This is a genomic window from Paenibacillus sp. FSL W8-0186 (assembly GCF_037969765.1).
Lineage (GTDB): Bacteria > Bacillota > Bacilli > Paenibacillales > Paenibacillaceae > Fontibacillus > Fontibacillus woosongensis.
This window is the reverse complement of the sequence record NZ_CP150207.1, coordinates 4,885,001-4,941,173: the sequence shown is the minus strand read 5'-3', so window position 1 is coordinate 4,941,173 and position 56,173 is coordinate 4,885,001. Positions and strand designations below refer to the sequence as shown.

At 49.6% G+C, this 56,173-nt stretch carries 68 protein-coding genes and 1 other annotated feature (1 of these 69 only partly in view); of the genes, 65 read left to right on the top strand and 3 right to left on the bottom strand.

All coding sequences use genetic code 11. The features are described from left to right. The first annotated feature begins 87 nt into the window (after positions 1-87). The 24 genes from ispD to tuf all read left to right on the top strand — a co-directional run bounded on the left by ispD (position 88) and on the right by tuf (position 25,616). On the top strand, positions 88-810 hold the full coding sequence (gene ispD, locus MKX50_RS22270; protein ID WP_339157791.1) for a 2-C-methyl-D-erythritol 4-phosphate cytidylyltransferase: 723 nt from the start codon (positions 88-90) through the stop codon (positions 808-810). Continuing rightward, positions 807-1,295 (top strand): 2-C-methyl-D-erythritol 2,4-cyclodiphosphate synthase, encoded by a 489-nt coding sequence (ispF, locus tag MKX50_RS22265; RefSeq protein ID WP_155613371.1) that lies wholly within the window; start codon positions 807-809, stop codon positions 1,293-1,295. The genes ispD and ispF overlap by 4 nt, the downstream gene beginning before the upstream one ends. 47 nt (positions 1,296-1,342) lie before the next feature. Next, positions 1,343-2,806 carry a glutamate--tRNA ligase gene (gltX, locus tag MKX50_RS22260; RefSeq protein ID WP_213595321.1) on the top strand — a complete coding sequence of 488 codons (1,464 nt, stop codon included), beginning with the start codon at positions 1,343-1,345 and terminating at the stop codon, positions 2,804-2,806. Positions 2,807-3,359: 553 nt separating this feature from the next. Continuing rightward, complete coding sequence (cysE, locus tag MKX50_RS22255; RefSeq protein ID WP_155613369.1) at positions 3,360-4,022, top strand: serine O-acetyltransferase; 663 nt, start codon at positions 3,360-3,362, stop codon at positions 4,020-4,022. Between the two features lie 36 nt (positions 4,023-4,058). Beyond that, positions 4,059-5,462: a cysteine--tRNA ligase gene (cysS, locus tag MKX50_RS22250; RefSeq protein WP_213595305.1), complete on the top strand. Its 1,404-nt coding sequence runs from the start codon at positions 4,059-4,061 to the stop codon at positions 5,460-5,462. 167 nt (positions 5,463-5,629) lie between these two features. After that, positions 5,630-6,049, top strand: coding sequence for a Mini-ribonuclease 3 (locus tag MKX50_RS22245; protein ID WP_213595319.1), 420 nt, complete (start codon positions 5,630-5,632; stop codon positions 6,047-6,049). Between the two features lie 66 nt (positions 6,050-6,115). Continuing rightward, entirely contained in the window at positions 6,116-6,868 is a 753-nt protein-coding gene (gene rlmB / locus MKX50_RS22240) for a 23S rRNA (guanosine(2251)-2'-O)-methyltransferase RlmB (protein WP_213595303.1), read from the top strand. A 5-nt stretch (positions 6,869-6,873) separates the two neighbouring features. Then, positions 6,874-7,395 carry an NYN domain-containing protein gene (locus MKX50_RS22235; protein ID WP_155613366.1) on the top strand — a complete coding sequence of 174 codons (522 nt, stop codon included), beginning with the start codon at positions 6,874-6,876 and terminating at the stop codon, positions 7,393-7,395. Positions 7,396-7,557: 162 nt separating this feature from the next. Beyond that, positions 7,558-8,211, top strand: a complete 654-nt coding sequence (gene sigH, locus MKX50_RS22230; RefSeq protein ID WP_213595301.1) for an RNA polymerase sporulation sigma factor SigH — start codon at positions 7,558-7,560, stop codon at positions 8,209-8,211. Positions 8,212-8,608: 397 nt separating this feature from the next. Then, positions 8,609-8,758 (top strand): 50S ribosomal protein L33, encoded by a 150-nt coding sequence (gene rpmG, locus MKX50_RS22225; RefSeq protein WP_071784256.1) that lies wholly within the window; start codon positions 8,609-8,611, stop codon positions 8,756-8,758. 21 nt (positions 8,759-8,779) lie between these two features. Continuing rightward, entirely contained in the window at positions 8,780-8,971 is a 192-nt protein-coding gene (gene secE / locus MKX50_RS22220) for a preprotein translocase subunit SecE (protein WP_055105057.1), read from the top strand. A gap of 23 nt (positions 8,972-8,994) precedes the next feature. Continuing rightward, entirely contained in the window at positions 8,995-9,528 is a 534-nt protein-coding gene (gene nusG, locus MKX50_RS22215; protein WP_055105058.1) for a transcription termination/antitermination protein NusG, read from the top strand. A gap of 67 nt (positions 9,529-9,595) precedes the next feature. After that, positions 9,596-10,021 (top strand): 50S ribosomal protein L11, encoded by a 426-nt coding sequence (rplK, locus tag MKX50_RS22210; protein WP_019635756.1) that lies wholly within the window; start codon positions 9,596-9,598, stop codon positions 10,019-10,021. Between the two features lie 141 nt (positions 10,022-10,162). Then, the gene (gene rplA / locus MKX50_RS22205) at positions 10,163-10,855 is read left to right on the top strand and encodes a 50S ribosomal protein L1 (RefSeq protein ID WP_155613365.1); all 693 of its coding nucleotides are present in this window, start codon (positions 10,163-10,165) and stop codon (positions 10,853-10,855) included. An 80-nt stretch (positions 10,856-10,935) separates the two neighbouring features. Further along, positions 10,936-11,091 (top strand) — a sequence feature (ribosomal protein L10 leader region). 132 nt (positions 11,092-11,223) lie between these two features. Further along, positions 11,224-11,733, top strand: a complete 510-nt coding sequence (rplJ, locus tag MKX50_RS22200; protein ID WP_213595317.1) for a 50S ribosomal protein L10 — start codon at positions 11,224-11,226, stop codon at positions 11,731-11,733. A 69-nt stretch (positions 11,734-11,802) separates the two neighbouring features. After that, entirely contained in the window at positions 11,803-12,168 is a 366-nt protein-coding gene (gene rplL / locus MKX50_RS22195) for a 50S ribosomal protein L7/L12 (protein ID WP_155613363.1), read from the top strand. Between the two features lie 195 nt (positions 12,169-12,363). Further along, a complete protein-coding gene (locus tag MKX50_RS22190) occupies positions 12,364-12,960 on the top strand; it encodes a class I SAM-dependent methyltransferase (RefSeq protein WP_155613362.1) in 597 nt (198 codons plus the stop codon). A gap of 369 nt (positions 12,961-13,329) precedes the next feature. Beyond that, positions 13,330-16,875 (top strand): DNA-directed RNA polymerase subunit beta, encoded by a 3,546-nt coding sequence (gene rpoB / locus MKX50_RS22185; protein ID WP_155613361.1) that lies wholly within the window; start codon positions 13,330-13,332, stop codon positions 16,873-16,875. Between the two features lie 183 nt (positions 16,876-17,058). Continuing rightward, positions 17,059-20,670, top strand: a complete 3,612-nt coding sequence (rpoC, locus tag MKX50_RS22180; RefSeq protein WP_155613360.1) for a DNA-directed RNA polymerase subunit beta' — start codon at positions 17,059-17,061, stop codon at positions 20,668-20,670. A 191-nt stretch (positions 20,671-20,861) separates the two neighbouring features. Beyond that, a complete protein-coding gene (locus tag MKX50_RS22175) occupies positions 20,862-21,113 on the top strand; it encodes a ribosomal L7Ae/L30e/S12e/Gadd45 family protein (protein ID WP_155613359.1) in 252 nt (83 codons plus the stop codon). Between the two features lie 144 nt (positions 21,114-21,257). Further along, positions 21,258-21,677 (top strand): 30S ribosomal protein S12, encoded by a 420-nt coding sequence (gene rpsL / locus MKX50_RS22170; RefSeq protein ID WP_155613358.1) that lies wholly within the window; start codon positions 21,258-21,260, stop codon positions 21,675-21,677. A 52-nt stretch (positions 21,678-21,729) separates the two neighbouring features. After that, complete coding sequence (gene rpsG, locus MKX50_RS22165; protein ID WP_155613357.1) at positions 21,730-22,200, top strand: 30S ribosomal protein S7; 471 nt, start codon at positions 21,730-21,732, stop codon at positions 22,198-22,200. A 50-nt stretch (positions 22,201-22,250) separates the two neighbouring features. Beyond that, on the top strand, positions 22,251-24,329 hold the full coding sequence (gene fusA / locus MKX50_RS22160) for an elongation factor G (RefSeq protein WP_155613356.1): 2,079 nt from the start codon (positions 22,251-22,253) through the stop codon (positions 24,327-24,329). 93 nt (positions 24,330-24,422) lie between these two features. Next, a complete protein-coding gene (gene tuf / locus MKX50_RS22155) occupies positions 24,423-25,616 on the top strand; it encodes an elongation factor Tu (protein WP_155613355.1) in 1,194 nt (397 codons plus the stop codon). A gap of 532 nt (positions 25,617-26,148) precedes the next feature. Here the strand turns inward: tuf and MKX50_RS22150 are convergent. Next, entirely contained in the window at positions 26,149-30,417 is a 4,269-nt protein-coding gene (locus tag MKX50_RS22150) for a glycosyl hydrolase (protein WP_339157790.1), read from the bottom strand. 437 nt (positions 30,418-30,854) lie between these two features. Between MKX50_RS22150 and rpsJ the strand changes: the two genes are divergently transcribed. The 39 genes from rpsJ to MKX50_RS21955 all read left to right on the top strand — a co-directional run bounded on the left by rpsJ (position 30,855) and on the right by MKX50_RS21955 (position 53,077). Beyond that, positions 30,855-31,163 carry a 30S ribosomal protein S10 gene (gene rpsJ, locus MKX50_RS22145; RefSeq protein WP_006676490.1) on the top strand — a complete coding sequence of 103 codons (309 nt, stop codon included), beginning with the start codon at positions 30,855-30,857 and terminating at the stop codon, positions 31,161-31,163. 42 nt (positions 31,164-31,205) lie between these two features. After that, positions 31,206-31,829: a 50S ribosomal protein L3 gene (rplC, locus tag MKX50_RS22140; protein WP_155613353.1), complete on the top strand. Its 624-nt coding sequence runs from the start codon at positions 31,206-31,208 to the stop codon at positions 31,827-31,829. 27 nt (positions 31,830-31,856) lie between these two features. Continuing rightward, on the top strand, positions 31,857-32,480 hold the full coding sequence (rplD, locus tag MKX50_RS22135; RefSeq protein ID WP_155613352.1) for a 50S ribosomal protein L4: 624 nt from the start codon (positions 31,857-31,859) through the stop codon (positions 32,478-32,480). Continuing rightward, positions 32,480-32,770: a 50S ribosomal protein L23 gene (gene rplW / locus MKX50_RS22130; protein ID WP_155613351.1), complete on the top strand. Its 291-nt coding sequence runs from the start codon at positions 32,480-32,482 to the stop codon at positions 32,768-32,770. The genes rplD and rplW overlap by 1 nt, the downstream gene beginning before the upstream one ends. Positions 32,771-32,799: 29 nt before the next feature. Further along, positions 32,800-33,630, top strand: coding sequence for a 50S ribosomal protein L2 (rplB, locus tag MKX50_RS22125; protein WP_110931219.1), 831 nt, complete (start codon positions 32,800-32,802; stop codon positions 33,628-33,630). A 121-nt stretch (positions 33,631-33,751) separates the two neighbouring features. Beyond that, positions 33,752-34,030, top strand: coding sequence for a 30S ribosomal protein S19 (gene rpsS, locus MKX50_RS22120; protein ID WP_019635772.1), 279 nt, complete (start codon positions 33,752-33,754; stop codon positions 34,028-34,030). A 36-nt stretch (positions 34,031-34,066) separates the two neighbouring features. Further along, the gene (gene rplV, locus MKX50_RS22115; RefSeq protein WP_019635773.1) at positions 34,067-34,399 is read left to right on the top strand and encodes a 50S ribosomal protein L22; all 333 of its coding nucleotides are present in this window, start codon (positions 34,067-34,069) and stop codon (positions 34,397-34,399) included. Between the two features lie 13 nt (positions 34,400-34,412). Further along, positions 34,413-35,081, top strand: coding sequence for a 30S ribosomal protein S3 (rpsC, locus tag MKX50_RS22110; RefSeq protein WP_055105078.1), 669 nt, complete (start codon positions 34,413-34,415; stop codon positions 35,079-35,081). A 2-nt stretch (positions 35,082-35,083) separates the two neighbouring features. Beyond that, on the top strand, positions 35,084-35,518 hold the full coding sequence (rplP, locus tag MKX50_RS22105) for a 50S ribosomal protein L16 (RefSeq protein ID WP_155613350.1): 435 nt from the start codon (positions 35,084-35,086) through the stop codon (positions 35,516-35,518). After that, positions 35,508-35,708, top strand: coding sequence for a 50S ribosomal protein L29 (gene rpmC / locus MKX50_RS22100; RefSeq protein WP_019635776.1), 201 nt, complete (start codon positions 35,508-35,510; stop codon positions 35,706-35,708). Before rplP ends, rpmC begins: the two co-directional genes overlap by 11 nt. A gap of 51 nt (positions 35,709-35,759) precedes the next feature. After that, complete coding sequence (rpsQ, locus tag MKX50_RS22095) at positions 35,760-36,023, top strand: 30S ribosomal protein S17 (RefSeq protein WP_110931223.1); 264 nt, start codon at positions 35,760-35,762, stop codon at positions 36,021-36,023. Positions 36,024-36,059: 36 nt separating this feature from the next. Then, positions 36,060-36,428, top strand: coding sequence for a 50S ribosomal protein L14 (gene rplN / locus MKX50_RS22090; RefSeq protein WP_155613349.1), 369 nt, complete (start codon positions 36,060-36,062; stop codon positions 36,426-36,428). Positions 36,429-36,474: 46 nt separating this feature from the next. After that, the gene (gene rplX, locus MKX50_RS22085) at positions 36,475-36,828 is read left to right on the top strand and encodes a 50S ribosomal protein L24 (protein ID WP_055105082.1); all 354 of its coding nucleotides are present in this window, start codon (positions 36,475-36,477) and stop codon (positions 36,826-36,828) included. Between the two features lie 33 nt (positions 36,829-36,861). Further along, positions 36,862-37,404 (top strand): 50S ribosomal protein L5, encoded by a 543-nt coding sequence (rplE, locus tag MKX50_RS22080; protein WP_019635780.1) that lies wholly within the window; start codon positions 36,862-36,864, stop codon positions 37,402-37,404. A gap of 48 nt (positions 37,405-37,452) precedes the next feature. Continuing rightward, a complete protein-coding gene (locus MKX50_RS22075) occupies positions 37,453-37,638 on the top strand; it encodes a type Z 30S ribosomal protein S14 (protein WP_013312154.1) in 186 nt (61 codons plus the stop codon). A 31-nt stretch (positions 37,639-37,669) separates the two neighbouring features. Beyond that, the gene (rpsH, locus tag MKX50_RS22070; RefSeq protein ID WP_155613348.1) at positions 37,670-38,068 is read left to right on the top strand and encodes a 30S ribosomal protein S8; all 399 of its coding nucleotides are present in this window, start codon (positions 37,670-37,672) and stop codon (positions 38,066-38,068) included. A gap of 30 nt (positions 38,069-38,098) precedes the next feature. After that, positions 38,099-38,641, top strand: coding sequence for a 50S ribosomal protein L6 (rplF, locus tag MKX50_RS22065; protein WP_155613347.1), 543 nt, complete (start codon positions 38,099-38,101; stop codon positions 38,639-38,641). A gap of 83 nt (positions 38,642-38,724) precedes the next feature. Beyond that, a complete protein-coding gene (gene rplR, locus MKX50_RS22060; protein WP_155613346.1) occupies positions 38,725-39,090 on the top strand; it encodes a 50S ribosomal protein L18 in 366 nt (121 codons plus the stop codon). A 27-nt stretch (positions 39,091-39,117) separates the two neighbouring features. Continuing rightward, positions 39,118-39,615, top strand: a complete 498-nt coding sequence (rpsE, locus tag MKX50_RS22055; protein WP_055105086.1) for a 30S ribosomal protein S5 — start codon at positions 39,118-39,120, stop codon at positions 39,613-39,615. 12 nt (positions 39,616-39,627) lie between these two features. Then, a complete protein-coding gene (gene rpmD / locus MKX50_RS22050; protein ID WP_155613345.1) occupies positions 39,628-39,813 on the top strand; it encodes a 50S ribosomal protein L30 in 186 nt (61 codons plus the stop codon). A gap of 103 nt (positions 39,814-39,916) precedes the next feature. Then, positions 39,917-40,357: a 50S ribosomal protein L15 gene (rplO, locus tag MKX50_RS22045; protein WP_055105088.1), complete on the top strand. Its 441-nt coding sequence runs from the start codon at positions 39,917-39,919 to the stop codon at positions 40,355-40,357. After that, the gene (secY, locus tag MKX50_RS22040) at positions 40,357-41,655 is read left to right on the top strand and encodes a preprotein translocase subunit SecY (RefSeq protein ID WP_155613344.1); all 1,299 of its coding nucleotides are present in this window, start codon (positions 40,357-40,359) and stop codon (positions 41,653-41,655) included. The genes rplO and secY overlap by 1 nt, the downstream gene beginning before the upstream one ends. 99 nt (positions 41,656-41,754) lie before the next feature. After that, on the top strand, positions 41,755-42,399 hold the full coding sequence (locus MKX50_RS22035; protein WP_155613343.1) for an adenylate kinase: 645 nt from the start codon (positions 41,755-41,757) through the stop codon (positions 42,397-42,399). Between the two features lie 3 nt (positions 42,400-42,402). After that, on the top strand, positions 42,403-43,155 hold the full coding sequence (map, locus tag MKX50_RS22030) for a type I methionyl aminopeptidase (protein ID WP_213595295.1): 753 nt from the start codon (positions 42,403-42,405) through the stop codon (positions 43,153-43,155). 3 nt (positions 43,156-43,158) lie between these two features. Beyond that, on the top strand, positions 43,159-43,473 hold the full coding sequence (locus tag MKX50_RS22025; RefSeq protein WP_213595293.1) for a KOW domain-containing RNA-binding protein: 315 nt from the start codon (positions 43,159-43,161) through the stop codon (positions 43,471-43,473). Between the two features lie 2 nt (positions 43,474-43,475). Then, positions 43,476-43,691 (top strand): translation initiation factor IF-1, encoded by a 216-nt coding sequence (gene infA, locus MKX50_RS22020; RefSeq protein ID WP_019635791.1) that lies wholly within the window; start codon positions 43,476-43,478, stop codon positions 43,689-43,691. Positions 43,692-43,891: 200 nt separating this feature from the next. Beyond that, entirely contained in the window at positions 43,892-44,005 is a 114-nt protein-coding gene (gene rpmJ, locus MKX50_RS22015; protein ID WP_068779123.1) for a 50S ribosomal protein L36, read from the top strand. Between the two features lie 21 nt (positions 44,006-44,026). Further along, positions 44,027-44,395 carry a 30S ribosomal protein S13 gene (gene rpsM, locus MKX50_RS22010; protein ID WP_019635792.1) on the top strand — a complete coding sequence of 123 codons (369 nt, stop codon included), beginning with the start codon at positions 44,027-44,029 and terminating at the stop codon, positions 44,393-44,395. A gap of 19 nt (positions 44,396-44,414) precedes the next feature. Beyond that, positions 44,415-44,810, top strand: a complete 396-nt coding sequence (rpsK, locus tag MKX50_RS22005; protein ID WP_019635793.1) for a 30S ribosomal protein S11 — start codon at positions 44,415-44,417, stop codon at positions 44,808-44,810. Positions 44,811-44,939: 129 nt separating this feature from the next. Continuing rightward, the gene (locus tag MKX50_RS22000) at positions 44,940-45,884 is read left to right on the top strand and encodes a DNA-directed RNA polymerase subunit alpha (RefSeq protein ID WP_055105094.1); all 945 of its coding nucleotides are present in this window, start codon (positions 44,940-44,942) and stop codon (positions 45,882-45,884) included. A gap of 36 nt (positions 45,885-45,920) precedes the next feature. Continuing rightward, the gene (gene rplQ / locus MKX50_RS21995) at positions 45,921-46,286 is read left to right on the top strand and encodes a 50S ribosomal protein L17 (protein WP_019635795.1); all 366 of its coding nucleotides are present in this window, start codon (positions 45,921-45,923) and stop codon (positions 46,284-46,286) included. A gap of 302 nt (positions 46,287-46,588) precedes the next feature. Further along, complete coding sequence (gene truA, locus MKX50_RS21990) at positions 46,589-47,362, top strand: tRNA pseudouridine(38-40) synthase TruA (protein ID WP_213595290.1); 774 nt, start codon at positions 46,589-46,591, stop codon at positions 47,360-47,362. An 85-nt stretch (positions 47,363-47,447) separates the two neighbouring features. Further along, positions 47,448-47,873 carry a zf-TFIIB domain-containing protein gene (locus MKX50_RS21985; RefSeq protein ID WP_155613339.1) on the top strand — a complete coding sequence of 142 codons (426 nt, stop codon included), beginning with the start codon at positions 47,448-47,450 and terminating at the stop codon, positions 47,871-47,873. A gap of 255 nt (positions 47,874-48,128) precedes the next feature. Then, entirely contained in the window at positions 48,129-48,566 is a 438-nt protein-coding gene (gene rplM / locus MKX50_RS21980; RefSeq protein WP_155613338.1) for a 50S ribosomal protein L13, read from the top strand. A 20-nt stretch (positions 48,567-48,586) separates the two neighbouring features. Then, complete coding sequence (gene rpsI, locus MKX50_RS21975; RefSeq protein ID WP_155613337.1) at positions 48,587-48,979, top strand: 30S ribosomal protein S9; 393 nt, start codon at positions 48,587-48,589, stop codon at positions 48,977-48,979. Positions 48,980-49,153: 174 nt separating this feature from the next. After that, entirely contained in the window at positions 49,154-49,846 is a 693-nt protein-coding gene (locus MKX50_RS21970; protein ID WP_339157789.1) for a phosphoadenylyl-sulfate reductase, read from the top strand. A 35-nt stretch (positions 49,847-49,881) separates the two neighbouring features. Next, positions 49,882-51,051: a sulfate adenylyltransferase gene (gene sat, locus MKX50_RS21965; protein WP_339157788.1), complete on the top strand. Its 1,170-nt coding sequence runs from the start codon at positions 49,882-49,884 to the stop codon at positions 51,049-51,051. Positions 51,052-51,136: 85 nt separating this feature from the next. After that, the gene (cwlD, locus tag MKX50_RS21960; RefSeq protein WP_155613334.1) at positions 51,137-51,907 is read left to right on the top strand and encodes an N-acetylmuramoyl-L-alanine amidase CwlD; all 771 of its coding nucleotides are present in this window, start codon (positions 51,137-51,139) and stop codon (positions 51,905-51,907) included. 48 nt (positions 51,908-51,955) lie between these two features. Then, positions 51,956-53,077: an Mrp/NBP35 family ATP-binding protein gene (locus MKX50_RS21955; protein ID WP_339160235.1), complete on the top strand. Its 1,122-nt coding sequence runs from the start codon at positions 51,956-51,958 to the stop codon at positions 53,075-53,077. Positions 53,078-53,123: 46 nt separating this feature from the next. Here the strand turns inward: MKX50_RS21955 and gerD are convergent, their stop codons facing one another. After that, complete coding sequence (gene gerD / locus MKX50_RS21950) at positions 53,124-53,915, bottom strand: spore germination lipoprotein GerD (RefSeq protein WP_339157787.1); 792 nt, start codon at positions 53,913-53,915, stop codon at positions 53,124-53,126. Between the two features lie 129 nt (positions 53,916-54,044). On the opposite strand from gerD, the gene MKX50_RS21945 reads away from it, so the two are divergent. Further along, on the top strand, positions 54,045-54,653 hold the full coding sequence (locus MKX50_RS21945; protein WP_155613331.1) for a KinB-signaling pathway activation protein: 609 nt from the start codon (positions 54,045-54,047) through the stop codon (positions 54,651-54,653). Positions 54,654-54,797: 144 nt separating this feature from the next. On the opposite strand, the gene pdaB is transcribed toward MKX50_RS21945, so the two are convergent. Further along, complete coding sequence (gene pdaB, locus MKX50_RS21940) at positions 54,798-55,607, bottom strand: polysaccharide deacetylase family sporulation protein PdaB (protein WP_155613330.1); 810 nt, start codon at positions 55,605-55,607, stop codon at positions 54,798-54,800. Between the two features lie 127 nt (positions 55,608-55,734). Between pdaB and MKX50_RS21935 the strand changes: the two genes are divergently transcribed. Next, positions 55,735-56,173: the 5' portion of a stage II sporulation protein M gene (locus tag MKX50_RS21935; protein ID WP_339157786.1), read on the top strand. The gene runs 173 nt beyond the window's last position; only the first 439 of its 612 coding nucleotides appear in the window; its start codon is at positions 55,735-55,737; its stop codon lies beyond the right edge, outside the window.

Here is a 56,173-nt window from a genome sequence, read left to right as displayed (position 1 = left end):
GGAGTATCTGCGCAGTTCTGGCGGTTTCCTTAAGCGGGATGGCCAGACCAGAAGCCTGCGCAATTCCAACGGATGAGGCAGGGAAGCATGGTGGCACAAGCGAACAGCCCCGGAGCCGGAGCGATTATTGTGGCGGCCGGGCGCGGTACACGCATGGGTACGAAGGAAAGCAAGCAGTACCTCATGCTGCAGGACAAGCCAATCGTCGTTCACACGTTAGAGGTGTTTGACCGCCATCCCCTGATCACCGAGATCGTCCTGGTGACGGGTGAGCAGGATGTTGAGCGGGTCCGGGCGTGGATCGACGAGTATGGCATCATAACTCCAATTAAAGTTATTCCGGGCGGCGCCGAGCGTCAGCACTCCGTATACCAAGGGCTGCTTCAATTGAGCTCAGTTTGGGTACTGGTGCATGATGGCGTCCGCCCTTTTGTCACGGAAGAGCAGGTAACCGCCTGTTATGAAGCGGCCGTTAAGCATCAGGCGGCCGTGTTGGCCGTGCCGGTGAAGGATACGGTTAAACAGGTGGATGAGCAGGGCTGGGTGACCGCGACGCCGGACCGGCGCAGCCTCTGGGCCATTCAGACGCCCCAGGCTTTTCGCCGATCGGATCTCATGCGGGCCCATGAGGAGGCCGCTAAGGAGGGCTTCGTGGGCACCGACGATTCGATGCTCGCGGAGCGGATGGGAATACCGGTTCGGGTAGTGGAAGGGGCGTACGGCAACATTAAAATTACTACGCCGGATGATTTGGACTACGCCGAGTTCGTGCAATCGCAGAAGGAAGCTAAAGGGAGAGGTAACGCATGATTAGAATTGGACAAGGATTTGACGTACATCAACTAGTGGAAGACAGGCCTTGCATTATCGGCGGGGTAACGATTCCTTTCGAAAAAGGGCTGCTGGGGCATTCCGATGCGGATGTGCTGCTGCACGCGATCACGGATGCGGTGCTCGGGGCACTCGGTCTAGGCGATATCGGCAGGCATTTTCCCGATACGGATCCAGCTTATAAGGATGCGGACAGCCTGAAGCTTCTGGAGCGGGTGTGGGCCATGGCTGTGGAACGCGGCTATCGCCTTGGAAATCTGGACGCGACGATCATTGCCCAACGTCCGAAGATGGCTCCGTACATCCCGCAAATGGTCGAGGTTATCGCTGGCGTACTGCAGGCGGAGCCGGAGCTTGTGAATGTAAAGGCCAGCACGACGGAGCAGCTTGGCTTCAACGGGCGGGGGGAAGGCATCACCGCTTTGTGTGTTGTGTGCCTGACGAAAGATATGCTATCATCTTAAAATAATTTTTGAAGATTTGATTCGTTATTTATTCCAGGAGGGGATTCATTATGACGGAGGTTCGCGTGCGTTATGCTCCTAGTCCTACGGGGCATTTACATATCGGCAATGCGAGAACCGCGCTGTTTAACTATCTGTTTGCGAGACATCACGGAGGCAAAATGATCATCCGGATCGAAGATACCGACGTGAAGCGCAACGTCGCCGGCGGGGAAGAGAACCAGCTGACTTATTTGAAGTGGCTTGGCATCGATTGGGATGAGAGTGTCGATGTCGGCGGGGACTACGGTCCGTACCGGCAGACCGAGCGGCTGGATATTTACCGCAAATATTGGGAGGAGCTTCTCGATAAAGGGCTGGCTTACCGCTGCTATTGCACGGAAGAGGAGCTGGAGCAGGAGCGCGAGGAGCAGATGGCCCGCGGAGAGACGCCGCGCTATTCCGGCAAGCACCGGGATTTGACGCCGGAGCAGTGCGCCGCTTACGAAGCCGAGGGACGGCAGGCGAGCATCCGCTTCCGCGTGCCGGAAGGACGCACGTATACGTTCCACGATCTGGTCAAAGGCGAGATCACGTTCCAATCCGAGACGAGCGGCGATTTCGTCATCGTGAAGAAGGATGGCATTCCGACCTACAACTTCGCGGTCGTGCTCGATGATCACCTGATGAACATTACACACGTGCTTCGCGGCGAGGACCACGTATCCAATACGCCGCGCCAGTTAATGATTTATGAGGCGTTCGGCTGGGAGCCGCCAGTGTTCGGACATATGACGCTGATCGTCGGCGAGAACCACAAGAAGCTGAGCAAACGCGACGAATCGGTCATCCAGTTTATCGAGCAGTATGATGATCTGGGATATTTGCCGGAAGCGATGTTCAACTTCATTACGCTGCTTGGCTGGTCGCCGGAAGGCGAAGAAGAGATCTTCTCGAAGGAAGAGCTGATCTCGATCTTCGATGCGAAGCGGCTGTCCCGCAGCCCTGCAGTGTTCGATACGAACAAGCTGGCCCACTTGAACAACCACTACATTAAGAACGCCGAGCCTGAGCGTATTGCTAAGCTTGCGATTCCGCATTTGCAGAAGGCTTCGCGCCTGCCTGCCGAGCTGACGCCGGAGCAGGAGGCATGGGCCCAGGCGCTGGTTGCCCTGTATCAGGAGCAGATGACCGCGGCGTCGGATATCGTCGAGCTGTCGGATCTGTTCTTCCGTACGCATTTGGAGCTGGATGCGGAGGCAGCAGCCGTTCTGTCTGGAGAGCAGGTGCCGGAAGTCCTGAGCGCATTCCTCGCGAAGGTTGAAGCGCTCGCCGATTACACGGCCGAGAACATCGCTGCACTGATCAAAGAGGTGCAGAAAGAGACCGGGCACAAAGGCAAAAATCTGTTCATGCCGATTCGCGTAGCCCTGACCGGCCAGACACACGGCCGCGATTTGAACCAGACGATTTATTTGCTTGGCCAAGACCGGACGATCGACCGGCTGAAGGCGCAAATCCGCGGGGCTTAGCGACAAATCAAATGTTGTCATTTTTAGAGCCTTTCGGGTAATATATAGACAGATGAATTGAATTACCCCTATATCTTGTAAATGCATAGATCGGGAGAAGTACGACAGCCCATTGTATTGCCCAGAGAGGATAACCGAGGAGCCGACAAGCGGCACCGGGGTGGAAGTTATCTCAATACATGCTTCGGAAATGCACCCGGGAGCAGCGGAGTTGAGCGCGCTTTTGGCTTGGCATGACGGTCATTAACCGCATGCGAAGCGCCTGGCGCAGGTAAATTTTGCCGCATCGTCCCCGTTAAGGACGCCAAGAGGGATGGAGGAACCTGAAGACCGTTCTGCCTGCGGGCAGGCAGCGGGAGTCCGGCCTTACGTCCGAAGCAGAGTGGAACCGCGCGTTAAGCGTCTCTGCAGCTAAGGCTGCAGAGACGCTTTTTTTTTGAAGGCAATATTTATTGCAGACAGCAAACACTAGAGAGATAAGCAAGGGAGGCTTGACCTTCTCAGCAAGGCTAAGAGCAAGGCGAGAGACCGGAAGAGAAAAGAGGGAAGCATGATGTTTAAAAGGATGAGATCCGATATTCAAGCCGTTTTCGATAATGACCCGGCCGCGAGAAGCTGGTTCGAGATCATCTTCACCTACTCCGGGCTGCATGCCATATGGAGCCATCGGCTGGCGCATGCTTTCTATCGCCGTCGGTGGTTCACGATCGCCCGGATCATTTCGCAGACCAGCCGCTTCTTTACGGGAATCGAGATTCATCCGGGAGCACGGATCGGCAATCGGCTGTTCATTGACCATGGCATGGGCGTCGTCATTGGGGAAACTTGCGAAATTGGGGATGACGTGGTTATCTATCAAGGAGTTACTCTTGGCGGCAGCGGCAAGGAAAAGGGCAAACGCCACCCGACCATCGGCAATAACGTTGTCATCGGATCGGGTGCCAAAATTCTTGGCTCCTTTAAAATTGGAGACCAATCGAATATCGGGGCCAATTCTGTCGTTCTGAAGGAAGTGCCGCCCGAGAGCACGGTGGTCGGGATTCCCGGCAAAGTGGTGCGTCTTCGCGGGAAGCCGCTCGACCGGCTTAGCCATCAGCTTCCGGATCCGGTCGTCGACTCGATGAAGGCGCTGCAGAGCCAGATCGAAGAACTGCAGTCCGAGATTGCCGATCTGAAGGGGCAGCTGCGCCGCCAGGAGCATGTGACATCAGAGTAAATCATACCAACAACAGCTTGCGAAAGGAACGTGAGTATGGCACTGCAAATATACAATACATTGACTCGCACGAAGGAAACCTTTGTAAGCCGGGAGCCGGGCAAGGCGAACATTTATGTGTGCGGTCCGACCGTCTACGGGTATATCCATATCGGGAATGCGCGTCCGATGATCTTTTTTGATGTGGTAAGAAGTTATCTGGAGAATCAGAAATATGAGGTCAACTATGTTGTCAATTTTACTGATGTCGACGACAAGCTGATCCGCAAAGCTGAAGAAATGAACACGACGGTGCCTGAAGTAGCGGAAATGTTCATTAAGGCGTATTACGAGGATCTGGACGGATTGAACATTCCCCGGGCGACTGCTAATCCTCGCGTAACGGACAGCATGGAGACCATCATTGATTTCATCAAGGATCTGGAGAGCAAAGGGTATGCCTACGCCAGCGGCGGGGACGTCTTCTTCCGGACGAAGAAATTTCCGGATTACGGCAAGCTGTCCGGTCAGAATCTTTCGGAACTGCAGTTCGGCATCCGGATTGACGTCGATGAACGCAAAGAGAATCCCGAGGATTTCGTGCTCTGGAAGGCGGCGAAGCCGGGAGAAATCCATTGGCCTAGCCCATGGGGCGAAGGCAGACCGGGCTGGCATATCGAATGCTCCGCGATGTCTCGCGAGCTGCTTGGCGATACGCTCGATATTCACGGCGGCGGCCAGGATTTGCAATTCCCGCATCACGAATGCGAAATTGCCCAATCGGAAGCGGCAACTGGCAAGCCGCTAGCAAATTATTGGATGCATAATGGTTATATTAATATCGATGGCGAGAAAATGTCGAAATCGCTCGGCAACGGCGTGCTCGTCAAGGACCTGCGGGCCGAATACAAATGTGAGGCCATCCGCTATTTCATGTTATCGACACATTACCGCAATCCGCTCAACTTCTCCGAGAAGATTATGGAGCAGGCCGAGCGGAGCGTGGAGCGCATCGCCAATACCGTAAGCAATTTGCGTCACCGGCTGCAGACAGCTGCGGCGGGCACGGATGAAGTTACACCGGATTGGGAAGCGAAGCTGCGCGAAATTGGGACTCTGTTCCATACGAAGATGCAGGACGACTTCAATACGCCGGATGCCATCACTGCAGTATTCGAATGGGTGAACGAAGTGAATTCCCTGCTGCAGCGTCCGATTGTCAGCCGGGCCGATCTGGAAGCGGCGCAGAAGCAGTTCGCCGAGATGAACGGCGTGCTGCGCATCGCCAAGGAGGAAGCGGCGGAATTGCTGGATGGCGACGTGGAGGCGCTGATCGCCGAGCGGGCTGAGGCGCGCAAAGCGAAGAACTGGGCCCGGGCTGACGAAATCCGCGACCTGCTCGACGCCAAAGGCATCATTCTCGAGGATACGCCGCAGGGCATGAGATGGCGGCGGAAATGAGCGGGCATCAGTACGAGGAAGGGAATGGTACGGTGAGCGGCGAGGCGTTGAGAGAGGGGCTTGCCGAGGATCGGGAAGCGGCTGGCAAAGGGGCTGCTGATGGGACTTGCGAGAGAGCCCATGAGAGGAAGGGGGAACGGGGAGGGCCGGAGGCTTCGGGCGAAGCTATGGCCGCCCTCTGGTTCCCCGAGCCGCCGTCCAAGCCAACCAGGCTGCTGCCGCCCTTGGCGCTGGCCTACATCGGAGACGCCGTATACGAGGTCGCCGTACGCCAGCACGTCATAGCCCGGCCGAACCTGCGCCCGCATCACCTGCACCGCGAGTCGACGAAGTTCGTCTCCGCCAAGGCCCAGGCCAGGCTGCTCGCGCTTATTGAGCCCCAGCTCACAGAGCAGGAGCAGGACGTGGTGAGGCAAGGACGGAATGCGAAGTCCGGCACGGTTCCCAAAAATGCGGACGTGCTCGACTACCGCCATGCGACGGCCTTTGAAAGCTTGGTCGGGTACCTCTACTATACCGGGGCACATGATCGTCTCCGGGGACTGATTTTACAGGGCTTCGAACTGCTGGAACGGGCTGACGGTTAAAGATCATATTAAATTACAACAAGGGAAAAGAAGCGAAATTGCTCGAAATCCCCGGGAGGATGTCGTATGGACGATCAAGAATGGATCGGCGGGAAGCATTCGCTGCTGGAAGCGATGCGCGCCGGACGGACGATCAATAAAATTTGGGTAGCCGAAGGCGCCCAGAAGCATTTGACCCAGCCGATTATTGCTGAGGCCAAACAACATGGAATTATCGTGCAGTTTGTCGACAAGCGCAAACTCGATCAAATGGCGCCTGGCCTTCAGCACCAGGGGGTTGTCGCACAGGTTGCCCCTTATGCCTATGTGGAAGTGGAAGATCTTCTGCAGAGGGCGGAGCAGCGCGGAGAGCCTCCTTTTCTGCTGATCTTGGATGAAATCGAAGACCCTCACAACTTAGGATCGATTTTGCGTACGGCGGAATGCACCGGCGTGCATGGGGTGATCATCCCCAAACGCCGCTCTGCATCCATTACGGCAACGGTGTCGAAGACGTCGGCTGGCGCAGTGGAATACGTTCCGGTAGCCCGGGTGACCAATTTAGCCCAGACGATGGAGCAGCTGAAGGAAGCGGGAGTATGGATTGCAGGCACGGATGTGGATGCCAAAGAGGACATGTATGCCGCAGGCCAGGTACTCTCCGGCGCTGTTGCTATCGTCATTGGCAATGAGAACAAGGGTATGGGGCGGCTCGTTCGCGAGAAATGCGACGTCCTGCTTAAGCTGCCCATGGCGGGAAGACTTAACTCCCTGAACGCTTCGGTCGCGGCGGGCGTTATTATGTACGAAGCGCTGCGCAGACGCCGCGCCATAGGTTAAGCGGCATGCGCGAAATGCGCGACATCCTTCTGGTAGATGGCTACAACATGATTGGCGGATGGCCCGAGCTTGCCGCACTGTCCAAGGTGGGAATGCAAGAGGCCCGCGACCGTCTGTTAGAGAGGCTGGCCAATCATCAAGCCTTCTCCGGAAGGAAAGTGATCGTGGTATTTGATGCCTATCGCGTACCCGGTCTGGGAAAGTCTTTTAATCAGAGCAAGGTAGAGGTTCATTTTACGAAAGAGAAAGAAACGGCAGATGAGTGCATAGAGCGCCTGGTCCGCGAGCTGTCGCATCGGCGCAGGCAAATCTACGTCGCCACAAGCGATACTGTAGAGCAGCATGTTATATTTGGACAAGGAGCACTTCGGGTCTCAGCGCGGGAATTGCTGAACCAAGTCGAAGAGAGTGAGAGAGAGATTCAATCGAAAATTGCCGAACGCAGCTCCAAATCGAGTCGAAATAGTATTGATGCCAAGCTTAGCCCAGAAGTACGGATGATGTTTGAACGTTGGCGCAGGGAATGAAGGGGCATTCATTCGTTATCCTTCCAAATACTCTTGACAAAGTTCGACCTTACATCTTTTGGTACTTTTATAGTTGACGCTAATATATGCCATCATATATACTGATCGTATTACTTGACTGAAGTGACGGGGCACCGTGCGTTGCAGCCGGAGGGATTTGTGGTGAGTGTCAATCTCGAGACGACGTGGGTTAGGTTTGACTATGAGATCCAAAGTGACGAAGACATTGTCGAAGCGGTCCGCGAAGGCGACAGTGAAGCGCTGGAGTACTTGATCAACAAGTACCGGAGCTTCGTGCGTGCAAAGGCCAGATCCTATTTTCTGATTGGCGCAGACCGGGAGGATATTATCCAGGAAGGGATGATCGGCCTATATAAGGCGATCCGGGACTTTCGTGGTGATAAGCTTGCCTCGTTCAAGGCGTTCGCCGAGTTATGCATAACGCGGCAAATCATTACAGCGATCAAGACGGCAACGCGGCAGAAGCATATTCCGCTAAATTCGTATGTATCTTTGGACAAGCCGATCTATGATGAAGATTCGGATCGGACATTGTTGGATGTCATTTGTGGTTCCCAGGTATGTGATCCGGAAGAATTGATCATTAACCAGGAAGAGTTCGTTGGTTTGGAAGATAAAATGTCGGAAATTCTTAGTGACTTGGAACGCAAAGTGTTGATGCTGTATCTGGATGGACGCTCGTACCAAGAAATTGCAGTGGATTTAGATCGGCATGTCAAGTCGATCGACAATGCTCTGCAGCGGGTCAAACGCAAATTGGAACGATATTTAGAGGTTCGTGATGGAGCGGTGTAAGGCGGCTGTGCCGGTTGCATGGCCCGCTTGAACAGAATAGCCAGCGCAAAGACGACTATGACTATAGTCGTTTTTCTTTAGCCTTTAGAGTTGATGAAATCTTTATTAGGTTAATTATTAATTCTATAATATTATGTAATTTATTACAATTTGGAAGCCGTCAGGATTCGAACGATAGGCAGAGCATTTAGTAGGATAAGTTCAGACAAGGGTTTATCTTGTAAAATGATGTGTTATACTGTTTGTAATCGAATAAAGAGAAGCTCGAAGCCTCGTTGACATGGATATGGCCTTATGATAAAGTGTTTTAGGTAGGCCTAAATTTGCGTTTTTTGGATGTTTGGGCTCAATTAAGAGACTTCTCAAATTTGATGAAGGTCTTCGGGAGGTGCACATCATGCGGGTAATTATTACGTTGGCTTGTACGAATTGCAAACAAAGAAACTACACAACAACGAAGAACAAGCGTAACCACCCCGACCGCATGGAGATGAAGAAATTTTGCAAGTTTTGTAACGAGCAAGTTCCTCATCGCGAAACCAGATAGTCTGTGGAGGTGTAGTCGCGTATGAAACGAAGTTTCAAATCGTTGTTCTCTTTTTTCTCTGAAAGCTGGGCTGAGCTTAAAAAGGTTCGCTGGCCTAATCGTAAAGAGCTGACCAATTATACGATGATTGTGCTCGGTACAATTGTAGTAGTCGCGATTTATTTTTGGGTACTTGATATCGGCATCTCCGCTGTGATCGAAGCGATAATTTAAGAAGGGTCCTTAGGTGGCTTGATATGGAGAAAAGATGGTATGTAGTACATACCTATTCCGGGTATGAGAACAAGGTCAAAGCCAATTTGGAGAAACGCGTTGAGTCGATGGGCATGGAAGACAAGATATTCCGCGTTCTTGTTCCGATGGAGGAAGAAGTGGTAAACAAAGACGGGAAGAAGAAGACCGTCATGCGTAAAGTTTACCCCGGTTATGTTTTGGTGGAAATGATCCAGACCGATGATTCTTGGTACGTTGTCCGCAACACACCAGGGGTTACGGGATTCGTTGGCTCGACAGGCTCCGGTTCCAAGCCGACTCCTCTGCTTCCTGAAGAAGTAGATCAGATTTTGCGTCATATGGGCATGGAAGAACCGAAGCCGGTCATCGATTTCGAAGTCAAAGAATCCGTACGTATCAAGGTTGGCCCGTTTGCTAATTTTGTCGGATCGATCGAAGAAATTCTCGTCGACAAGAGCAAGCTCAAGGTTCACGTCAACATGTTTGGACGAGAAACCCCGCTTGAACTAGATTACACTCAAGTGGAAAAAATATAGGTTTCTTAGGTTACGTGGGAGGGGAGAAATTCCCGTCGACCACTATTAGGGCAAGGAGGTGTCTTACATGGCAAAAAAGGTTATCAAAATGGTAAAACTGCAAATTCCTGCAGGTAAAGCGAATCCTGCACCTCCGGTAGGTCCGGCGCTGGGTCAAGCAGGTGTCAACATCATGGCATTCTGTAAAGAGTTTAACGCACGTACTGCCGATCAAGCAGGTTTGATTATTCCGGTTGAAATCTCGGTGTTTGAAGACCGTTCTTTCACTTTCATCACCAAGACTCCACCAGCTGCCGTTCTGCTTCGCGTTGCTGCGAAAGTTGAGAAGGGATCCGGTGAACCGAATAAGAAGAAAGTAGCTACCGTTAAACGCGACGCTGTTCGTCAAATTGCGGAGCAAAAAATGCAAGACCTGAACGCAGCTACCGTTGAAGCGGCTATGCGTATGGTCGAAGGTACTGCTCGCAGTATGGGTATCGCGATCCAAGACTAATTCTTGGAGCGGCCGAACAACGGATGTTGCCATTGCAACAGAAGTTGCCTCTAAATTGCATGTTAGCCTTTAGGGTAACTATGTAATTTAGAGATCAGTGGGAGGAATTTCCGCTAACACCACACAAGGAGGAATATTTTCATGGCTAAACACGGTAAGAAATACCTTGAAGCTGCCAAGCTGATCGACAGCGAAGCAACTTATGAGCCTTCCGAAGCCGTTGAGTTGGTGAAGAAGGCAGCAAGTGCTAAATTCGACGAAACCGTTGAAGTAGCGGTTCGTTTGGGCGTAGACCCACGTAAACAAGACCAAGCCGTTCGCGGTATCGTTGTCCTGCCTCACGGCACGGGTAAGACGCAGCGCGTATTGGTATTCGCCAAAGGTGAGAAAGCGAAGGAAGCGGAAGCGGCTGGAGCGGACTTTGTTGGCGATCAAGACATGATCAACAAAATTCAACAAGGCTGGTTCGACTTCGACGTCTGCGTAGCGACACCAGACATGATGAGTGAAGTTGGTAAACTTGGACGCTTGCTCGGTGGTAAAGGCCTTATGCCTAACCCTAAAGCTGGCACGGTTACGTTTGACGTAGCTAAAGCGGTTCAAGAAATCAAAGCGGGTAAAATCGAATACCGTTTGGACAAAGCAGGCCAAATTCATGCGCCGATCGGCAAGGTATCTTTCAGTGCCGAACAGCTTGACGAGAACCTGAAAGCTCTCATCGATGCATTGAACCGTGCTAAACCTGCTGCTGCCAAAGGTGTTTACTTGAAGAACATCGCGGTTTCTTCCACGATGGGACCAAGTGCTCGCGTTAACGCAGCTGCATTCAGATAATACCTCCCGCGGTTCGTGGGGAAGGGTTTGACATATGTTCTTTCCCTTGGTATACTGAACGAGTTGTTTTGAAAAGTAACTAAATTCGAATATGCTTACCGTAGACAGTAGGTGCCCTTGCAAGGCTTAATTTCCTACCGAGGTGTTGTGATAGAACGTCAGCATGCTGCAGGTTAACTGCGGAATGATGATTCATCAGGCCTTCGTGATTCTACGGAGGCTTTTTTAATGGACTGGGATCGGCTTGCGGGCCGTCAGGTTCTTTAAAAGTCTTTCTAGAGCGAGGTTTTGAACCGCTACGGAAAGGGATGTCAAGCGAGGTTTGCACCTCGGCTTGTGCCCAGCATATCTATCAGGAGGTGTACAGTTTGGCAAACGCAAAAGTGATTCAAGCAAAGCAGGAAGCCGTTGACGTGGTAACAGCTAAGCTTCGCGAGAGCGCAACAACTGTTGTTGCTGACTACCGTGGACTGAACGTTACTCAAGTAACGGAACTGCGTAAACAGCTTCGTGAAGCTGGCGTAGAATTCCAAGTATTGAAAAACACGCTCGTTCGCCGCGCAACTGCGGCTGCGGAACTTACTGAACTGGACGAAGTATTGACTGGTCCTACAGCAATCGCGTTCAGTGCTGACGATGCGGTAGCTCCGGCTAAAATCATCAGCGAGTTCGCAAAGAAGAACGATGCGCTTAAAGTAAAAGGTGGCGTGGTTGAAGGCCGTGTAGTCGGCGTCGACCAAATCAAAGCGCTCGCGGATCTTCCTTCCCGCGAAGGTCTCCTTTCGATGCTCCTCAGCGTGCTTCAAGCTCCAGTTCGCAACTTCGCGCTGGCAGTCAAAGCCGTTGCAGAGAAAGAAGAAGGCAGCGCAAGCGCGTAAGCTTGCTTTTCATGCAGTCAGTTAATAAATGAATTTAACTCTTATCAACTATAAAATGGAGGTTCTACCATGAGCAAAGAAACAATTTTAGAAGCAATTAAAGGCATGTCCGTTCTTGAACTGAACGATCTGGTTAAAGCAATCGAAGAAGAATTCGGCGTTACTGCAGCAGCTCCTGTTGTTGTAGCTGGCGGTGGCGGCGGTGCTGCTGAAGCTGCTGAGCAATCCGAGTTCGATGTAATCCTGGCTAACGCTGGTGCATCCAAAATCAACGTTATCAAAGTTGTTCGCGAAATCACAGGTCTTGGCCTGAAAGAAGCGAAAGAACTCGTTGACAACGCTCCAAAACCACTGAAAGAAAAAGTGGGCAAAGAAGAAGCAGAAGCTGTAAAAGCAAAATTGGAAGAAGCAGGCGCAACTGTAGAAGTAAAATAATTCTACGCCTCTTTGATGACAACCCCCTTGAACCGAGTTCAAGGGGGTTTGTTTGCAAGTGCAATGAGCAGTATCGTGAATCCTGTTTGTTGGAAAATGGCAATAAACAGCTGATTCTTGGTTAAAATGGAATGACAAGATGTATTCAATGATATCAGATTTCGCTGTAAGACATATCGGGTGGAGGTATGCCAGATGGCAGATCACTATTATACGAATCAACCTTCTACGGCGCATGACCGGAAAATATGGGACGCTCAATTGCGCGGACAGAAATTTCGCTTCATTAGCGATGCGGGGGTTTTTGCAAAAGGCGGAGTAGATTACGGGAGCAGAGTGCTCATCGAAGCGATGGATATTCCGGAAGCTGCGCAGGTGCTTGATGTCGGGTGCGGTTATGGCCCGATCGGGCTTACGGCAGCTAGACTTGCGGGCCGCGGCCATGTCACTATGATTGATGTCAACCAGAGAGCGGTCGAGCTTGCCAAAGAAAATGCGGCGAACAATAAAATTGCCAACGTAACGATCGTGGAAAGTGATCTATTCGCGGCGTTAGGTGAGCAACAATTTGATGTGATATTGACGAACCCGCCTATTCGCGCTGGCAAGGAAGTCGTTCATGCCATTTTTGAGGGAGCCTATGAACGGCTGCGAGAGGGCGGAGCATTATGGATCGTGATACAAAAGAAGCAAGGGGCGCCGTCGGCAAAACAGAAGCTGGAGTCGTTATTCGCACAGGTTGAGGAAGTGACGAAGGACAAGGGGTACAGAGTTTATCGAGCGGTAAAATAAAAACGGCTCTGAAAACAGAGCAGAAAAAGGTTGACCTGAGAACCTGGTTGTGATATTATTATAAAATGTCAGTATTAGGATGCCCCTTGTGACTTTAGTTTGCTGAAATGTCAAGGGTTTTTACGAAACAATGAATAAAATCATCTTGTTTAACGTATAATGTGTACATTTTGGGCAAATCTACTGAATACGGGGGATAGTTAGGCAGAAACGACACGGATAATGGTGCTCTTTTTTCGAAAGCATTCGATAAGGGCTTTTCTTTATTTGTGCAGCAGCTGCAACCCGCCTTGAACCTATTATATAGGTGCAAACACGGGTTCGCAATGTATTTTTTTAAAGTGAGTAGACATGAGGGGTGAGTATAAGTTGGCAGGACATCTTGTTCAATATGGTCGACGCACTCGGCGAAGTTATGCACGAATTAACGAGGTACTCGAAGTTCCGAACCTGATCGAAATCCAACAGAAATCCTACGATTGGTTCCTGGAGGAAGGTCTCCGGGAGATGTTCCAGGACATTTCGCCAATTCAGGATTTTACCGGGAATTTGGTGTTGGAATTTATCGATTACAGCCTCGGCGAACCGAAGTATACGGTTGACGATGCGAAGGAACGCGACGTAACGTATGCGGCTCCGCTTAGGGTTAAAGTCCGGCTGATTAACAAAGAAACCGGCGAAGTCAAAGAGCAGGAAGTGTTTATGGGAGATTTCCCGCTGATGACGGAAACCGGCACCTTTATTATTAACGGTGCGGAACGGGTTATTGTCAGCCAGTTGGTGCGCTCTCCTAGCGTCTATTTCAGTACGAAAATCGATAAGAATGGCAAAAAGACGTATACTGCCACAGTGATTCCGAACCGCGGCGCATGGCTGGAGTTGGAGATGGACGCGAAGGACATTATCTATGTCCGGATCGACCGTACTCGTAAAATTCCGGTTACCGTGCTGCTTCGCGCGCTTGGCTTCGGTACGGATGCCGAGATTCTGGATTTGCTGGGCAATGATGAATATATCCGCAACACGCTGGACAAAGATAACACGGACTCCACGGAGAAGGCGCTGATTGAAATTTATGAACGCCTCCGTCCGGGCGAGCCGCCGACGCTTGATAATGCGAAGAGCTTGCTCGTGGCCCGTTTCTTTGATCCAAAACGCTATGACCTGGCCAATGTTGGCCGTTACAAAATCAATAAGAAGCTTCATATCAAGAACCGGCTGTTCAATCAGCGTCTCGCTGAGAGCTTGATTGATACGAATACCGGAGAAATTATCGCGGAAGCGGGTCAAATCGTTGACCGCCGTCTATTGGACGAGATCCTTCCTTATCTGGAAGAGGGCGTTGGCTTCAAGAACTACCATGTAGCTAACGGCGTTCTCGATTCCGTCGACGTGCCTCTGCAAACGGTCGATATTTTCTCGCCGATTGAGGATGGCAAGGTCGTTAAAGTTATCGCGAACCGCAATATCGACAAATCGGTCAAGCACATTACGCCGGCCGACATCATTTCGTCGATCAGTTACTTCCTGAATTTGCTGCACGGTATCGGCGACACGGATGATATCGACCACCTCGGCAACCGCCGCCTGCGTTCTGTTGGCGAGCTGCTGCAGAACCAGTTCCGCATCGGTTTGTCCCGGATGGAACGCGTTGTGCGCGAGAGAATGTCGATTCAGGATGCGAACGTGATTACGCCACAGGCGCTGATCAATATCCGTCCGGTTATCGCGTCCATTAAGGAGTTCTTCGGAAGCTCCCAGCTGTCCCAGTTCATGGACCAGACGAACCCGCTTGCCGAGCTGACGCATAAACGCCGTCTGTCTGCGCTCGGGCCTGGCGGTCTGACTCGTGAGCGTGCGGGCTTTGAGGTTCGGGACGTTCACCACAGTCACTATGGCCGGATGTGTCCGATTGAGACGCCGGAGGGACCGAACATCGGTCTGATCAACTCTCTCTCGACATTCGCTCGGATTAACGAGTACGGCTTTATCGAGGCGCCGTATCGTTGGGTTGATCCGAAGACTGGCAAAGTCACGGATCAAATCGCTTATTTGACGGCTGACGAGGAAGACAACTACGTTATCGCCCAAGCGAACGCGATCCTCAATGAGGATAATACGTTCCAGGATGAGAACGTCATTGTCCGTTACAACAAGCAATCGGATAACATTCTGACGATGCCGAGTGATCGCGTCGACTATATGGACGTATCGCCGAAGCAGGTTGTATCCGTAGCTACCGCATTAATTCCGTTCCTGGAGAACGATGACTCCAACCGTGCGCTGATGGGATCGAACATGCAGCGGCAAGCTGTGCCGCTTCTGGTTCCTAAAGCACCTCTCGTAGGTACAGGTATGGAGCATAAAGCCGCCAAAGATTCCGGTGTATGTATTGTGTCCAAATACGATGGAATTATCGAGCGTTCCGCAGCGAACGAAATTTGGCTGCGCCGCGTCGAGGTTGTGGATGGCAAGGAAGTACGCGGTGACCTTGTTAAATATAAATTACACAAATTTATGCGTTCGAACCAAGGAACTTGCATTAACCAGCGTCCGATCGTTAAGCGTGGAGACGTCGTCAAGAAAGGTGATATTCTGGCTGACGGACCGTCCACGGAAATGGGAGAATTGGCATTGGGCCGCAACGTTGTCGTTGCCTTCATGACTTGGGAAGGCTACAACTACGAGGATGCGATTCTGCTTAGCGAGAAGCTGGTGAAGGAAGATGTGTACACTTCCATTCACATTGAAGAATATGAGTCCGAAGCCCGCGATACGAAGCTGGGACCTGAGGAAATTACCCGCGATATTCCGAACGTAGGGGAAGAGGCGCTTCGCAACCTGGATGAGCGCGGTATTATCCGCGTAGGTGCGGAAATCAGCGCTGGCGACATTCTCGTTGGTAAAGTGACGCCGAAGGGTGTTACGGAGCTGACAGCAGAAGAACGCTTGCTGCATGCCATCTTTGGCGAGAAGGCACGCGAAGTTCGCGATACCTCCCTGCGTGTTCCTCACGGAACGGACGGAATCGTTGTTGACGTTAAGGTGTTTACGCGTGAGAATGGCGATGAGTTGCCGCCGGGCGTTAATCAGCTCGTTCGCGTCTACATTGCTCAGAAGCGTAAAATTTCCGAGGGGGATAAAATGGCCGGACGCCACGGTAACAAAGGTGTCGTAGCCCGTATTCTGCCTGAGGAAGATATGCCGTTTATGCCAGATGGCACACCGGTTCAAGTCGTGCTCAACCCGCTGGGGGTTCCTTCACGGATGAACATCGGACAGGTGCTGGAGATTCACCTTGGGATGGCTGCGCTCCAACTCGGAATTCACGTGGCCACACCGGTCTTCGACGGTGCGAACGAGTATGATGTGTTCGATACGATGGAAGAAGCCGGTATGCAGCGCAACGGTAAAACCGTGCTGTATGACGGAAGAACCGGTGAAAGATTTGAACGTGAAGTTACCGTTGGCGTCATGCACATGATTAAGCTGGCGCACATGGTTGACGATAAAATCCATGCTCGCTCCACGGGTCCTTACTCGCTGGTTACACAGCAGCCGCTCGGCGGTAAAGCCCAGTTCGGCGGACAGCGGTTCGGGGAGATGGAAGTGTGGGCGCTCGAGGCCTATGGCGCAGCATACACGCTCCAGGAAATCCTTACCGTCAAGTCCGATGACGTGGTCGGTCGGGTGAAAACCTACGAATCGATCGTTAAAGGCGAGAATGTGCCAGAGCCGGGCGTGCCTGAGTCGTTCAAAGTCTTGATTAAAGAGCTTCAAAGCTTGGGTATGGACGTCAAGATCCTGACTGAGAACGAAGAAGAGATCGAGATGAAGGAAATCGACGACGAAGACGACGCGACCGGAGATAAACTGAGCCTGAACCTGGAAGGCGCGGAAGTCGGCGTAGAATAACACGTGGCGATTGCCGCCATGTGATAATGATAACCGCAGCGGAAGCTGCCTGCCTGGATTATCGGCCTACCTTTGGGAGGCCGATATTTCCCTAGACAGATGGATCGAATAGACGGACGTATTCAGTGTATTTTGATCTGTGTATAATGCTAAAATCAGGACTTGGTTAAGGAGGGATGCTCCTTGTTGGACGTCAACAACTTCGAGTTTATGAAAATTGGGCTTGCTTCCCCAGACAAAATTCGTTCTTGGTCCCGCGGAGAAGTGAAGAAACCGGAAACGATCAACTACCGTACGCTAAAACCGGAAAAGGAAGGGCTGTTCTGCGAGAAAATCTTTGGCCCGACCAAAGACTGGGAATGTCATTGCGGTAAGTATAAGCGTGTCCGTTATAAAGGCGTCGTCTGCGATCGCTGCGGCGTCGAAGTAACTAGAGCTAAAGTTCGCCGTGAACGCATGGGTCACATTGAACTCGCCGCCCCGGTATCCCATATTTGGTACTTCAAAGGGATTCCAAGCCGGATGGGCCTGGCGCTCGATATGTCGCCTCGTTCATTGGAAGAGATTATTTACTTTGCATCTTATGTTGTTACCGATCCAGGCGAGACGCCGCTGGAGAAAAAACAGCTCCTGTCCGAGAAGGAATACCGCAGCTACCGTGAAAAATACGGCTATGGCTTCCAAGCCGGCATGGGCGCTGAAGCGGTTAAGAAGCTGCTCCAGGATCTCGATATCGACAAAGAGCTTGAATTTTTGAAAGAAGAGCTCCGCACGGCTCAAGGCCAGCGCCGCAACCGTGCGATCAAACGCCTGGAAGTCATCGAAGCCTTCCGGAATTCCGGCAACGAACCGGAATGGATGATTCTCGACGTGCTTCCAGTTATTCCGCCTGAGCTTCGTCCGATGGTCCAGCTGGATGGCGGCCGTTTTGCGACGTCTGACCTGAATGATTTGTATCGCCGCGTGATTAACCGCAACAACCGTTTGAAACGTCTGCTCGATCTCGGTGCGCCGGATATTATCGTGCAGAACGAGAAGCGCATGCTGCAGGAAGCGGTTGACGCCTTGATCGATAACGGCCGCCGCGGCCGTCCGGTAACGGGCCCTGGTAACCGTCCGCTCAAATCCCTCAGCCACATGCTGAAAGGGAAGCAAGGACGCTTCCGTCAGAACCTGCTCGGAAAACGGGTTGACTACTCTGGTCGTTCCGTTATCGTCGTAGGTCCTTACTTGAAGATGTACCAATGCGGTCTGCCGAAGGAAATGGCGCTGGAACTGTTCAAGCCGTTCGTGATGAAGGAACTGGTCAATAAAGGCCTGGCTCACAACATCAAGAGCGCGAAACGTAAAGTTGAACGCGTCAGCCCAGAGGTATGGGATGTGCTAGAAGAAGTCATTAAAGAGCATCCGGTTCTGCTTAACCGTGCTCCTACGCTTCACCGCTTGGGAATTCAGGCGTTCGAGCCGATTCTGGTCGAAGGCCGAGCGATCCGTCTGCACCCGCTCGTATGTACTGCATATAACGCGGACTTTGACGGTGACCAAATGGCTGTGCACGTACCGCTCAGCGCAGAAGCGCAGGCGGAAGCCCGGATTCTGATGCTTGCTTCCGGCAACATCCTGAACCCGAAAGACGGTAAACCGGTTGTTACTCCTTCACAGGATATGGTTCTCGGCTCCTTCTATCTGACGATGGACAATAAGGAAGCTAAGGGATCAGGAATGATTCTCGGGTCCACTCACGAAGCAGTTTCCGCTTATCAGCGGGGAACGGTATCTCTGCATGCGCGTGTAGCCATCCCAGCTAAAGCGCTTGGCAAAACAGGATTTACCGAAGCTCAGCAAAATGCGCTGCTTGTGACGACGGTTGGCCGGATTATTTTCAATGAAATTTTCCCAGCCAGCTTCCCGTACATTAATGAGCCTTCGCGCAGCAACCTGTTCCAAGGAACGCCGGATCATTACTTTATTTATGACAAAGGCGCCAACGTATTTGAACGCATTATGGCCGTGCCGCAAACCGGGGGAATCGGCAAAGAGTACCTTGGAGAAATTATCGGCCGCTGCTTCGAAATATACCATACGACGGAAACGTCGGTTATTCTCGATAAAATCAAGCAAACCGGCTTCACCTACTCTACTCGTGCAGGCGTTAGTATTGCTGTCTCCGACGTTGTCGTTCCGGATGCGAAGCAAGAGATCCTGCGAGAGTCGGATGAGAAGGTTCGCGTTGTTACGAATCAGTACCGCCGTGGTCTGATTACGAACGAAGAGCGTTACGACCGGGTTATCGACATCTGGTCCAAATCGAAAGACCAAATTACCGACGTGCTCATGAAATCGATGGATCGCTTCAACTCCATCATGCTCATGGTCGATTCCAAGGCGCGGGGTAACAAATCGCAGATTACGCAGCTTGGCGGTATGCGGGGTCTGATGGCCAACCCGTCCGGTCGGATCATCGAGCTCCCAATCAAGTCGAACTTCCGCGAAGGCCTCACGGTTCTCGAGTACTTCCTGTCGACGCACGGTGCCCGTAAAGGTCTGGCGGATACCGCGCTGCGAACCGCTGACTCGGGTTACCTGACCCGCCGTCTCGTTGACGTTGCACAGGACGTTATCGTCCGCGAGGAAGACTGCGGTACGGATAAAGGCTTTACCGTCGGCGTCATCCAGGATGGTAAAGAGGTCATCGAGGATCTGTACGACCGTATTGAAGGACGCTATTCCTTCGAGACGATCAAGCATCCCAAGACAGGGGAAATCATCGTTCATCGCAATGAACTGATCGATTCTGACAAAGCGCATGAAGTTGTGGACGCAGGCGTTACGAAGCTGCAAATCCGCTCCGTGCTGAGCTGCCGCGCTCGCCATGGCGTATGTAAGAAGTGCTACGGGCGAAACTTGGCGACAGGCAAACATGTGGAGATCGGTGAAGCGGTGGGTATCATCGCCGCACAATCCATCGGTGAACCGGGAACCCAGCTCACAATGCGTACGTTCCATACCGGGGGCGTTGCGGGTGATGATATTACCCAAGGTTTGCCGCGTATTCAGGAGCTGTTCGAGGCGCGTAACCCGAAAGGGCAAGCCACGATCAGTGAAATCGACGGCGTAATCAAAGAAATCCGCGAAGCCAAAGACCGCCGGGAAATCGAGGTTCAAGGCGAAGCGGAAACGAAGGTCTATTCCGTCACCTACGGATCCCGCCTGCGTGTCAGCGAAGGACAGGAAATCGAAGCGGGCGACGAGCTGACAGACGGCTCCATTGACCCGAAAGAAATTCTGCGCATCAAAGGGATTCGCGGTGTTCAGAACTATATTCTTCAGGAAGTTCAGCGCGTATACCGTAACCAGGGCGTTGAAATCAACGATAAGCACATCGAGGTTATGATCAAGCAAATGCTGCGCAAGATCCGCATCGTTGATGCTGGGGATACGCCTCTTCTGCCGGGAGCGTTCGTTGATCTCTATGAATATGAGATGGCGAACAAGGAAGCGATTCTGTCCGGTCAGGAGCCGGCGGTTGCGAAGCCTGTTCTCCTTGGTATCACGAAGGCGTCGCTTGAGACGGATTCTTTCCTGTCGGCCGCTTCCTTCCAGGAGACGACCCGGGTACTTACCGATGCCGCGATCAAAGGCAAAGTAGATAAACTGCTTGGCCTGAAAGAGAACGTCATTATCGGTAAGCTGATCCCTGCCGGTACGGGCATGAACCGCTACCGCAGCGTACAGTTCGAAGAGCCGGAGAATACCGAGGCTGAAGAAGGTCAGGAGCCGGTAACGGTCGAATAAACAACCTGAAAAGCGGTGCAGCCGAAAGTGGAACATGTACTCGGCTGCACCGTTACTTTGTTTAAGGTTCGAGGATAGCTATAAGGCGGTTATTTTCTTGCAAATAAATTGCTTGACATCGCCTATAGCAAAATGCTAATATATCAAAGTGCGTGAGTACGGTGAATCCCTGTAAATTGGAGGACTAGATGATGTCTAACGATAGAGGGCTACAGGACGCTCATGTCAAAATCGGCACGAAACAAACGATGCGGGCAGTAGAGCTCGGTCGTGCCGAAGAAGTATATGTGGCTGAAGATGCAGATCCGCGCCTTACATCGAAGATTATCGCTCTGTGTAACCAACATGGTGTCAAATTGACTTATGTGGATACGATGCACAATCTCGGCATTGCTTGCGGGATTGAAGTAGGGGCAGCGATGGCTGCGATTGTAAAGAGATAGCTTGAGAAAATCGTTTTTGCTGATTTAGGGCAAACCTTTCGGCAAAAACTTTTCCTTTGTTCTTTTATGAACCGCCTGGGTCTGTGGGCTTAACAAAAGGTTTGTAAAGAAACATTTATTACTGAGGAAGGGGGTGGCAACAACATGCCAACAATCAACCAATTGGTACGTAAAGGTCGTCAAGACAAGATTTACAAATCCAAATCACCAGCATTGCACAGAGGGTTTAACGCTCTCAAACGCGAAGCTACCGAATTGAATTCTCCTCAAAAACGTGGTGTGTGCACTCGGGTAGGGACAATGACTCCTAAGAAACCGAACTCCGCACTTCGTAAATACGCGCGTGTTCGCTTGACGAACCGTGTTGAGGTGACTGCTTATATCCCAGGTATCGGACACAACCTGCAAGAGCACAGTGTCGTGCTGATTCGCGGTGGCCGGGTCAAAGACCTTCCAGGGGTACGTTATCATATCGTTCGCGGAGCGCTGGATACGGCTGGAGTGAACAACCGTATGCAAGCTCGTTCCAAATACGGCGCAAAACGTCCAAAAGCAAAAAAATAATTAGCTAGAGTCATAGCTATACGTTTGAACTAACACTGAAAGGGGGATAACTATGCCACGCAAAGGTCCAGTTGCCAAAAGAGACGTATTGCCGGATCCGGTGTATAACAGCAAACTTGTTACTCGCTTGATCAACCGCATTATGCTCGACGGTAAACGTGGTGTTGCTCAAAGCATCCTTTATAACGCTTTTAAACTTATTCAAGAGCGTACAGGGAATGACCCGATGGAAGTATTTGAAGCAGCGCTTAAGAACATCATGCCGGTACTCGAAGTTAAAGCTCGTCGTGTGGGCGGCTCCAACTACCAAGTACCTATCGAAGTAAAACCAGAGAGACGTACAGCTCTGGGACTACGTTGGCTCGTAAACTACTCCCGCAACCGCGGAGAGAAGACTATGGAAGAGCGTTTGGCTGCCGAGATTATCGACGCATCCAACAACACTGGTGCTTCCGTTAAGAAACGTGAAGACACGCACAAAATGGCCGAAGCGAACAAAGCGTTCGCACACTACCGCTGGTAGGATTCGGTTGATTCACAACATAAATCTATAATTCGAAGGGAGAAAATTTCATGGCAAGAGAGTTCTCCTTGAAGAATACACGTAATATCGGGATCATGGCGCATATTGACGCCGGTAAGACGACGACCACGGAGCGTATCTTGTTCTACACAGGCCGCACGCATAAAATCGGCGAAACCCACGAGGGTTCCGCAACGATGGACTGGATGGAGCAAGAGCAGGAGCGCGGGATTACGATTACTTCCGCTGCTACGACCGCTTCTTGGAAAGGTCACCGCGTCAATATCATTGATACCCCGGGACACGTCGACTTCACTGTTGAAGTCGAACGTTCTCTTCGTGTATTGGACGGGGCAGTTGGTGTGTTCAGTGCCAAGGAAGGCGTAGAGCCGCAGTCGGAAACCGTATGGAGACAGGCTGACAAATATAGCGTTCCTCGTATTGCTTATGTCAACAAAATGGATATCATCGGTGCGGACTTCCTTAACGTTGTTAAAGATATGCGCGAGCGTCTGCAAGCGAACGCAGTTGCAATCCAACTGCCAATCGGTGCAGAGGACAACTTTGTCGGTATCATCGACATTGTTGCTGAGAAAGCGTACATGTACAAAGACAACATGGGCCAAAACATCGAAGAGACCGAAATTCCTGAGGAGTACAAAGCTCAAGTAGAGGAACTTCGTGCTGAACTAGTTGAGAAGGTTGCGGAACTGGACGAGGAGTTGACAATGAAATACCTCGAAGGCGAGGAAATCAGTGTCGATGAAATCAAGGCAGCACTTCGCAAGGGTGTTGTTGAAGTTAAAATCTTCCCAGTTATTTGCGGATCTTCCTACCGTAACAAAGGGGTTCAGCTGATGCTGGATGCCGTTGTAGATTACCTGCCTGCTCCAATTGATATTCCGAGCATTAAAGGTCATCTGGAAGACGGTTCGGAAGTAGAGCGTCATTCTTCGGATGAAGAGCCGTTCGCGGCATTGGCGTTCAAAATCATGACAGACCCTTACGTTGGTAAGCTGACGTTCTTCCGCGTATACTCCGGTGTTCTTCAATCGGGATCTTACGTGCTGAATGCAACGAAAGGCAAACGTGAGCGGATCGGCCGTATCCTGCAAATGCACGCAAACAGCCGTCAAGAGATCACTGAAGTTTACGCAGGTGATATCGCTTCTGCGGTTGGTTTGAAAGATACAGGCACAGGTGATACACTGTGTGATGAGAAGAATCCGGTTATCCTGGAGTCCATGAACTTCCCTGATCCGGTTATCGAAATCGCAGTTGAACCTAAAACGAAAGCTGACCAAGACAAGATGGGCGTTGCCCTCGGCAAATTGACCGAGGAAGATCCTACGCTACGTGCTCATACAGACGAAGAAACGGGTCAAACGATCCTTGCTGGTATGGGTGAGCTTCACCTTGATATCATCATCGAGCGTATGCGCCGCGAATTCAAGGTTGAGACCAACGTGGGTAAACCACAGGTTGCATACCGTGAGACATTCAAAGCACCTGCGCGCGTTGAAGGTAAGTTCGTACGTCAATCCGGTGGTCGTGGACAATACGGTCACGTTTGGGTTGAATTCGAACCGCTGGAAGCTGGTTCTGGAAACCAGTTCGACAGCAAAATCGTCGGTGGTGCGGTACCTCGGGAGTATATTGCTCCTGCACAACAAGGTATCGAAGAAGCTATGAAGAACGGTGTTCTTGCAGGCTTCCCGCTTGTAGACGTTAAAGCTACAATCGTCGACGGTTCTTACCACGATGTTGACTCCAGTGAAATGGCGTTTAAGATCGCTGGTTCCATGGCTTTGAAAGCAGCTAAAGACAAATGTCAAGCTGTTCTTCTTGAGCCAATCATGAAAGTTGAAGTTACGGTTCCGGAAGAGTACATGGGTGACGTTATGGGTATGCTGAACTCCCGTCGCGGACGTATCGAAGGTATGGATTCCCGCGGTAGCGCGCAAATCATTCGTGCCAAAGTACCTCTTTCCGAAATGTTCGGATATTCAACAACACTTCGTTCCGGTACGCAAGGACGCGGTGTATTCTCGATGGAGCTTTCCCACTACGAAGAAGTTCCTAAGAATATCTCCGAAGAAATCGTATCGAAGTATAAAGGCGAAGAATAATTTTTGTATCTGCTGATCGGAGGGAATTCCTTCATGGGAGCCCCTCCGATCAGTCCAACATAACAATCCATATTTAAGGAGGAACTGTTTAAAATGGCAAAGGCAAAATACGAACGTACAAAACCGCACGTTAATATCGGTACAATCGGTCACGTTGACCATGGTAAAACTACTTTGACTGCAGCAATCACTACCGTTTTGACTAAAACTTACGGTGGAGGTAGCGCGATCGCTTACGACCAAATCGACAAAGCTCCAGAAGAGCGCGAGCGCGGTATCACAATTTCCACTTCCCACGTTGAGTATGAGTCGGCTAACCGCCACTACGCTCACGTTGACTGCCCAGGTCACGCCGACTATGTTAAAAACATGATCACTGGCGCGGCTCAAATGGACGGCGCAATCCTGGTTGTATCCGCAGCTGACGGCCCAATGCCGCAAACTCGCGAGCACATCCTGTTGTCCCGTAACGTAGGCGTTCCTTACATCGTTGTATTCTTGAACAAATGCGACATGGTTGAAGACGAAGAGCTTCTGGAACTGGTTGAAATGGAAGTTCGCGACCTGTTGAACGAATATGAGTTCCCAGGCGATGACACTCCAATCATCCGTGGATCTGCTCGTGAAGCACTTCAAAACCCAGATGGCGACTACGCTAAGAAAATCATCGAAATGTTCGAAATCATCGACGAGTACATTCCGCTTCCAGAGCGTCCGGTTGACAAACCATTCCTGATGCCAGTTGAGGACGTATTCTCCATCACTGGTCGTGGTACGGTTGCTACAGGCCGCGTTGAGCGTGGTACTGTTAAAGTCGGCGACGAGGTTGAAATCGTTGGTATTGCTGAAGAAACTAAAAAATCCGTTGTTACGGGCGTTGAAATGTTCCGTAAATTGCTTGATTCCGCTGAAGCGGGCGACAACATCGGTGCATTGCTCCGTGGTGTAGACCGTACACAAATCGAGCGCGGTCAAGTTCTTGCAAAGCCAGCTTCCGTTAATCCGCATACTGAGTTCACTGCTCAAGTATACGTATTGACTAAAGAAGAGGGCGGACGTCACAAACCTTTCTTCACAGGTTACCGTCCACAATTCTATTTCCGTACAACTGACGTTACAGGTATCATCAACCTGCCAGAAGGTACTGAAATGGTTATGCCTGGCGACAACATCGAAGTTACTGTACAACTGATCGCTCCTATCGCGATTGAAGAAGGAACTCGCTTCTCCATCCGTGAAGGTGGCCGTACAGTTGGATCCGGTGCGGTTGTTTCCATCCAAAAATAATAAGGTTTCTTAAACCTTATTGCCAAGCTGCCCTGAGGGTCATTAGATCCTTAGGGCAGCTTTTTTGTATGGGCTGTATTCTTAAGCTTGAAGTAAGATTCAAGTTGATAGAATAACGTGATCTCAAGACTATCCACAGTTATATTAAAATGGTAACGTGATGCTAGAGGCCAAAAGTTTAATGTTAAAATCAGGCTGTGTATAGCTGAGACATAAGACTAGCGGACCCTCATTCCGTTATTTTAGTAAAAGGGATCACTTTTGGGGAGTAACGGACCCAGGAGGCCTTATGGCCTGAAATGGAGATGAAGTCAGGCTTGTTTTAATGAATAGCGCCCCCATAGTCCGTTAGCACACTGAATGGTGGTATTTTGCAAGTATAGCGGCATCTGTGTCCGTAAGCATTACGGGGGTAGCCAACCAATTAGCCTAGATCTTTTCTACCCGAATAAGGCAAGAATTCATAGCAAACGAACTATAAGAAATAGGCCGGATCAAGCATTCACTTGACTCGGCCTATTTACGGTTCTACTTAAAATAAGGAAATATCATCAATGTACAGGGTCGCTGCTCCCGTTTCGCCGGGAACCGGCTCGATTTTGAAGCCCAGAGATTTGACCTGATGGAGATTCTCAACCTGGGACAAATCGATGCTTAACGTTTTGAAGCCTGCTTCAGAGGCTTCGACAAGGGTGATGCCGCTGTCGTACCAAGTCCAGGAGCTGCCTGTTTTTACATAGAAATAGATATGGGCAGAACCTGTGGATAATTTGACTTTTGCGTTTAAGGCTTGCAGGCCGCTGAAGTCAAAATCCGCGTATTTTGTCAGTTCAAAGGAGGTACCGTCCAGCTCGAAGGTGGTTAGCAGCGATTGGATGCCTTCGGCGTACACATCCGTGGTTACGGTTGGAGGTGCAGCATTGGCAAAATTCTGAGTAGCCTCGACCTCCCAGCCTGCAGTGTCTGTCTCAAAGCCATACAGCGTTCCAGGCTGTATCCCGCCTCCGTTTCCAGGGTCAGTCCCGTCATCTTCACCCTTCGGGATGTCTCCGGAACTGCCGGGGATGACATGAATGCTGTCCAGGTAAAGCGTACCCAGGAAAGGATTGTCTTTGGAATACGAATCATTGGCTAGTGCATTGACATAGATCGAAAATGCCTGCACTTTTTTCGCATGAGTTGTGTCCAGCTTCTTGCTCTGATTGGCGGAATCCCAAGGCGCAACGGAGAAATCTTTGAACGGAATCTCAATCCACCGGGGCGCGCTGTCCGCAAGCGAAGGATAATACTCAAAGTGAATATCGTTCGCTTTGATCTGGATGACCAGTTTTTTGCCGCTGCCATCTGGCTCTAGCCAAAATTTCAGCTTCCCGGTCTGAGACCAGTCACGGCTGCCAAGATTTTTAGTAATTCCCGTATATCCCTGCCCGGCCAAAGTGTAGTCCAATTTTAATCCGAATTGACCGCTTTGCTTATGCTCCGCATCAAGCGAGATGGAATTGGCATCCCCATTTGGGCTATAGCCTGAACGGAGCAGCTCATTACTCCCCTTATACCCATCGAAATCATCAACGTGGGCAGGATCATTAGTTTCTCCGGTATAGGCATTGATTTGCCGGATATTATCAACATAGATCGGGCCGTCATAATTCAGGCCGCTGCCAATCAGGGCTAACTGTAAGCCTTCAGCTGCTGCGAGTTGATCCTGATCGGTCAGGTCCATCAGGGCGCTATAGGCGACATATTCCTCGCCGCCGATCGTAATTCTTGGAAGCTCGCTCCATGCGGTTACGCTCGTTGTCTCAAATTTAATGTTATTTGGCGGCAGTTCTGCGGCTGCCCGCAGATTTACATGAGCAGGGTCGTGATCTCCGGCGGCTGCTGGTATCCAAGCTTCGAAACTAACCCGATTCACGTATGGCAGTGTAACTTGCCCGGCGATGTCGGGTAGGCCGATCTTCAGCTCTTGCCAGCTGTCGGATCCTGTCAGGCCGCTGACGTTAATTTTCAGTTTTCCATCGTTGGCAAGCATACCGTGTGCATACTGCGTTTGAATCGTATCAGGCCAATTGCCGTTGCTTGCCACGCCGGCGATATTTTGATCGAAAGTGAACTGCTTCAACACTTTTTCCTGGATACCAATGTAAATCGTAATGGTCTGAGACAGGACTGAATGGTCTTTGCCATAGGTTTTAACGGTCAATGTGGTTTCCTTGCCGTTTAGCTCTGCTGGAGGCTGCCATTCGGCGGCATAAAAGCCTTTGTCGTTCATGGACATTTCATGTTCGGTTATTTCGTCGCCGACCAGGTAAACGACTTTGCCGACATTCTGGTTTAATACTTTGGCCCGAATCGTGGTCGAGGCCTTTCTGATCGTCTCTTGTCCGGTAGGGGACACGATGTGCATAAACGGTTTTTCTTTTGCTGTTCTGAGCTTCTTGTTATACACCCCGCTTAGATCGCGGCTGAAATATGTGTACGGATCGGCATAATACTGCTCGAAATCAGGCAGGAGCTCATGATCGCCATACATCGCCGAGTTGCGGTAAGGCACGAAGATAGAATTATAATTAAAGTTCGCCCAGGTTAACATGTAGGCCATCCGCTTCGCATCCGGGTCGGACTGGAGGGCTGCGCTCAACTTGGTGAAGAAATGCAAATCAGCTGTCCCGGTCGGTTCGACATTGGAATAGCCGAATTCCGTAAAGGCAGCGACCTTGCCGCGTGCATCGGCGATCTGCGATATCAGCTTAGCATCGTCGACGACCGCTTCGAACCAGGCTTGGTTGTTTCCGTCGTAATAAGTGTCAAATCCGAGAATATCGACATAGTCGTCACCCGGATACGTTTTTAAGAAGGTAGCTTCCGAATTGTTGAACGGGCTTCCTGGAGAGAAGGTATAGAGAAAATTACGCACGCCCTTTTCATCCCTTAGGTATTCTACGGTGTAACGATAAATTTCAATATATTGCTCTTTTGTCGTATAGGGAGCTCCCCACCAGAACCAGCCGCCGTTTTGCTCGTGGAATGGCCGGAAAATAACCGGAATCAAATTGCCGTTCTCATCCTTGAGATGGTGCGCGAAATCCGCGATTCGGTCCAGGAAGGCGTTGTAGTCCTCGTGCTTGTCGCCGCCCGGCAAAATATGCGACACTACATTCCCGCTCGTATCGTAGAAATCGCCGCCGGTTACGAAGTTTGGCATATGAGCGCTTAAGCTCAGCACGCCGCCCAGTTTATAAGCCTCTTTCATCGAGGCGACCAGATTATCACGATTCTGCTGCGGTGTATTCGTGAGGGAACCCGGCTTCTCAAATCCTTCCAGGCTTAGCGTATCCCACCCGAACATCGCAGGGTAATCGCCTACAGCACTGTAGGTTTCCGATTTCGGCTGACCCGGAGGGGTAGTGGACAATACCTCATCCGTCGGGTGCTGATGCCCGAAAAGAATATGCTTTCCGCGGATCTCCTGCAAGTAAGCGAAGAGGGAACGCGTACTGTCCGTCGCTTGGGCATCGGCCAGGTCAATGACGGGATATTGCTGCCCCGTTCCCGGATAGGACCCTGAAGAGCCGCTTCGATTACTGGAGGTAGCGCCGGCAGTTGTACTTGGCTTATGGTCCGGGGATGGGGAGCTTACCTCGCCTCCGATGATGATGGCTGTGCCAATCGGCAGCGGCTGACCATTTAGCCTCACATCTTTTGCCCGGACATCGGCCTGTTCAATGTCGCCTTCTCCGGTAATGATTGTATTGGCTGCCTCGGGATGAATGACCAGTGTATGGATGACAGTGCCCTTTGGAATGAGGATGGCAGCAGGGTGGTTGACGATAAGATGGTCTATGGATGCATTCTCGTCGAGCTCTATGGTTCCGGAGCTGTTGACTATAAGCTTAACAATCTTCGTTGTTCCGCCGGCATGTAGGCGAACGCGGCCGTTTTTGCGATCGATCAGCACATCCTGCAGTATAGAGTCGCGTACGCTAATCGTGCTCTCGCCGCCCCAGATGAAGGCCGTTCCCTTCACCTGTACACCGTTCAGGGTAACATCTCCATTACGAATGCCCCGGGCCAGATAGAGATTGCGAGAGAGGGTAGAATTCTTTAGAGTGACCCCGGGTTGGTTAATAACGGTATGAGAAGCGATCAGGCCGCCCGTATAATCGCCTTCGACAGCGTAGTAGGCCGCGATCAATCTATCGATCAGCGTTATGGCTTCAGCCCGTGTCATATCCTGCTGCGGACGGAAGGTCCCATCAGCATATCCGGATAAGGCATGATTGGCAACTAGAGTCTGAACGGCCTCCCTGGCATAAGGGCTGATGGAAGCAGCATCGCTAAAACTTAAACCGGATACAGCTTGAGCTTCATCATCCATTCCTCCCTTTAATTGCAGCACTCTTGCCATAAGTGCTGCCGCATCCTGCCGGTTAATGTTAGCTGCAGGCTTGCCTGAACCATCAGGAAAACCTTCATAATAGCCCGCCGCTTTGGCGGCAGCCATCTGAACGGCGAACCAGGCGCTCGCAGGCACGTCGGAGAAGTTGCTGTCTCCCTGGTCTGAAACACCGAATATCTTGTTGATGATGGTCACGAACTCGGCTCGGGTTATTTTCCCATCTGGTCTGAACGAGCCATCTTCATATCCGTGGACGACGCCGCGCTCCTGCCAGCGATTCAATGGGGCAGCAGCCCAGTGGGTGCCCGTTTGTTCTGTTGCTGCTCCGAATGCGGGCGGAATCATTGATAAGATCAAAATAAGTGCCAAAGCTAAGGAAAAGTAATACTGTCGTTTTTCCATGCTCACCCTCCTAGAGTTGATCGGTTTCTAATCCTTCAAATAACTATCAAAACCAGATTCGGCGTATCACCTCCCTGTGCAAATTGGAGAAAAGCTCAAATCGATAAAATGTAAGCGCTTAACAACGAATTATAGCAGGTCTCACCAAGCTGATATATGTACTGTATTTGTTTTTATGTTCCTCAATTGTCGTTTTGCGGGCACGAAAAAACGAGTTTCTTCTATATATATGTGCCGAGCAAATGGCCAATAAAAATGTCTAATATTTTGCTTGCATTACATCTATCTTTTCTATATAATAGTGAATGTTGTTCTGTGACTGTGCGATGATGTGAGAGGTTACTGACACACCCGGCCCCTTTGCCATGGGAGGGCGGTCAGAAAATTTTCACGGAGTATGTCCGATAATAAATTGGGCGATAGAAGGAGGGACTAAAATGGCAAAGCAAAAAATTCGTATTCGTTTGAAAGCTTATGATCACAGAATTCTTGATCAATCCGCAGAGAAAATCGTTGAAACGGCAAAACGTTCAGGTGCTGGCGTATCCGGACCAATTCCGCTTCCAACTGAGAAACAAGTTATTACTATTCTCCGTGCGGTACACAAGTACAAGGATTCCCGGGAGCAGTTCGAAATGCGTACACATAAACGTCTGATCGACATTGTGAACCCGACTCCACAAACTGTGGATGCCTTGATGCGCTTGGACCTGCCGTCCGGTGTAGATATCGAAATCAAATTGTAATATCAATCGTGAGTTGATTAGGAAAGGAAAAGAGGTGTCAACATGAAAGGTATCTTAGGGAAAAAACTCGGAATGACTCAAGTGTTTACCCCAGAGGGCGTTGTTATTCCTGTAACGGTTATCGAAGCTGAGTCCAACATTGTTCTGCAGAAGAAAGATGTGGAGAACGACGGTTACGAAGCGATTCAAATCGGTTATGCCGATAAGAAAGAAAGCAGAGCTAACAAACCTGAATTAGGTCACGCTAAGAAGGCGAATACAGCACCTAAGCGCTACGTTCGTGAAATTCGCGGTATTGATTTGGCAACATATGAAGTTGGCCAAGAGGTCAAAGTTGATATTTTTGCTGAAGGCGAATTTGTTGACGTAACAGGTATTTCTAAAGGTAAAGGATTCCAAGGTAACATCAAACGTTGGGGTCAAAGCCGCGGGCCTATGTCTCACGGTTCCCGTTACCATCGCGGTCCAGGTTCCATGGGTTCCATCCAAGCCAACCGTGTTCCTAAAGGCAAAAAATTGCCAGGGCATATGGGTAACGAAACGATTACGATCCAGAACCTTGAAGTCATCCGCGTGGATGCAGAGCGTAACGTATTGCTCGTTAAAGGATCCATTCCAGGTCCTAAAAATAGCGTAGTTAAAATCAAACAAGCGGTTAAGAAGTAATCGCCTTAAGGAAAGGAGGAACAAGCAATGCCTAAAGTAGCACTATATAATGTCAGCGGTAGCCAAGTGGGCGAAGTTGAACTGAATGACGCGGTATTCGGAATCGAACCGAACGTTCACGTTCTTCACGACGCAGTTGTTATGCAGCGCGCTTCCCTGCGTTTGGGTACTCATAAAGTAAAAGGACGCTCCGAAGTTCGCGGCGGCGGCCGTAAACCATGGAAACAAAAAGGCACAGGTCGTGCTCGTCAAGGTTCGATCCGCTCCCCGCAATGGGTTGGCGGCGGAATCGTGTTCGGTCCGACTCCACGCAGCTATGCGTACAAATTGCCTAAGAAAGTTCGTCGTTTGGCAATCAAATCGGCTCTTTCTTCGAAAGTGATCGACCAAGACATTATCGTATTGGATGCGCTCAGCCTGAACGCTCCTAAGACGAAAGAGTTCGCAGCGATTCTGAACAACCTGAAAGTAGACCGCAAAGCATTGATCGTAGCGCCTAGCTATGATGACAATGTAGCATTGTCCGCACGCAACATCCCAGGTGTTAAATTCGTTGCAGCTGACGGCATTAATGTTCTTGACGTGCTGACGCACGACAAACTGATCATTACGAAAGAAGCAGTTCAGAAGGTAGAGGAGGTGCTCGCGTAATGAAAGATCCTCGTGATATAATTAAACGTCCCCTGATTACGGAACGTACGGCTGATTACATGAGCGAGAACAAATATGTTTTCGAAGTAGACATTCGTGCGAACAAAACCGAAATCAAACAAGCTGTAGAAGCGATCTTCAATGTTAAAGTGAGCAATGTGAATACACTGCGTGTTCCTGCCAAGCCTAAACGTTACGGACGCCACTTCGGATATACTCCTGAATGGAAAAAAGCATTCGTTACGCTAACGGCTGACAGCAAGCCGCTTGAATTTTTTGAATCGGTATAATAGAACGTTAGAGCAAGGAGGGAAAAACAGTGCCAATTAAAAAGTATAAACCGACATCTCCAGCAAGACGGAATATGTCTGTATCCACTTTTGAAGAAATTACTACGGATCGTCCGGAGAAATCGTTGCTTGCTCCACTGAGCAAAACGGCTGGACGTAACAACCACGGTAAAATTACGGTTCGCCACCATGGTGGAGGACACAAACGTAACTACCGGATCATCGACTTCAAACGTAATAAGGATGGAATTCCAGGTCGCGTTGCTACAATCGAGTACGACCCGAACCGGACTTCCAATATCGCTCTGATCCACTATGTTGACGGCGAGAAACGCTACATTTTGGCTCCGAAAGGACTGAAAGTAGGCGACATGATCGAGTCAGGACCTGGATCTGACATCAAAATCGGTAATGCTCTTCCTTTGGAGAACATTCCAGTAGGTACAGTTATCCACAACATTGAACTTCAACCAGGCAAAGGCGGACAGCTCGTTCGTGCGGCTGGTACAGAAGGACAATTGCTCGGTAAAGAAGATAAGTACGTATCCGTTCGCCTGTCTTCTGGCGAAGTGCGTAAAATTCTTAAAGTTTGCCGCGCGACGATTGGTTCTGTAGGTAACCAAGACCATGAATTGATCAAGATCGGTAAAGCTGGCCGCGGCCGTTGGCTTGGCAAGCGCCCATCTGTACGCGGTGTCGTCATGAACCCGAACGATCACCCACACGGTGGTGGTGAAGGCCGTGCGCCAATCGGACGTAAGTCTCCGCTTTCTCCATGGGGCAAACCGACGCTTGGTTACAAAACGCGTAAAAAAGGCAAAGCTTCTGATAAATATATCGTTCGCGGCCGTACGAAGTAATCCGCTGCTAGCGGATCACTTCGTGGTTGCGGCAACGAGAGATATCAACAGCTGGCATAAGCCGGCTTAGCCTAAAAGAAGGCGAAGTCATTTTTCAAAGTGGCGAAGGGAGGAAAAATACATGAGTCGCAGTCTGAAAAAGGGGCCATTTATTGATGGTTACCTGTTGAAGAAAGTGGAAGAAGCGAGCGCATCGAACAAGAAGGTAGTAATCAAAACTTGGTCCCGTCGCTCTACGATTTTCCCGCAATTCATTGGACATACATTCGGTGTATATGATGGCCGCAAGCATGTTCCGGTATATGTTACTGAGGATATGGTCGGACATAAACTCGGCGAATTTGCTCCAACCCGTACCTATAAAGGTCATACGGACGACGATAAGAAAACGAGACGTTAAGCGATAAGTTCTTCGTTTGAGAGGAGGTAACACACAATGGAAGCTAAAGCACATGCAAGGTCCATCCGTATTGCTCCGCGGAAAGCTAAATTGGTTATCGATTTGATCCGTGGCAAGCAAGTTGGCGATGCTATCGCGATTCTTCGCCACACGCCTAAGGCGGCTTCCCCAATCGTGGAGAAGCTCTTGAATTCAGCGATTGCCAATGCAGAGCACAACTATTCTCTGGATGTAAATAAATTGGTTGTTACGGAAGCGTACGTAAACCAAGGTCCTACAATGAAACGTTTCCGCCCGCGGGCAATGGGACGTGCAAGTCGGATCAACAAACGCACCAGCCACATTACTTTGGTGGTATCCGAAAAATAAGGAGGGAAAACGCGTGGGCCAAAAAGTAAATCCGGTCGGACTACGAGTAGGGATTATCCGTGACTGGGAATCCAAATGGTACGCAGGCAAAGATTTCGGTGATCTTTTGCTTGAAGACGTTAAAATTCGTGAGCACCTGAAAAACAAACTGAAAGACTCCGCGGTATCTCGGATCGAAATCGAGAGAGCGGCTAATCGTGTGAATGTAACGATCCATACTGCTAAGCCGGGCATGGTTATCGGTAAGGGCGGTTCGGAAGTTGAAAACCTGCGTAATCAAATTACGAAAATCGCAGGCGGCAAAAAAGTTCACATCAATATCTCTGAAATCAAAAACCCTGATCTTGACGCGATTCTTGTCGCTGAGAGCATCGCACAACAATTGGAGCGTCGTGTTTCTTTCCGTCGTGCGCTTAAACAAGCGATTCAAAGAACAATGCGCGCAGGTGCTAAAGGGATCAAAACAGCAGTCAGCGGTCGTCTTGGCGGTGCTGAGATTGCTCGTTCGGAAGGCTACAGTGAAGGAACTGTTCCACTTCATACGCTTCGCGCTGATATTGATTACGGTACGGCTGAAGCTCATACGACCTATGGACGTCTTGGCGTAAAAGTATGGATTTATCGTGGAGAGGTTCTTCCTACGGCTAAGAAACAACAAGCTGCCCAGGAAGGAGGCAATTAATCATGTTGGTACCTAAACGTGTAAAACACCGCAAGCAGCAGCGCGGTAGTTTGAGAGGCCAAGCTAAAGGCGGAACTGAGCTGAACTTCGGCGAATACGGCCTGCAAGCTCTTGAGCCTACATGGATTACGAACCGCCAAATCGAGGCTGCGCGTATCGCGATGACTCGTTATATCAAACGGGGCGGTAAAGTATGGATTAAAATTTTCCCTGACAAGCCAATTACTCAAAAGCCTCTTGAAGTGCGGATGGGTAGCGGTAAAGGTAACGTTGAGAAATGGGTTGCAGTTGTGAAACCAGGCAAAATCTTGTTTGAGCTTGCTGGTGTACCCGAGGAAATTGCTCGTGAAGCTATGCGGCTTGCCGCTCACAAACTGCCAATCAAAACAAAGTTTGTGAAACGTGAAGAATTGGGTGGTGAAGCAAATGAAAGCTAATGAACTTCGCAACTTAACCACTGCTGAAATCGAACAAAAAATTGCGGGTTTTAAGGAAGAGCTTTTCAACCTCCGTTTTCAATTGGCCACCGGCCAGCTCGATAACCCGACTCGAATCCGTGACGTGCGGAAAGATATAGCTCGTGCTAAAACCATTTTACATGAAAGAGAACTTGGTATTACTAGCTAATACTGCGCTCCACGTAAGCGAAGCGCCTAAGTCCAGGAAGGAGGCTAACCAATGAGCGAACGCAATGCCCGTAAAGTGCAAGTTGGTAAAGTTGTCAGTGACAAAATGGATAAAACCATCGTTGTAGCTGTTGAGACTTACAAGAAACATGATTTGTACCATAAACGCATTAAATATACGAAAAAATTTAAAGCGCATGATGAGAACAACACTGCAAAAATTGGTGATACGGTTAGAATCGTCGAAACTCGTCCGCTGTCCAAAGACAAGCGTTGGAGACTAGCAGAGATCATCGAAGCAGCGATTATTATCTAACAGCATGGCAGCTTAAACTGAAAGGAGGAAATAACCATGATTCAAGCATTCTCGCGATTGCATGTAGCCGACAACTCTGGTGCGAAGGAATTGATGTGTATCCGCGTTCTAGGTGGTACTGGTCGTCGTTCAGCGCATATTGGAGATTTGATCGTTTGTTCCGTAAAACAAGCAACACCAGGCGGCGTTGTCAAAAAGGGTGACATCGTTAAAGCAGTAATCGTTCGTACGAAACGTTCCGTTCGTCGTAAAGATGGTTCTTATATCTCGTTTGACGAAAATGCAGCGGTTGTTGTTAAAGACGACAAGAGCCCGCGCGGTACACGTATTTTCGGACCTGTTGCTCGTGAACTTCGTGATAGAGATTTCATGAAAATCATTTCCTTGGCTCCGGAAGTTATCTAGTACGTATGTGAAACATGAAGTTTCGACGAAACAGGAGGTGTAAAGAATGCCTAGACTGAAGAAGGTTCTAGAATCCCATAACAATAAACTGCATGTCAAAAAAGACGACACGGTTATCGTGATTACGGGTAAAGACAAAGGCAAAAAAGGCCGCGTCATCGCTGCGTATCCTCGCGAAAACCGCGTACTTGTGGAAGGCGTGAACATGGTTAAGAAACACCAAAAACCAAATCAGCTGAACCCGCAAGGCGGAATTATTGAGAAGGAAGCTCCGATTCACGTTTCGAACGTTATGCACGTTGATCCTAAGAGCGGAAGCGTAACCCGTATCGGTTACAAAGTATTGGACAATGGCAAAAAAGTTCGTGTTGCTAAAAAATCGGGTGAAGTAATCGACTAATCCAGTAACGCAAAGAAAGGAGGTCCATGATTCATGGCAGCAAGATTGAAAGAACGTTTTTTGAATGAAGTAACGCCTGCTTTGATTCAAAAATTCAACTATACAACGGTAATGCAAGTACCTAAAGTTGAGAAGGTAGTTATCAACATGGGTGTTGGTGAAGCCGTAGCAAACTCGAAAGTTCTTGATTCCGCGGTTAACGATTTGCAGCTGATCGCTGGTCAAAAGCCAGTCATCACGCGTGCTAAGAAATCCATCGCCGGATTTAAGCTTCGTGAGAACATGCCAATCGGCGTGAAGGTAACTCTTCGCGGTGAGCGCATGTACCATTTCCTCGACAAATTGTTCAACGTAACGCTTCCGCGTGTACGTGACTTCCACGGCGTATCGAACAAAGCGTTTGACGGACGCGGTAACTACACGCTTGGTTTGAAAGAGCAATTGATTTTCCCTGAGATCGAATACGATCAAGTCGACAAAGTTCGCGGTATGGACATTGTTATTGTAACAACGGCTAAGACGGATGAAGAGTCCCGTGAATTGCTCACAGGACTGGGAATGCCTTTCGTAAAATAAGTAGGTCGTAACGAATTCTCCGAAACTATTTAGGAGGTGTCAGGCTAAGTGGCAAAAACTTCGATGAAAGTTAAACAACAACGCACACCGAAATTTAAAGTACGGGCATACACCCGTTGTGAGCGTTGCGGTCGTCCACATTCGGTACTGCAAAAATTTAAAATATGCAGAATTTGTTTCCGTGAATTAGCTTATAAAGGCCAGATTCCTGGCGTGAAAAAAGCAAGCTGGTAAACAATCAACAACGGGAAGGAGGTTTACACGTATGACTATGTCAGATCCAATTGCAGATATGCTTACTCGTATTCGTAACGCGAACACGGTTCGCCACGAAACGGTGGAACTGCCTGCCTCAACGATCAAGAAGCAAATCGCCGAGATTCTGAAGCGTGAAGGCTTCATCCGCGATGCAGAATATATTGATGACAACAAACAAGGGATGATCCGTCTTTTCCTGAAATACGGCCCTAACAACGAACGCGTTATTACTGGCTTGAAAAGAATCAGTAAACCAGGTCTTCGCGTTTACACAAAGAGCACTGAGGTTCCTCGTGTTCTGGGCGGACTGGGAATCGCGATTATTTCCACTTCCAAAGGTGTTATGACCGACAAAGAAGCACGTCAGTCTAAAGCCGGCGGCGAAGTTGTCTGCTACGTTTGGTAATTAACGTCACAAAACAAGGAGGTGCAGCAAATGTCTCGAATTGGTCGCAAACCAATTACAGTACCAAGTGGTGTGGATATCACACTTGATAATAATGTGATTACAGTAAAAGGGCCGAAAGGTTCTTTGACTCGTGAACTTCACAAGGACATGAAAATTACTGTTGAGAACAATGAGATCACAGTAGAACGTCCTTCTGATCATAAAACGCATCGTTCCCTGCACGGTACAACGCGCAGTGTAGTGAGCAACATGGTTAGTGGAGTAACTGAAGGTTTCACTAGAAACCTTGAGCTGGTTGGGGTCGGATACCGCGCAAGCAAATCCGGAGAGAAGCTCGTACTCAACGTAGGGTACTCCCATCCTGTAGAAATCACTCCAGAGCCAGGCATTACATTTGAAGTGCCTTCGAACACGAAGATCGTCGTTAGCGGAATTAACAAAGAGCGTGTTGGCGAATATGCTGCTAAAATTCGTTCCGTACGCGAGCCTGAGCCGTACAAAGGCAAAGGGATCAAGTACGAAGGTGAACGCATTATCCGTAAAGAAGGTAAAGCCGGTAAGAAGAAATAACTTTCTTCTTAGCGGACCAATCCTTCTGGCGAGTTGAACGATTTGTGTTGTTTAGGTAAACCGAAGGGAGTGAAATGGAAGTCATGATTACAAAAGCTGATAAGAACAAAGCTCGTCTGAAAAGACATTTGCGCGTACGGAGAAAAATCCAAGGAACGGCTGTTCGTCCAAGATTGAACGTATTCCGTTCTGCCAAACATATCTATGCACAGCTGATCGATGATGTGGCTGGGGTTACTCTGGCATCGGCATCGACACTTGATAAAGAATTGAGCGGAATTACCAACGGCGGCAATGTGGAGTCTGCTAAAAAAGTTGGCGAACTGATCGCAAAACGCGCTCAGGAAAAAGGCTTCAAAAACGTTGTGTTTGACCGTGGAGGATACTTGTATCACGGACGTATTCAGGCTCTGGCAGACGCGGCTCGCGAAGCAGGCCTTGAATTCTAAAATAATCACTAAAAGGAGGTTAACGACTTGCGTGTAGATCCGAATACTTTAGAACTGACTGAAAGAGTTGTAAATATTAACCGCGTAGCTAAAGTAGTAAAAGGCGGACGCCGTTTTAGCTTCAGTGCGCTCGTAGTTGTCGGGGACGGCAAAGGCTGGGTTGGCGCTGGGATCGGTAAGGCAGGCGAGGTTCCTGATGCGATTCGCAAAGGAATCGAAGATGCTAAGAAAAACCTTGTATTCGTTCCGCTTGTGGGAACGACAGTCCCTCACCAAGTAATCGGTCACTTCGGTGCAGGCCGCGTTCTTCTTAAACCGGCTTCCGAAGGTACCGGGGTAATCGCAGGCGGTCCAGTTCGTGCGGTACTCGAACTTGCTGGCGTAGGCGACATTCTAACAAAATCTTTAGGTTCTTCGAATTCCATCAACATGGTTAACGCGACTTTGGAGGGCTTGTCCCGTCTGAAACGCGCTGAAGATGTTGCGAAATTACGCGGTAAAACCGTCGAAGAACTTCTCGGTTAAGGAGGGAATCTCATGGCAAAGCTGCAAATTACCCTCGTACGTAGTTTGATCGGCACATCGGAGAAACAACGCACGACTGTTAAAACACTGGGACTGCGTAAGGTAAACCAATCCGTGGTTCAACAAGATAATCCTGCCATTCGCGGCATGATCAATCATGTAAGCCATCTGGTATCCGTTGAAGAACTCCAAGGATAACTCCCTGACAAGTATTAGCGGATTAGCTAACGAATGAAATTGGTGGACCTAAGGTTTACCTTTACCCGCAAGTGAAACAATAAATAAGGAGGTGCAACGAACGATGAAGTTACATGAGCTTTCCCCAGCTCCTGGTTCCCGCAAAGAACGCAAACGCGTAGGACGCGGTACAGGAAGCGGCATGGGTAAAACATCAACACGTGGTCACAAAGGTCAAAATGCTCGTTCCGGCGGCGGTGTCCGTCCGGGCTTCGAAGGCGGTCAAAACCCGTTGTATCGTCGCTTGCCAAAACGCGGATTTACGAATCCAACGCGGAAAGAGTATGCGATTGTGAACACCCAGGAATTGAACAACTTTGCGGCGGATACAGAGGTTACTCCTGAGCTGTTGTTTGAACAAGGAATCGTGAAAGACGCAAAAAGCGGCATCAAGATTCTTGGCAACGGTGAACTGACTGTCAAATTGACGGTTAAAGCGAATAAGTTCTCTCAATCCGCGGTGGAGAAAATCGAGGCTGCCGGCGGTAAAACCGAGGTGATCTAATGTTTAAAACCATGAAGAACATATGGCACGTTAAGGATCTGCGGACCCGTATTTTGTTCACTCTCTTTATCTTTATTATCTACCGGATCGGTACATTTGTTCCGGTTCCGGGCGTTAATAAAGAAGTGTTCAAAACGACAAACGTAGCGGGGAGCGATTTGCTCGGGCTATTGAACATCTTCTCGGGCGGCGCGCTGCATAATTTCTCGATTTTTGCAATCGGGATTTTCCCTTATATCACCGCCTCCATTATTATTCAGCTCCTGTCCATGGATGTTATTCCTAAGCTGGCAGAATGGGCGAAACAAGGTGAGCATGGCAAGAAGAAGACGGCCCAAGTCACTCGTTACTTAACGGTGGTCTTGGCCCTCATTCAAGCCTTTGCGACATCGATCGGGTTCAACCGGCTGTATTATACGGAGATGGTGCCGAACGCTACGTTCGGGGATTATATGTTGATCGCGATTGTTTTGACCGCGGGTACGTCGTTCTTGATGTGGCTTGGTGAGCAAATTACGGATAAGGGAATCGGTAACGGTATTTCGCTGATTATTTTCGCGGGTATCGTCGCCTCGATACCAACTCATATACAAAATATCGCAATGTCTGATTTCATAGTTACTGGGCAAACGTTCATGAACATTGTTAAAGCAATTGCGATTATCATCGTGTTGGTGTTAATTGTTATCGGTGTAATTTACATCCAGCAAGCCATCCGTAAAATTCCTGTACAATACGCTAAGCGTGTTGTCGGAAACAAAATGTATGGCGGGCAGAACACGCACATTCCGCTCAAAATTAACGCAGCGGGTGTTATTCCGGTTATCTTCGCATCATCCCTGCTGCAGTTTCCGATAGTCATTGCAAGCTTCTGGTCAACACACACTTGGGCACAATGGATCAGCAACAACATGAACATTGACCGTCCGTTGGGTATTGTGTTGTATGTAATCATGATTATTGGATTTACGTTCTTCTATACGTTTGTACAGATGAACCCGCAGCAAATGGCGGATAACATGAAGAAGAACGGCGGCTACATTCCGGGGATCCGTCCGGGGAAAACAACGGCCACTTATCTGACTCGGGTTCTATCCCGTTTGACGATGACCGGCGCATTGTTCCTCGCCTTTATCTCCGTACTCCCGGTTATTCTCGGTGCATTGGCAGGATTGCCGCGTACCGTGCAAATCGGAGGTACTTCCATTCTGATCGTTATCGGTGTTGCGCTTGATACGATGAAGACGATCGAAGGGCAATTGATTAAACGTCACTACAAAGGCTTCATTAATAAATAGGAGATAGGTTCCAGGATTGAGCTTGGTTAACGAACTCTCCTGGCGCCTATTGTTCTGTTTTCTTAGCGAAGTGAACCAGTCTCGAAGGGAGTGCTTGACATGAACATTCTATTCATGGGACCTCCTGGAGCGGGAAAAGGAACACAAGCAGAGGCGATCGTTAACGAATTTGGCATTCCTCATATTTCGACAGGCGATGCATTTCGTCTGGCGATCAAGCAAGGAACGCCTGTTGGGCTGAAAGCCAAGGAGTATATCGATCAAGGCCTGCTGGTACCTGATGATGTCACCGTAGGTATCGTTCGCGAAAGACTTCAGCAGTCCGATTGCGAAAATGGTTTCTTACTGGATGGATTTCCAAGAACCCTTTCGCAAGCGGAAGCGCTGGAGGAGCTGCTTAGCGAACTGAATCGCAAGCTTACGCACGTCATCAACCTGAAAGTGGATCGTAACAAATTGCTGGCTCGTCTTACGGGACGACGGATTTGCAAATCTTGCGGCTCTACTTATCATGTGATCTTTAATCCTCCTAAACAGGAAGGTGTTTGCGATAAGTGCGGCGGAGAATTGTACCAACGTTCTGACGATAATGAAGAGAGCGTAGGCACACGGCTGGACGAATACATCAACAAGACAGCGCCGCTTCTTCAGTTCTATGAAGAAAAAGGGCTGCTGCGCGAAATTGATGGAGAACAGGAAATCGATACGGTAACGAAAGAAATCGTATCTTTACTGCGAGGTTAAGTAATGATCATTTGTAAATCCGAAACGGAACTTGGCTTTATGAGAGAAGCAGGGCGGATCGTCGCGGAGACGCACAGGCTCATGGCACAATCGATTGAGCCCGGGATTACGACGGGGGAACTCGATCAAATTGCTGATAAGTACATTCGCAGTCAAGGCGCGGTGCCGTCTTTCAAAGATTACAACGGCTTTCCTTACAGCATTTGCGCTTCGGTTAACGAAGAATTGGTACATGGATTTCCCGGCAAACGCAAACTGAATGAAGGCGACATCATCAGTCTTGATATCGGTGCGGAGTATCGCGGCTTTCATGGCGACTCGGCATGGACTTATCCGGTTGGCAAGATTTCAGAGGAAGCGAAGAGACTTCTTGAAGTTACTGAAGGATCTCTCTTTGCCGGACTGGAGCTCGTCAAGCCCGATGTTCGCTTATACACGATATCGCATGCTATTCAGCGTTACATTGAGGATGCAGGCTTTTCGGTCGTTCGCGAATATGTCGGTCACGGCATCGGCGCGAATCTTCACGAGGAACCGCAGATTCCGAATTACGGCATTCCAGATCGGGGGCCACGTCTGAAGCCAGGTATGGTTCTGGCTATCGAACCTATGGTCAACGTAGGCAAGCGATATGTAAGAACGCTGGAAGATAACTGGACAGTCGTTACAGTAGACGGCTCGCTCTGCGCTCATTTCGAGCATACTGTAGCAGTTACTGCGGACGGTATGGAAATTCTTACAAAGCTGGACGAATAGGCGATGAAGGTGGAGCACCGCTCAGAAGCCAAGATCGGCCAAATGGTGAGAGTATTGAAGGGCAAAGAAGCCGGGTCGGTTGCTGTTGTTGTAGCGATTGTGGACACCAAGTTCGTACTGATCGCGGATGGGAACAAACGAAAGTTTGATCAGCCCAAACGGAAGAATGTACAGCATCTCGAACTTTCGCCAATCATTAGCAGCGAGGTTGTTCATAGTTTGCAGGAAAGCGGTCGGGTGACTAATGCGAAGCTGCGGCATGCCGTGCGCGCATTCGTTCAATCCGCCAATCCAAATGCTGAAGAGAAAGGAGACTGACTGTGGCTAAGGAAGATGTCATTGAAGTCGAAGGTGTAGTTGTTGAGCCGCTGCCGAATGCTACTTTCAAAGTAGAGCTTGAGAACGGTCATCAAATTCTCGCTCATGTTTCCGGTAAGCTGCGGATGCATTTCATCCGTATTCTGACGGGAGATAAAGTGGTCGTTCAACTATCACCGTACGATCTCACAAAAGGTCGTATTACTTACCGTAAATAGATACCATATCATTTATTGCGAATATGTGGTATGATATTCAGGTTGAGTTTGTCACTGCATATAATTTATTTTTTGTGGTGGCCTGTGAAACGAAGTTTTTCTCGAAGTCAGTGCTTCAAAGTTAGTTTTACTTGATGTAAAACTAGGCTAATCCTTACGAAGAAAGTTTTGCTTCGCAAAACTTTAGGGAGGTAATTAACATGAAGGTAAGACCTTCTGTAAAGCCTATTTGCGAAAAATGCAAAGTCATTCGTCGCAAAGGCCATGTAATGGTAATCTGTGAGAATCCTAAGCACAAACAAAAACAAGGTTAATAGAAGGGGGTGTAGCGTAAAATGGCTCGTATAGCTGGTGTGGATTTGCCACGTGACAAACGCGTTGAGATCGCCTTGACTTACATTTTCGGAATCGGTAAAACGACTTCTCAGAAAATCCTGAATACAACAGGCATCAATCCGGACACTCGTGTTCGTGATTTGACGGAAGATGAGGTTAGCAAACTACGCGAAACGATCGACAAAGAGGTTAAGGTTGAAGGTGACCTGCGTCGTGAAATTTCCTTAAATATTAAACGTTTGATCGAAATTGGCTGCTACCGTGGTGTGCGTCATCGTCGTGGCCTGCCTGTTCGCGGACAACGTACGAAAACGAATGCCCGTACTCGTAAGGGTCCTCGTCGTACAGTAGCGAACAAGAAGAAATAAGAAGGGAGGATAACTGACAATGGCTAAACCAAAAAAAGTCGTACGTACTAAACGTCGTGACCGTAAAAATATCGAATCTGGTGTGGCGCATATTCGTTCCACATTCAACAATACGATTGTAACGATTACGGATCCGCACGGTAATGCGATCTCTTGGGCAAGCTCCGGCGGCCAAGGGTTCAAAGGTTCCCGTAAATCTACTCCATTCGCTGCGCAAATGGCTGCTGAAACAGCTGCTAAAGCGGCAATGGAACACGGCATGAAATCCGTTGAGGTTATGGTTAAAGGTCCTGGAGCCGGCCGTGAAGCCGCTATCCGTTCCCTGCAAGCGGCAGGCCTTGAAGTCAACATGATTAAAGACGTGACTCCAATCCCGCATAACGGTTGCCGTCCTCCAAAACGCCGTCGTGTTTAATGAAGTTGCATAAGGTGTGTATAACAACATTGCAACTTGGTAACAATGGTTGTTTAGGCATACTACATGGTACACTTCAGAAGACATGGCTGTTTTTTAGGAACGACGTTTTGAAGGAGGGGTAATTTCGTGATAGAAATCGAAAAGCCGAAAATTGAGACCGTAGAAGTTAACGATGATGGCACCTATGGGAAATTTGTAGTAGAACCACTTGAGCGTGGGTATGGCACCACTCTGGGTAACTCGCTGCGTCGGATTTTGCTCTCTTCTCTACCGGGTGCAGCGGTAACCTCGGTCCAGATCGATGGCGTTCTGCATGAATTTTCGACCGTTCCGGGTGTAATGGAAGACGTTACGGAGATCATTCTGAATCTGAAAGCTCTCTCTCTCAAAATCCATTCGGACGAGGAGAAAATCCTTGAAATCGATGCGGAAGGCGAAGGAGTTATTACAGCAGGTGATATCCGTGCGGATAGCGATGTTGAAATTCTGAATCCGGACTTGCATATTGCTACGCTTGAACCGGGTTCCAGACTTCATATGCGCATATTCGCAGGCCGGGGCCGCGGTTATGTTCAGGCAGATCGGAATAAACGAGATGACCAACCTATCGGTGTCATTCCTGTGGATTCGATCTATACCCCGATTGCACGTGTCAACTACGTCGTAGAGAATACACGAGTTGGCCAAGTGACCAACTACGACAAGCTCACGCTTGAAGTATGGACAGATGGCAGCATTAAACCAGAAGAAGCGGTTAGCCTCGGTGCGAAAATCTTGACCGAGCATCTTTACTTGTTTGTGGGTCTCACAGACGAAGCGAAGGACGCGGAAATCATGGTAGAGAAGGAAGAGGACAAGAAGGAGAAAGTGCTTGAGATGACTATCGAAGAGCTCGATCTTTCCGTTCGTTCCTACAACTGCCTTAAACGTGCCGGTATCAATACCGTGCAAGAGCTGACGACGAAAACCGAAGAAGATATGATGAAGGTTCGTAACCTCGGACGCAAATCTTTGGAGGAAGTCCAAGAGAAGCTGGAAGAGCTTGGACTCGGACTTCGTACGGAAGAATAGATTGCTTGAATCGTTTTAGCGAAGGAGGGAATACACATGGCATACCAAAAGTTGGGACGTAACTCTAGTGCACGTAAAGCTTTGTTCCGTGACCTGGTAACAGACCTGTTCTTGTATGAGCGCATCCAAACGACAGAAGCGAAAGCGAAAGAAGTTCGTTCTATCGCTGAGAAGCTCATTACAAAAGCAAAACGCGGTGATTTGCATGCCCGCCGTCAAGTTGCAGCGTTCGTTCGCCGCGAATCGATCGACGGAGAGCAAGATGCAATCCAAAAGCTGTTCACAGAAATCGCAACTCGTTACTCCGAGCGTCCAGGCGGATACACTCGTATCCTGAAACTGGGACCTCGTCGTGGTGACTCTGCCCCTATGGTTTATCTTGAACTGGTAGACCGGGCATAATATTCTTCGTGAATTGCCTCTATTTTCCCACAGGGAAATATAGCTTATTCATAAGGAGAGCGACAGCGGAAGGAGCCGGACTTTCGGTTCAGCGGCTTTCAGCCCCGAACGAGCCATGGGCGGCTTGAGCGGGGCTTTGCTCTTATTAGAGGACAGTTGCGTGTCTGAGGGCACGCAACTGGGCTCGGCCATATATGATGCAAACTCTCTGTACGCCAAGCCTGGATATGGCTAGTTCGCTCAGAGAGTTTTTCATTTATTAACACAAGCATGCAGCAAGCGTTTAGGAAGGTGGCAAGGTCGTGCGTAATTTACTGATGACGGTCTGTTATGACGGAAGCAATTATTATGGCTTTCAGACGCAGCCGGGAGGCAATACGATCCAAGATTGCCTGGAAGCGGCTATTCAGAATTTAACAGGCGAGACGGTTAAAATCCATGGCTCCGGCCGCACCGATGCCGGGGTTCATGCCCGGGCGCAGCCGTTTCATTTCTTGACCTCGTCGCAAATTCCGGTAGAACGCTGGTGCCTTGCGTTAAACGGGCGCCTGCCTGCAGATATTCGCGTTACGTCTGCCAAGGAAGTAGAGCTTGATTTTCACGCCAGGCGGTCAGCCAAACGGAAGACGTACCGTTACACGATTAATGCTAACCGGTTTACTGACGTATTCCAGCGCAGCTACCAGCTTCATCATCCGGGAAAGCTTAATGTGGATGCGATGCGTGAGGGCTTGAACTGCCTCCTGGGAACGCATGATTATACGTCGTTTGCTTCCCGTCATTCTACGAAGGCCAGCCATGTCCGGACGATCGACGAGACGAGAATCGAAGTAGATATGTCGCTGGCTGTGCCAGGCACCAGGGATCAGGGCGTGATTCATCTGTATATTAGCGGGAATGGCTTCCTGCAGCATATGGTGCGGATCATCGTGGGAACCCTGCTTGAGGTAGGTCAGGGCAAGCGCCCTCCAGAACAGATGAAGCAAATTCTGGAGGCGAAGGATCGCAAGGCAGCTGGGCCAACCGCGGAAAGCAAGGGACTTATGCTGTGGAGCGTGGAATACGAACAGCACTAGGGCAGAGGCCATAAGCTTAAGTGAAACCATCATGTCTACGAAACGTATATCATACTCAACTAGTTTCTAGGAGGGGTACACGACTATGAAATGTCCTGTTTGCAATGACGTTCGCATGAGGGAAATAGAGAAGGATGGCGTTATGATCGATGTTTGCCCGGATTGCAAAGGCGTATGGCTGGACCGCGGCGAGCTGGAGAAGCTGCTTGGAGAAATCCGTGAGCTGCGGCCTGCATTTGACGAGTGGTATGAAAGCCGCGAGGGTGGACAGGCTTATCGTGAGGGAGATGAGCGGTATCGCCAGCCAGGGCCTGGGTCAAGCTACAACCCGGGATTCGATCCGGGAGCGCCCCGGCCGGGTAGTCAGTCTGGGTATGGGTCCAAGGCTCCGCAGCAGGGCTATGATCCTCGTTACGGCAATCCTTATGGCGGCGGTAAATATCATAAGGATCACTACAAGTATAAGAAGAAAAAGTCGGTTCTCGACGTTCTTGGAGACTTGTTCGATTAATACCGAGTTTAATTCAATTTGCTCTAAAAAAGACTTGCGTAATAAATGTGCATCCTGTAAAATATAAGTTGTGTTTTCTTATGGCTATCCCACAGCCCCCAATAAGAAGACGATACATCTATGATAATTTAAATGCGAATAAGCATAGGAACGAAGATAAATTTACCAGATTCGTTCTGCGCCCAAAGAGCATGAACATGTCTGGTATCTATGAACCATGAACCATTTCGGACGAGAATGAAGGAGGATCTTTACATGCGTACCACCTATATGGCTAAGCCAAGCGAAGTTGAGCGCAAATGGCACATCATTGATGCCGAAGGCAAAACGCTGGGCCGTTTGGCAAGCGAAGCTGCGGCATTGATTCGCGGTAAACACAAACCAGGATTTACACCTCATGTTGACGGCGGTGATTTCGTTATCGTCATCAATGCTGAGAAAATCAGACTTAGCGGCAACAAAATGGAAAACAAGAAATACTATCGTCACTCCCAGCACACAGGTGGTCTTAAAGTGACGGTTGCTCAAGACCTGTTGAGAACAAAACCTGAGCGCATGATCGAATCTGCGGTTCACGGCATGCTTCCTAAAACTCGTCAAGGCGAGAAAATGAAGCTGAGATTGAAAGCATATGCGGGTACTGAGCATCCACATGCAGCACAAAAACCAGAAGTTTACGAACTTCGCGGATAATTAAAAGGGAGGACAGTTTCATGGCACAAGTACAATACTATGGGACAGGTCGTCGTAAACATTCGGTAGCTCGTGTTCGCCTTGTACCGGGTGAAGGACGCATTGTCATTAATAAACGTGATATCAATGACTACTTCGGTTTGGAAACACTCAAACTGATCGTTAAACAACCGCTGAACTTGACAGAAACAAGCACTAACTACGACGTGATCGTTATCGCTCACGGCGGAGGTATCTCTGGTCAAGCAGGAGCAATTCGCCACGGTATTTCCCGTGCATTGCTCAAAGCAGATCCAGAATTCCGTCCTGCACTGAAGAAAGCAGGCTTCTTGACTCGTGACCCACGTATGAAAGAGCGTAAGAAATACGGACTTAAAGCTGCTCGTCGTGCGCCACAATTCTCCAAACGTTAATATTCCCTTGCAGAACAAGGAAAGAAAGCCCTTGGCCTTTATCGGCCAGGGGCTTTTTTCTTGCGTTCATATTGACTTATTGTTAAAAAGTTCTATACTTTAAATTATAATTCAAATCTGATTAGTAGGAATATTTCCTTGTTTATGTAAATTTGCTGCGAGGGGGACAAAACCATGAATTTATTGGAGAAAGAACAGTTGATTCAGACTAAGGCAGAGGAGTTCGAGAACGCATCTCCTGAAGAGATTATCGCTTGGGCAGTTCAGACATTCCCGAATATTACATTTGCGTGCAGCTTCGGTGCAGAGGATGTCGTGCTGGTGGATATGCTGCAGAAGATCAGCCCGTCGACGGATATTTTCTATCTGGACACGGATTTCCACTTTAAAGAAACCTATGAAACACGCGATAAAATGGCTTCCAAGTACAATCTTGAATTCGTGCGGGTATCTCCCCTAATTACGCCGGAGGAGCAAGCCGCTCAGCACGGCGAAGAGCTCTGGAAAAGCGATCCGAATGCCTGCTGTAACATTCGCAAGGTCGAGCCTTTGACCCGGGTATTGTCCGGATACGATGCCTGGATCACGGGGATCCGGCGCGATCAGGCGCCAACGCGCGCCAATGCGAAGAAAGTGGAATACGATACGAAATTCGGGCTGGTCAAATTCAATCCGATAGCTAGCTGGACTTCGGAGGATGTATGGGACTACATCCGGGCTAACAATGTGGTATACAATCCGCTGCACGATCAGAATTATCCTAGCATCGGCTGCGAGTATTGTACTCGTCAAGTTATGCCGGGAGAAGATCCACGGGCAGGACGCTGGTCAGGAACGGATAAAACCGAATGCGGACTTCATAAATAATAATATATACATTCAATATGCAGGGAGAGATGGAGATGACAGCAATTTTGCCACATGGTGGCAAACTGGTAAATCGGGTTGTGACAGGTAAGGAAAGAGAAGAATTACTCACGCTAGCTAAAGACCTTCCGGTAATTTCGATCAATGCCTGGACGATTTCGGATTTGGATTTGATCGGTGTCGGAGCCTTTTCTCCGCTGGAAGGATTCTTGAATCAAGAAGATTACGAATCCGTGGTCCAGAAGATGAGACTCGCTGACGGTACGGTGTGGAGTATTCCGATTACCTTGTCCGTGAGCGAGGAGCAGGCGCAGCAGCTGGAAATCTCCAAGCGTGTTGCGCTTGTAGGGGAACAAGACGGCGTCGTCTACGGCTTGCTTGACGTGGAGAGCGTCTATAAAGTGGACCAGGCTGAGGAAGCGAGAAATGTATTCAAAACGGAAGATAAGGAGCATCCGGGAGTAGCTAAGCTTTTCGAACGTTCGCCTTATTACGTGGGTGGACCAGTGCAGGTGCTCAATCGTCCGCAGCCGGAGCGCTTCGGCGAGTTTTACTTTGATCCAGCAGAAACTCGGCGCTTATTTGCCGAGAAGGGCTGGCGTACCGTGGTCGGATTCCAGACACGTAACCCGGTGCACCGCGCGCATGAATATATTCAGAAGAGCGCGATGGAAATTGTTGATGCATTGTTCCTGAATCCGTTGGTCGGCGAAACGAAGTCGGATGACGTTCCGGCGGACGTGCGCATGAAGAGTTACCTTACGCTGCTGGACAATTATTATCCTGCGGATCGTACTTTCCTTGGCGTGTTCCCGGCCGCGATGCGTTATGCCGGACCACGGGAAGCGATTTTCCATGCTATGGTCCGCAAAAACTACGGCTGCACCCACTTCATCGTTGGCCGTGATCATGCGGGTGTCGGCGACTATTACGGAACATATGAAGCACAGGAAATCTTCCTGAACTTTACCCCGGAGGAGCTTGGGATTTCTCCACTCTTCTTCGAGCACAGCTTCTTCTGCACGACCTGCGGCAACATGGCTTCAAACAAGACGTGCCCGCATCCGAAAGAGGCGCATTTGACGCTGTCGGGTACGAAGGTAAGAGCTTTGCTGCGCGATGGTGTATGCCCGCCGCCAGAGTTCACGAGACCAGAAGTAGCGAAAGTATTGATTGAGGGCATGAGCCACCAGGTCGTTATTTAATGTCATAAATCGAATATGAGGTATATTTGTCCACCTCGTCCCATATAGATGATTAGAATCATATGGGTTCGGAGGTGGCTTTTTTATGGGATCAAGGGATAAGGTGACGCTATGGATTTCATTAGGTCATATTAAAAAGCTGATGCTCGGCCTCGTTTTGCTGGGCTTACTATGGGGAATTGCGGTATACGAAGTTCCGGCAAGGAACGCCTGGAATTATTGGAGTCTGCCTTTAGCCGGAGTCACTATAGCATTGGATGCCGGACATGGCGGGCCGGACGGGGGAGCCGTAAGCCGGCAAGGGCTTATCGAGAAGGATATCAATCTGGCTGTAGCTCTTTATCTGCGCGACTATTTGCAGCAGGCCGGGGCAATTGTCGTCATGACCCGGGAAGATGATCGAGATTTAGCCGATGCAGGAACAAAAGGGTACAGCAAACGCAAAACCGAGGATCTAAAACGCCGCGTTCGCTTCATCAAAGAGAAGCAGGCCAAACTGCTGATCAGCATTCATGTGAACAGCGTCCCTTCCAGCAAATGGAGCGGAGCACAGACGTTTTTTACCAAGGAGGATGAAAAAAGCTACGATTTGGCCTACTTGATTCAAGATGAGCTGATACGTAATTTGGAGAACAGCGATCGTGTAGCGAAGCAAAACGATAAATCCGTTTATTTGCTGAAAGCTTTGAAAATCCCGTCTGCGCTCGTGGAAGTCGGTTTTTTATCCAATCCGGGGGAGGCGGCGATGCTCGGCAGCGAACAGTACCAGCAGAAGGTGGCGGCCTCGATTTATCAGGGCATTTTAAGATATAGCGCCGGAGAGACGGGAAAAAGGGCAAAGAAGAGCGGAGAGTGATATAATATACATATTTACACGATATGATACGAAGTCGAGGTGCTGTCATTGTTATCCAAGGAGCATATTCAAGCGGCCTTGCGCCCTATTGCCGAGCCGAAGCTGAAACGAAGCTTGGTTGAGCTGCAATGGATTCGCGATATGATGGTGAAAGAAGATCGTGTCTCTCTAACAGTAGTCTGCCTAGAGAAGGATGAGGAGACGCAGAAGCTGCTGGAGCGGGAGATTCGTGACCGTCTGGCGGATGCTGGCGTCAGTCATGTTCATTTGAGATTCCGGGAAGCTTCCGAGCGGGAGCGCGAAGAGGCTGTGGGCGAGCAGCCGGGAGAAGCAGGGGGAAAAGAACCTTCCGATGAGGAGGTGCTGCGCAAAGGACATGCTGCCGGCCTTGAGAAGCTGCCAATTCTGGATCCGAAGTCCGGCGTGAAGTTCATTGCGATTGCCAGCGGCAAAGGCGGCGTTGGCAAATCTACTGTTACTGTAAATTTGGCTGTTGCGCTTGCCCGGCGTGGACAGCGTGTCGGCTTAATCGATGCGGACATATACGGTTTCAGTGTTCCGGATATGATGGGCATTGAAGAAGTTCCTAGCTTGGATGAAGGGGCGATTATTCCTGTCGAGCGCTTTGGCGTAAAGGTAATGTCGATGGGCTTCTTTATTCAGGAGAATAATCCTGTCATTTGGCGGGGGCCTATGCTGGGAAGGATGCTTCGCCAGTTCTTTAGCGATGTAGATTGGGGGGAGCTCGATTATGTGCTGCTTGATCTGCCCCCGGGAACAGGAGATGTGGCGCTTGATGTGCATCAAATGATTCCGCATAGCAGCGAAATCATCGTGACGACGCCTCATGCCACGGCTGCCTTCGTGGCGGCCCGTGCCGGAGCGATGGCACTGAAGACGAACCACGAGGTGCTGGGCGTAATTGAGAACATGGCTTACTACGAATGTTCGGCCTGCGGCCAGAAGGACTATATTTTTGGCCGGGGAGGCGGAGCGCGGCTTGCCGAGACGCTGCACACTGGATTGCTGGCGCAAATTCCGCTTGGCGCTCCGGACAACCATCCGGCCGAACCGGACTTTTCGCCTTGCGTGTATAAGCAGGACAGCACAGTTGGCCGGATCTATGATGACATAGCCCTGCAGGTTATCAATAAGTACGCAAAAGACTGACCCGATGGTCAGTCTTATTTTATGGCAGCTAGGAAAATTTAATTGTCTAGGAGCCTCCGCCTCCGCCGCCCCCGTTGCCTTCGCCGCCTTTTCCGCCACCGCCGCCTTTTCCGCCAGCACCGCCTTTGCCGGAAGGAGATTCTTTTTCAAGCTTGGGCTGCAGCTGCTCCTGCACCACCGTTTTGAGCAGATCCATCACTTCCATTTTGAAGAGCGGGCTTTGCATCGCTTCCTGCATGACAGTCATGGACTGCTTGCGGAAATCGGGCGTTTGGGTAAGATCGAGGAACATTTTCATAACCTCAGGCGATTTCATAATTTCGCTGACAGACTTCTGATACTGCGGGTCCTTGATCAACTGCATATGCAGTTCTTTGTTCTGCGAATTGATCGCTTTGGCGAAATCGCCAGCGAATTTGGGGTCGGTCATAATCTTTTCGAACTCTTTTTTGTATTCCGGGGAGGTGATTGTTTCCTTGACGGCCATTTTCACCTGCTCCGAGGTTTGGGTTGGCAGGATCATTTTGATCCCCATCGTGCCGCCCCCGCCGGAACTAGAGCCCCCGCTCCCGCCAGAAGATCCGCCTGACCCCCCGGAACTGGAGCCTCCGCCTCCGCCCGATTGTCCGCCTCCGCCTTCGGATGGCGGGGAGCTGAGCGCTTCGTAAATGGCTTTTTTACCTTCATCGGTTTTAAGTATGTCAATGATCATGGATTTCGTCTCTTTGTATCCCCCTCCCTGAGCAGAAGAGGAGCTCGGTTCAGAACCGCAAGCCGTTAGCGGAAGTATACAAGCACATATAAGGCACAGCATCCATCGGTAGTTCAGCCGTTTCATGGTTCCTTCCTCCTTCATCGTGATCGCTGTATGTAGTATGCGGACGTGAAATAGGAATTATCCCCTTGAAAAGCATGGTGTTTTACCGGAATCGTTGGTAAAATAATTCGTTAGTGGGGGTGTTAGGTTTTGAATTTGAAAAATTGGCTTTATTTGTTCTGGACCACCTTGCTGGTTGGAGCAGTTGGATCGCTGGCCGTAGGCCTAATCCTGCAATGGACGGATACCGTGCAGTTAAACGGAGCGGTGGATTTTTTGGTGAATGTCGGTATTTTGCTTGGGGTAGGCATTATGGTTAGCGTATATTCCCAAATGGGCTTTTTTGCTTATTTGATGATCAACTACATGGGCACAGGCGTTTTTACCAGAAGAACCTGGCAATACGTACAAATCGTGCTCACCGCGCTTGCGCTGCTTGAGCTGATGTTCTTCCGGACGTTTGTAGGAGAAGGGCAGGGCGGCTCCGATATCGTTCTTAGCGCGGTTATACTTATTGTGGCTTGTGCCGTAGCTTTTTATAAGGCGAAGCTGACCAATGGAACAGCATGGATTCCAACCTTGTTCTTCATGATCGCCGTGACGATCGTAGAAATGATCGGGGTGCTTAAGATCGGAGTTAATGCGGCGACAGCATGGATCGTTGCTCCGCTTTTGGCATGCAATGCGTATCAGATACTAATCCTGCATAAAGTATTAAAGCCTGCGGCTCCTGCAGGGTCTGCGCAAAGCCCGCAATAATAGAAGCAAGCGAAGAAGCTCAGTATGAATACTGGGCTTTTTGTTTTATCCAAGCCATAAAAAAGACCTCCGTTAAAACGGAAGTCCATGAAGCCAACAAGTCTTCCTTATGCCGCTGTTTGTGCCGCTACATCTGCCATCTGTTTACATTCCTGCCGCGATGTCGATTTGCTCCTGTATCCAGGCCTGATCCCTCACCTGAGCGCCTTTGACGCCCGCTTCCTGGAGCAGGTCGGTGACGGTAACGAATTCGTATCCTTTTTTACGGAGCTCGTCGATAATGATTGGAAGCGCCTCATGTGTCTGTTTAACGGAATCGCTGGCATGAAAGAGAACGATATCACCGGGATGCGCTTTGCTGACGACGCGGTTTACGATCGTTTGAACGCCCTTGTTCATCCAATCCTGCGAATCGGTATCCCACTGGATCACTTTATAGCCAAGCTCGTCGGCAATTTTTAGCACGCGCTTATCAAAATCCCCGTTCGGCAGCCGGAGCAAGGCAGGTGCTTTTCCGGTCAAATCGGTTAAAATAGAATGAGCCGTCGTAAGCTGCCGCTTAATTTCTTCATCTTCAAGGCCGCTGTAGTTGACGTGCTTATGGCCATGGCTGCCGATTTCAAAGCCTTGCTGCTGAATGGCCCTGACGAGCTCGGGATGGCTTTTGCTCCAAGGGGAGGAGAGGAAGAAGGTCGCTTTTTTCACGTCCTTATCTTTAAGCACCTGAAGTATTGGCTCTGTTCTTGTATCCCCCCAGCTGATATCAAAGGTGAGAGCAATGACCTTCTTGTCGGTAGATACGCTGTAGATAGCCGAATGATTGCTCTCTTCGGAGAATACCGTAATATTTTCTTTCTCTACATAGATGATACCGGCTGCAAACAGGGCCGCGGCAAATACAAACATGAAGCGTTTGATCTTTTTTCCGTTGAGGACGTAGAAGAAATTATTCATAAGTTAAGCCCCTCTCGTTTCAAAATAAATTTGTCCGCTGTTACAATATATGCTCGTACCTTTTGCGAATATAACCGTTCTCGTCCGCTTTAGAGGAAAACATCAGAGACAGCACTAGGAGGTATTTATGTCTTTTCGTTGTTTTATTCAAGATTTGGCCCATTATCGGAAAATGCTGCTTGTTTCACTGACGTTGTTCGTTGCCGGAATTGTGCTTGGCAATGTATATTCGGACTATCTTGGCGCCATGCTGAAGCCACAAATTCATGCACTACGTGAGGTGAGCGGCACTTTGTCGCAGTCTTCCTCGCCGGAGCTAAGTTTCTTTATATTCATTTTCTTGAACAATGCCATCAAAAGCTTGCTGGTTATCGGCCTCGGCGCGTTCTTCGGTTTTATGCCCGTCGTGTTCCTGGTGATGAACGGAATGGTGCTTGGATACCTGGTTCGCGAGACATCGGCCCAAGGGGCAGACATGTTCGAATTGATTGTAAAGGGCTTGCTGCCGCATGGCATTATAGAAATTCCGGCTATTCTGATCGCCGCTGCCTACGGTCTGCAATTCG

Bases quoted from the DNA above. Each gene is read 5' to 3' on its own strand.
- ispD (WP_339157791.1), top strand. From the start codon at position 88: ATGGTGGCACAAGCGAACAGCCCCGGAGCCGGAGCGATTATTGTGGCG.
- ispF (WP_155613371.1), top strand. From the start codon at position 807: ATGATTAGAATTGGACAAGGATTTGACGTACATCAACTAGTGGAAGAC.
- cysE (WP_155613369.1), top strand. From the start codon at position 3,360: ATGTTTAAAAGGATGAGATCCGATATTCAAGCCGTTTTCGATAATGAC.
- cysS (WP_213595305.1), top strand. From the start codon at position 4,059: ATGGCACTGCAAATATACAATACATTGACTCGCACGAAGGAAACCTTT.
- MKX50_RS22245 (WP_213595319.1), top strand. From the start codon at position 5,630: ATGGCCGCCCTCTGGTTCCCCGAGCCGCCGTCCAAGCCAACCAGGCTG.
- rlmB (WP_213595303.1), top strand. From the start codon at position 6,116: ATGGACGATCAAGAATGGATCGGCGGGAAGCATTCGCTGCTGGAAGCG.
- MKX50_RS22235 (WP_155613366.1), top strand. From the start codon at position 6,874: ATGCGCGAAATGCGCGACATCCTTCTGGTAGATGGCTACAACATGATT.
- rpmG (WP_071784256.1), top strand. From the start codon at position 8,609: ATGCGGGTAATTATTACGTTGGCTTGTACGAATTGCAAACAAAGAAAC.
- secE (WP_055105057.1), top strand. From the start codon at position 8,780: ATGAAACGAAGTTTCAAATCGTTGTTCTCTTTTTTCTCTGAAAGCTGG.
- nusG (WP_055105058.1), top strand. From the start codon at position 8,995: ATGGAGAAAAGATGGTATGTAGTACATACCTATTCCGGGTATGAGAAC.
- rplK (WP_019635756.1), top strand. From the start codon at position 9,596: ATGGCAAAAAAGGTTATCAAAATGGTAAAACTGCAAATTCCTGCAGGT.
- rplA (WP_155613365.1), top strand. From the start codon at position 10,163: ATGGCTAAACACGGTAAGAAATACCTTGAAGCTGCCAAGCTGATCGAC.
- rplL (WP_155613363.1), top strand. From the start codon at position 11,803: ATGAGCAAAGAAACAATTTTAGAAGCAATTAAAGGCATGTCCGTTCTT.
- MKX50_RS22190 (WP_155613362.1), top strand. From the start codon at position 12,364: ATGGCAGATCACTATTATACGAATCAACCTTCTACGGCGCATGACCGG.
- MKX50_RS22175 (WP_155613359.1), top strand. From the start codon at position 20,862: ATGTCTAACGATAGAGGGCTACAGGACGCTCATGTCAAAATCGGCACG.
- rpsL (WP_155613358.1), top strand. From the start codon at position 21,258: ATGCCAACAATCAACCAATTGGTACGTAAAGGTCGTCAAGACAAGATT.
- rpsG (WP_155613357.1), top strand. From the start codon at position 21,730: ATGCCACGCAAAGGTCCAGTTGCCAAAAGAGACGTATTGCCGGATCCG.
- fusA (WP_155613356.1), top strand. From the start codon at position 22,251: ATGGCAAGAGAGTTCTCCTTGAAGAATACACGTAATATCGGGATCATG.
- tuf (WP_155613355.1), top strand. From the start codon at position 24,423: ATGGCAAAGGCAAAATACGAACGTACAAAACCGCACGTTAATATCGGT.
- MKX50_RS22150 (WP_339157790.1), bottom strand. From the start codon at position 30,417: ATGGAAAAACGACAGTATTACTTTTCCTTAGCTTTGGCACTTATTTTG.
- rpsJ (WP_006676490.1), top strand. From the start codon at position 30,855: ATGGCAAAGCAAAAAATTCGTATTCGTTTGAAAGCTTATGATCACAGA.
- rplC (WP_155613353.1), top strand. From the start codon at position 31,206: ATGAAAGGTATCTTAGGGAAAAAACTCGGAATGACTCAAGTGTTTACC.
- rplD (WP_155613352.1), top strand. From the start codon at position 31,857: ATGCCTAAAGTAGCACTATATAATGTCAGCGGTAGCCAAGTGGGCGAA.
- rplW (WP_155613351.1), top strand. From the start codon at position 32,480: ATGAAAGATCCTCGTGATATAATTAAACGTCCCCTGATTACGGAACGT.
- rpsS (WP_019635772.1), top strand. From the start codon at position 33,752: ATGAGTCGCAGTCTGAAAAAGGGGCCATTTATTGATGGTTACCTGTTG.
- rplV (WP_019635773.1), top strand. From the start codon at position 34,067: ATGGAAGCTAAAGCACATGCAAGGTCCATCCGTATTGCTCCGCGGAAA.
- rplP (WP_155613350.1), top strand. From the start codon at position 35,084: ATGTTGGTACCTAAACGTGTAAAACACCGCAAGCAGCAGCGCGGTAGT.
- rpmC (WP_019635776.1), top strand. From the start codon at position 35,508: ATGAAAGCTAATGAACTTCGCAACTTAACCACTGCTGAAATCGAACAA.
- rpsQ (WP_110931223.1), top strand. From the start codon at position 35,760: ATGAGCGAACGCAATGCCCGTAAAGTGCAAGTTGGTAAAGTTGTCAGT.
- rplN (WP_155613349.1), top strand. From the start codon at position 36,060: ATGATTCAAGCATTCTCGCGATTGCATGTAGCCGACAACTCTGGTGCG.
- rplX (WP_055105082.1), top strand. From the start codon at position 36,475: ATGCCTAGACTGAAGAAGGTTCTAGAATCCCATAACAATAAACTGCAT.
- rplE (WP_019635780.1), top strand. From the start codon at position 36,862: ATGGCAGCAAGATTGAAAGAACGTTTTTTGAATGAAGTAACGCCTGCT.
- rpsH (WP_155613348.1), top strand. From the start codon at position 37,670: ATGACTATGTCAGATCCAATTGCAGATATGCTTACTCGTATTCGTAAC.
- rplF (WP_155613347.1), top strand. From the start codon at position 38,099: ATGTCTCGAATTGGTCGCAAACCAATTACAGTACCAAGTGGTGTGGAT.
- rplR (WP_155613346.1), top strand. From the start codon at position 38,725: ATGATTACAAAAGCTGATAAGAACAAAGCTCGTCTGAAAAGACATTTG.
- rpmD (WP_155613345.1), top strand. From the start codon at position 39,628: ATGGCAAAGCTGCAAATTACCCTCGTACGTAGTTTGATCGGCACATCG.
- rplO (WP_055105088.1), top strand. From the start codon at position 39,917: ATGAAGTTACATGAGCTTTCCCCAGCTCCTGGTTCCCGCAAAGAACGC.
- secY (WP_155613344.1), top strand. From the start codon at position 40,357: ATGTTTAAAACCATGAAGAACATATGGCACGTTAAGGATCTGCGGACC.
- MKX50_RS22035 (WP_155613343.1), top strand. From the start codon at position 41,755: ATGAACATTCTATTCATGGGACCTCCTGGAGCGGGAAAAGGAACACAA.
- map (WP_213595295.1), top strand. From the start codon at position 42,403: ATGATCATTTGTAAATCCGAAACGGAACTTGGCTTTATGAGAGAAGCA.
- MKX50_RS22025 (WP_213595293.1), top strand. From the start codon at position 43,159: ATGAAGGTGGAGCACCGCTCAGAAGCCAAGATCGGCCAAATGGTGAGA.
- rpmJ (WP_068779123.1), top strand. From the start codon at position 43,892: ATGAAGGTAAGACCTTCTGTAAAGCCTATTTGCGAAAAATGCAAAGTC.
- rpsM (WP_019635792.1), top strand. From the start codon at position 44,027: ATGGCTCGTATAGCTGGTGTGGATTTGCCACGTGACAAACGCGTTGAG.
- rpsK (WP_019635793.1), top strand. From the start codon at position 44,415: ATGGCTAAACCAAAAAAAGTCGTACGTACTAAACGTCGTGACCGTAAA.
- rplQ (WP_019635795.1), top strand. From the start codon at position 45,921: ATGGCATACCAAAAGTTGGGACGTAACTCTAGTGCACGTAAAGCTTTG.
- MKX50_RS21985 (WP_155613339.1), top strand. From the start codon at position 47,448: ATGAAATGTCCTGTTTGCAATGACGTTCGCATGAGGGAAATAGAGAAG.
- rplM (WP_155613338.1), top strand. From the start codon at position 48,129: ATGCGTACCACCTATATGGCTAAGCCAAGCGAAGTTGAGCGCAAATGG.
- rpsI (WP_155613337.1), top strand. From the start codon at position 48,587: ATGGCACAAGTACAATACTATGGGACAGGTCGTCGTAAACATTCGGTA.
- MKX50_RS21970 (WP_339157789.1), top strand. From the start codon at position 49,154: ATGAATTTATTGGAGAAAGAACAGTTGATTCAGACTAAGGCAGAGGAG.
- sat (WP_339157788.1), top strand. From the start codon at position 49,882: ATGACAGCAATTTTGCCACATGGTGGCAAACTGGTAAATCGGGTTGTG.
- cwlD (WP_155613334.1), top strand. From the start codon at position 51,137: ATGGGATCAAGGGATAAGGTGACGCTATGGATTTCATTAGGTCATATT.
- gerD (WP_339157787.1), bottom strand. From the start codon at position 53,915: ATGAAACGGCTGAACTACCGATGGATGCTGTGCCTTATATGTGCTTGT.
- pdaB (WP_155613330.1), bottom strand. From the start codon at position 55,607: ATGAATAATTTCTTCTACGTCCTCAACGGAAAAAAGATCAAACGCTTC.